Genomic DNA, 57,123 nt, shown 5'->3' on the forward strand with positions numbered 1-57,123 from the left:
TGTAGATTCAATCTGTCAATGCAACACCCCTTTCAATTATCTCTTTCGGTGTTTTGAACTTCAGTGTCTTTCTCGGTCTGTTGTTTAGCTGAGCAGCAACCAGATCTAGTTCATGTTGAGTATATTGGGCAAGACATGTCTTTTTAGGAAAGTACTGCCGAATTAGCCCATTTGTGTTCTCATTTGTTCCCCGCTGCCAAGGACTCTGAGGATCGCAGAAGTAAACTTTAACGCCGGTGCTGACAGTAAATTCTAGATGTCTGGCCAGTTCCATTCCTCTGTCCCATGTCAGTGATTTTCTGAGTTCTGACGGTAAACTCAGGAATTTGTCGGTAAGAGCCTGATTTACTGAGACAGAATCTTTGCCCCTGAGTCTAAGGATGATCGTATAACGTGATTTTCGGTCTACAAGTGTGGCTATATGAGAGTTTTTTGTACCTGAGACTAAATCGCCCTCCCAATGCCCCAGAGAGCGTCTGTTATCGATATTTCGGGAACGTTCGTGAATTGGTGTTCCGTTCACTATGTTAATCGTACCTCTTTCGCCTTTGCGGGTATGACGCCTGCCATGGCGAAGGCTATGCGACCGTCGCAGATGCTGTATATTCAGGTGGTGTAGCGCTTCACGGCTACGAAAGTACAGCGTTTTATAAATTGTCTCAGGTGATATTCGCAGCGTTTTTTGACGTGGTTTTGTTCGCCTTAACCATCCTGATATTTGCTCTGGAGACCATTTCATCTCCAGCTTTTCCAGAACAAGCTTTCGCAATGGTAAATTTTGATCCAGTAAGCACGGTTTTGGCCTTTTCGCCATTCTGTTGGCTCGGTTATTAGCATCAACAGCTTTGTAATAGCGTCTGCCCCGATTACGCTGAACTTCACGTGAGATCGTCGAAGGACTGCGATTCAGCGCAGTAGCTATCGCACGAATGCTCATTTTGGCTGACAAACCAGCTCGTATCTCCTCGCGCTCAGACAGTGTCAGGTGAGCTACAGCCCGCTTACGCTCATGGGGTTTTATGCCGCCAGTATCCCTTAACATAGTGAAGATCGTTCCGGGTTTTGAACCCAGGATATTCGCTATTTCACTGAAGCCTGTTCCGTTCTTCCATAGTTCAAAAACAGAGGCTTTTTCCTCTGCTGTAAATGTTCGTCTCATTCAAAAAACCTCCGCAACCCCATGTTTTCACATAACTGTTGCGTTGACCAATTGAATCTACAACCGCTATTTTTAGACAACTCCGTTCTGCAGACGCGCAACAAGTACGTACAATCCCGCAGCGGCGACATATAAAGACAACAAAAAACCCTTAAGTCTGCTTGCTGGCAGGCTTAAGGGTTCCGGCCCCATCCGGCGCTTATCTCCGGCACTCACGATGGCTTAGCTCTTGAAGGGGCGATAAGAAGAATCTCATACACCGATAAGTTTTTTTTAACACAACTTGCGGTTTGACTATTTTGTGAGCACGTTTAGCTACCTTTTTAGCATTGCGCCGCCCCACTAAGCGCATCCAGCAGCAAACGTAGCCCCGCAGGCTGATGCTCCCGAGAAAGGTATAAACCATAAATTGGCAAGCATTTAGGTTGAAGTTCTGGCAGTAATCGAATTAACGCTCCCTGCGCCAGCCCTTCCTGCGCCTCCAGCTCTGGCACCAACGCGATCCCCATTCCTGCCACCGCCGACTCGCAGGGCAGCGAAGAGATCCCTGCACTTAAATTCCCTTTGATTGCAACCGAGACAGACTGCCCCTGGGCATCCAAAAAGTGCCAGGATTGTCCGGCAAAACCGCTGTAGTACAGGCAATTGTGCCGAGTGAGATCGTCGACTGTCTCAGGCGTGCCATGTTGATGCAGATAATCTGCGGACGCGCAAAGTACCGATTTACAGTCGCCCAACCGGCGGGCGATGGTCCCAGGCTCGGGATTATCCGTTATGCGGATCGCCACATCGATGCGTTCCCCCACAAGGCTTACCGGTTGATTATTGATCTCCACCTCAATACGTAATTGCGGATATTGCTCCATAAACGCCGGCAGAACCGGAGCAAGAATATGCATGGCGGTAAAATGGGCGCAGGCCACACGTAGCGTGCCGGAGGGAATTTGCGCGCCACTGGCGGCACCAATATCCAGCGAAAGTTGCGCCAGAGAACGCGTTTTCAGTAATGCCTCTTCACCCGCTGGCGTGATCGTCAAGCGACGCGATGAGCGATGGATAAGCCTTGCGCCTGCCCATTTTTCCATCTCGTCGAGGTAACGACTGACCATCGGACGGGAAAGCCCCAATGCACGTGCAGCGGCGCTCAGACTGCCCAAATCACAGATATGGTTAAATACCGTTGCCGCCATCACTCTGTCCATTGCATCCCATCCGATCGTTTTATGAAACTCAGCATGTCCTAATGAGGGAATTCTAACAGATACGAATATGCTTAAAATACGGGAACTATCAAAAGACAATTCCCTGCATAAGGTTACCTGGTATGAAAGTTAAATCTCTGGCCCTGCTGTTACCTCTGTTTGCGTCTTCAGCTTTCGCCGCACCGCTACAGCTGGACGTCTATAATCCGCAGGAGAAGGGTATTTTCCCGGTCTCTTCGACGCTGGTGTCTGGTCCCAAAGAGGCGATTCTGTTTGACGCCCAGTTCAGCACCAAAGATGGCGAACAGCTGGTGCAGATGATTCGCGCCAGCGGTAAAACGCTGAAGGCTATCGTGATCACTTCCGGCGATCCGGATTTCTATTTCGGTCTGCAACCCATCGTCAACGCTTTCCCACAGGTAAAAGTTCTGGCAACACCGCAGGTGGTAGACCATATCCGCGCCACCAAAGAGGCCAAGCTGCAGTTCTGGGGCCCGCAAATGAAGGACGGCGCGCCAACATCGCTCACCGTTCCGCAGGCGACGACGCAAACGCAGTTCACGGTTGATGGCGAACCGCTAGAACTGCGTCACTCCAACGATTATGCAGCGTATATCTGGATCCCGGCGAATCGGGCCATTATTGGCGGCACAGGCGTGGCTTCAGGTATTCACGTCTGGACGGCGGATACACAATCTGAAGAACAGCGTAGTGCATGGCGTAACGTACTGAGCGAAATGCAGAGCTTACAGCCCACTCAGGTGGTCCCGGGTCACTACATTGGCGAACGCCCTACTGGCGATAAAGCTATTCGCTTCACCCAGGACTATTTGCAGTCGTTTGAGCAGGCGTTAGGGGCGAAGAAAGGATCGGATTATGTGATTAAAACCATGACGGCAGCATGGCCAGGTCTGGCGGACGCAAGCTCGCTTGAACTAAGTGCGAAGGTTAACAGCGGTGAGATGAAGTGGTAATGAAGATTTAAGGCAAAAATAACCCCGAACACGTGTCGGGGTTTCGTTACGATAAGCATACCGGAATCAATGAACGCCCATGCGCCAGGCAAAATAGATCTCTTCTTTCAGTTCAGTTGAAGAGAGCGCCAACAGATCAGCAAACTCCAGCTCAAGCTGTTTCAGCCTTTTCAGGTACTGAGCCGGTGAAAGATCGGTTTTATCACGACGTAAAAATTCTATTGCCAGTTGGGCAGGGTCTAATTGGGTAGACATATCATCCTCGCTTGTGTTCAAAACCTGCACAGTATAACACCATTCCCTGTGCAGATAATGACCAAAAGCAATATGCATCACAAAATTGCGGTCGTCAGACGCGACGTACAGCACAATCGTCCCTGCTCATCGAAGATCTCTATTTGCCAAACCTGGTGACGAGAGCCGGTATGTAACGCGCGACATACGCCCCTGACGTGCCCTTCCCGCGCAGAACGGATATGGTTGGCGTTGATCTCCAGGCCCACCACTTTCTGCTCACCCTGAGTACACAAGTATCCCGCTACCGAACCAATACTTTCCGCCAGCACCACGGATGCGCCGCCGTGCAGCAACCCAAAGGGTTGTTTGGTGCGATGGTCCACCGGCATTGTAGCTTCCAGCGTATCGTCACCAATGTGCACAAAACGAATATCGAGCAACCCAACCATATTTCCTTCACCCATGGCATTGAGCGCCTCGAGTGTGACTTCACGTTTCCAGATCATCCTATAATCTCCAGCAGTGCCTGTAATGGGTGGCGAACGCCCGTACCTTCAACGCGTTTAACCTGACTGCGACAGGAGTACCCGGTAGCCAGACAACGGTTACGCGGCAATCGTTGCATTGCCTGGTGCCATGATAGCTCATAGATCCCCAATGAGTTTTGGTGATTCTTTACTTCGTGGCCGTAGGTGCCAGCCATACCACAGCATCCCACGCTGACGTTCTCCAGCTTTGCGCCAAAACGGGCAAAAATAGCCGCCCACTGCGCAGGCGCGCCTGGCAAAGCCGTCACTTCGGTACAGTGGCCAAAGAAGTACCACGGTTCACCGCCAACAGCGACTGGCTGCTGTGCTTCCACAGCTTTCGATAACCATTCGTTGGCTAGCAACACATGGAAATCACCCCGTTGTTCGCCCAGCGCCAGCTTGTATTCATCGCGATAACAAAGCACCAGCGCCGGATCAACACCCACCATCGGAATATTCAGCTTCGCTACCCGGTTAAGAAACTCGGATGTCTTTTTCGCCGTTTTGGCAAAACGGTTTAAGAAGCCTTTAATGTGCTGCGCCTTGCCGTTTGGTGAAAACGGCAGCAGTACCGGCTGCATGCCCAGCTTCTCTACCAGACGTATAAAGTCAGCAACCACCTGCGCATCGTAATAGCTGGTGAAAGGGTCCTGCACCACCAGCACCGTACGCGCTTTTTGCTCAAGGCTGAGTAATTCGAGCTGTTCCAACGTCATATTGGCGGAACGATGCCCCACCAGTTGGCGTTGCAGCGACGGTGCAGACAACAGCGGTAAATCAACCATTCCAATGTGCTTTTTAGCCAGGTTTCGCACCAGCGGCTGGTTGATGAAGAAGTTAAACGTTTTGGGCGCTCGTGCCATTAACGGCGCATAGCTCTCAACGGTCGCCACCATGTGATCGCGCAACGGGCGCAGATAACGCGTGTGGTACAGCTGGAGGAAGCGCGAACGGAACTCCGGTACATCAATTTTAATTGGACACTGTGTTGAACATGCTTTACATGCCAGACAGCCGGACATTGCCTCTTTTACTTCATGCGAGAAATCGTATTCACCCTTGCGCGCATGCCAACTGTTGCGGGTACGGGCAATCAGCGCACGTAAACTGGCGCGTTTTTCCGGTAGCTCTTTTTCCAGCTGTATTGGGTCGATCCCGCGATCCGCTAACAAACGCAGCCATTCACGCACCAACGTGGCTCGCCCTTTTGGCGAATGAATACGGTTGAGGCTGATTTTCATCGACGGACACATGGGACTTTTCGCATCGAAGTTAAAGCATAACCCGTTGCCGTTACACTCCATTGCCCCGCGCCACTCCTGGCGTACGGCCAGAGGGATCTGACGGTCATACGTTCCGCGTTTCACCGCGTCCACTTTCATCATCGGCGCATCTACGCCTTCCGGTGGACAAATTTTCCCAGGATTCAGCCGGTTTTGCGGATCAAACACCGATTTCACTTTGCGCAGTTCGCGATACAGCTCCTCGCCGAAGAACGCCGGGCTGTATTCTGCACGAAAACCTTTCCCATGCTCGCCCCACAGCAAACCGCCATATTTCGCCGTCAGCGCCACAACATCATCAGAAATGCGTTTCATCAGCACTTCCTGCTGCGGGTCACACATATCCAACGCCGGTCTGACGTGAAGCACGCCTGCGTCTACGTGACCAAACATGCCATAGCTCAGGCCATGGCTATCAAGCAGCGCACGGAACTCGGCAATATAGTCAGCCAGATGTTCCGGTGGAACACAGGTGTCCTCGGCGAACGGAATTGGCTTCGCGGCACCTTTCGCATTGCCCAGCAAACCGACGGCTTTTTTACGCATGGCGTAAATACGCTCTACGCCCGCGAGTTCAGTACACAGTTGCCAACCAATGACACCCGCTTCCTGACGGGCAATTAACCCATCCAGACGTTCACACAGCGCACTAACCTGAGCATCGATCAATGCTTCATCGTCACCCGCAAATTCGACGATATTCAGGCCCAACATCTCTTTATCAGGAACATCGGTAATCAATTCACTGACCGAGTGCCAGACAATATCTTCCCGCGCCAGATTAAGCACTTTGGAGTCGACGGTTTCTACCGACAATGCCCGCGCTTCCACCATCACCGGTGCATTACGCAACGCCGAGTCGAAAGAGTCGTACTTGACGTTAACCAGTTGTCTGACTTTTGGCAGAGGCGTGATATCCAGACGGGCTTCGGTGATAAACGCCAGCGTACCTTCAGAGCCGGTGAGAATGCGGGTTAAATCAAATTCGGTCATCTCATCGTTAAAGACGTGCCGTAGATCGTACCCGGTCAGGAAGCGATTAAGTTTCGGGAATTTATCCATGATCAGTTGTCGGTTATCGCGACAACGTTCATAAACGGTCTTATAGATGCGGCCAATGGTGGTATTGCTTTTCCCCAGCATTTCGGCAAGCTCGATCGGCATTGGCTGAGTATCAAGAATATCGCCGCCCATCAGCACCGCACGGATGCCCAACACATGATCGGAAGTTTTACCGTAAACCAACGATCCTTGCCCGGACGCATCGGTGTTGATCATCCCGCCGAGCGTTGCCCGGTTACTGGTGGATAATTCCGGGGCAAAGAAATAGCCGTAAGGCTTCAGAAACTGGTTGAGCTGATCTTTTATCACCCCGGCTTCTACCCGCACCCAACCTTCTTGCGGGTTGATTTCAATAATGCGGCTCATATAGCGGGACATATCAACAATAATGCCCTGGTTCAGCGCCTGACCGTTGGTCCCGGTGCCGCCGCCGCGCGGGGTAAAAATCAACGACGAGAAAAGCGGTTCTGCCGCCAGACGGGCGATTAGCGCCACATCTGCGGTTGAACGAGGGAAAACGACAGCATCAGGTAGCAGCTGATAAATACTGTTATCCGTCGACATTGTCAGACGATCGGCATAGCTCGTTGCCGTATCGCCCGTAAATCCTTGCTGCTCCAGCGCCTGCAAAAAGTTGAGCACCAGTTGAACGACACCTGGTGCCTGAGAAATTTGTGGAATCATTATAGTGACCCTTTCCTGCGGTCTGTGTTGTGAATTTAATCGTTTGCGTGTTGCTTTGTTTGTTGTATCACATTTTTTTCTAATACGCTCAGCAGATTTACAGGCAGAATCCGCCTGTTCAAAACCGCTGAAATTGCTCATCATTACAGGGTGTCATTTAAGTATTCACGTCGCGTCAACGTTCTGGCGCAAAGACAAAGGTGAAAAGTATTTATGGTAAATTTCCGTCAGCCCAGGGATATTGCACAAGTGCTGCTATCGGTGCTGTTTTTAGCCATCCTGATTGTGGCCTGTCTCTGGATTGTTCAGCCCTTTATCCTCGGTTTTGCCTGGGCAGGCACGATTGTCATTGCAACCTGGCCTATCCTGCTACGCTTACAAAAATTGCTCTGGGGACGCCGTTCACTTGCCGTACTGGTGATGACGCTGTTGCTGGTGCTGTTGTTCATCATCCCCATCGCGCTGCTGGTTAACAGCATCGTCGATGGCAGTGGGCCGCTGATCCATGCCGTAACCGCAGGTGATATGACGCTACCGGATCTGGCATGGTTGAACAGCATTCCACTGGTGGGTGCCAAAATGTATGGCGCATGGCACAGCTTACTGGATATGGGCGGTTCGGCGATTATGGCCAAGGTTCGTCCTTATATCGGCACCACCACCACCTGGTTCGTCGGTCAGGCCGCGCATATCGGCCGCTTTATGATGCACTGTGGCCTGATGCTGCTGTTCAGTGCCCTGTTGTACTGGCGCGGTGAACAAGTCGCATTAGGTATTCGTCACTTCGCCTGCCGTCTTGCCTCAAAACGTGGAGATGCTGCCATTCTGCTGGCAGCACAAGCCATTCGCGCCGTCGCATTAGGCGTTGTGGTCACCGCTCTGGTACAGGCAGTGCTCGGGGGTATTGGTCTGGCGGTAACCGGTGTGCCGTATGCCACACTGCTGGCGGTATTGATGATCCTGTCATGTCTGGTGCAACTGGGGCCGCTACCGGTACTGATTCCGGCCATTATCTGGCTATACTGGACGGGGGATTCAACCTGGGGCACCGTGCTGCTGGTGTGGAGCGGCGTGGTCGGAACACTGGATAACGTGATTCGACCGATGCTGATTCGCATGGGCGCCGATTTGCCACTGCTCCTGATTCTCTCCGGAGTCATCGGCGGATTGATTGCCTTCGGCATGATTGGTCTGTTTATAGGTCCAGTAGTACTGGCCGTTTCCTGGCGTCTGTTCTCCGCGTGGGTAAATGAAGCCCCTGCGCCAGGTACCAATCCGGATGAAATCCTCGAAGAAATTGCTGAAATCGAACGCAATAAGTAATCCAACATCAGGCGGCAACGCCGCCTGATTGTTTAACAATACTAATCAATCCCTCCCTCTTACGGGATTAGACCCAACGCCGTCCTTCTTTCAATACTCATTTGTGTCGCAAATTCTTTACAGTTTTTAAACTATTGAGATGAATCTGATCGACGTAAAAAAACAGTATGCCTACTATTAGCCCATGGCTTTAGATCAACACATTGATTTATAAGCATGGAAATCCCCTGAGTGAAACAACGAATTGCTGTGTGTAGTCTTTGCCCATCTCCCACGATGGGCTTTTTTTGTCCTTCGTACCATTCTAATCGCCATACTCTCCTTTCTTAACTTTCCCACCATTCAAAGGTCTGTACCAATTAAAAAAGTGGTTTCGATATCAAGCACAAAACCGTGATATTGTTGAAGGCTCAGGGGGCTGACGGACAGATATCAGCCAATATTTATAGGGTAATCAATGAAAACCGTAACTGTAAGAAATGTCGTAATTGGCAAGGGTGCGCCGAAGATCATTGTCTCACTAATGGCTAAAGACATCGCAATGGTAAAAAGTGAAGCGCTGACCTATCGCGAAGCGGATTTTGATATTCTGGAATGGCGCGTTGACCATTTTGCCGATGTCGCATCCATTGACGCAGTACTGGACGCTGCGCGCGCCATCCGCGAGATTCTGCCTGACAAGCCGTTACTTTTTACCTTCCGTACTGCGCAGGAAGGCGGCGAGCAGGCCTTACCTGCTGAAGACTATTTCGCACTAAACCGTGCAGCGATAGACTGTGGTCTGGTGGATATGATCGATCTCGAGCTATTCACTGGTGATGTGCAGGTTAAAGCAACCGTTGAGCAAGCTCACGCCAAAAACGTCCTGGTTATTATGTCGAATCATGATTTTCATAAAACGCCGGCCGCAGAGGAGATTGTTCAGCGTCTGCGTAAAATGCAGGAACTGGACGCCGATATCCCCAAAATTGCGCTGATGCCGCAATGCAAAACGGATGTGCTGACGCTGCTCAGCGCGACGCTGGAAATGCATGAACGCTATGCCGATCGTCCAATTATCACGATGTCGATGGCAAAAAACGGGGTGATTTCTCGTTTAGCTGGCGAGGTTTTTGGTTCAGCAGCCACGTTCGGTGCAGTGAAAAAAGCATCTGCTCCGGGGCAAATCGCAGTGACCGATCTGCGCACTGTACTGACAATATTGCATCAGGCTTAAGCGTGGAAGGATAGAATACCGGATGACGATGCTGCCGCATCTTATCCGGCCCACGAATGATACTCACCGTAGGCCGGATAAGGCGCTTACGCCACCATCCGGCATGATGTTACTTGTTCAGTTCAGCCAGGCTCAGCCAGGTCTGCACGACGGTATCCGGGTTCAGCGACAGGCTGTCGATCCCCTCTTCCATCAACCAGGCCGCGAAGTCTTCATGGTCAGAGGGACCCTGACCGCAGATACCCACGTATTTGCCTTGTTTCTTGGCTGCGCGAATCGCCATCGACAGCAGGGCTTTCACCGCGTCGTTACGCTCATCAAACAGTTCAGAAACCACACCAGAGTCACGATCCAGACCCAGCGCCAACTGCGTCATGTCGTTTGAGCCGATGGAGAAGCCGTCGAAGTACTCGAGGAACTGCTCGGCCAGCAAGGCGTTAGACGGGATCTCACACATCATGATGATCTTCAGTCCGTTCTCACCGCGTTTCAGCCCCTGGCGTGCCAGCTCTTCCACCACCGCTTTCGCCTGGGCAACGGTACGTACAAACGGTACCATCACTTCAACGTTAGTCAGGCCCATGTCGTTACGGACACGTTTTACTGCGTCACATTCCAGCGCGAAGCAGTCGCGGAAGCTATCGGCAACATAACGGCCCGCCCCACGGAAGCCCAGCATCGGGTTCTCTTCATGCGGCTCATAACGCTCACCGCCGACCAGGTTAGCATATTCGTTGGACTTAAAGTCAGACATACGCACGATGACGCGTTTCGGATAAAACGCCGCCCCCAGCGTCGCGATCCCTTCCGTCAGACGACCAACGTAGAATTCACGTGGAGAATCGAAACCTTTCATCATGGCGCGGATTTCATTTTGCAGCTCAGGCGTCTGGTCATCAAACTCCAGCAGTGCACGCGGGTGTACGCCAATCATGCGGTTGATGATAAATTCCAGACGCGCCAGACCGACACCTTCGTTTGGCAGGCAGGCGAAGTCGAAAGCACGGTCCGGGTTACCGACGTTCATCATCACCTTCAACGGCAGATCCGGCATGGTCTCCACGCTGGAACTCTTCACGCTAAAGTCGAGCATGTCAGCGTAAACATAACCGGTGTCGCCTTCGGCACAAGAGACAGTAACCTTCTCACCATCTTTCATACGCTCGGTCGCATCGCCACAGCCCACCACGGCTGGGATCCCCAGTTCACGGGCAATGATTGCCGCGTGACAGGTACGACCGCCACGGTTGGTGACAATCGCCGCTGCTTTCTTCATGATCGGTTCCCAGTCCGGGTCGGTCATGTCGGTAACCAGTACGTCGCCTGGTTCGATACGGTTCATTTCGCTGATGTCTTGGATGACTTTGACCGGACCCGCACCAATGCGGTGACCGATGGCACGACCTTCAGCAATAATTTTACCCTGCGCATGCAGCGTATAACGCTCCATCACCTGGCCACGAGAACGCACGGTTTCCGGGCGCGCCTGCACAATGAACAGCTTACCGGTATGACCGTCTTTCGCCCATTCGATATCCATCGGACGACCGTAGTGCTTCTCGATCTGCACCGCCTGCTTGGCCAGTTCCTGCACTTCTTCGTTAGTCAGGGAGAAAATGTCGCGTTGTTCCTGCGGCACATCTTCGATCGTTACCTGCTTACCGTGTTCCTGAGTCGGCGCGTAGATCATGCGGATTTTTTTCGAACCCATGGTGCGACGAACGATAGCCGGACGGTTAGCCGCCAGCGTCGGTTTATGCACGTAGAATTCATCCGGGTTAACGGCCCCCTGCACGACCATCTCGCCCAGGCCCCATGCAGACGTGATAAACACCACCTGATCGAAACCGGATTCGGTATCGATGGAGAACATGACGCCGGAAGACGCGAGGTCAGAACGCACCATCCGCTGCACACCCGCAGAGAGCGCTACGCCACGATGGTCATAACCCTGGTGGACACGATAAGAGATCGCACGGTCGTTAAACAGCGAGGCAAATACGTGTTTGATGGCAACCAGCACGGCATCAAATCCCTGGACGTTGAGGAAGGTTTCCTGCTGACCGGCAAATGACGCATCTGGCATATCTTCTGCGGTTGCGGAAGATCGCACAGCAAAAGAGGCATGGGCATCGTCCGCTGACAGCTGCGCGTAGGCATCGCGGACGGCATTTTCCAGCTCCGGCTGGAAAGGAGTGTCGATAATCCACTGGCGGATCTGCGCGCCGGCTTTTGCAAGCTCGGTGACATCGTCAATATCCGTTTTATCCAGCAGCTCATAAATGCGCTGGTTTACACCGCTCTGGTCCAGAAACTGGTTAAACGCGTCGGCGGTCGTTGCAAAACCATTCGGTACGGAAACACCCATACCTGAAAGGTTAGTAATCATTTCACCCAGGGAGGCATTTTTGCCCCCAACTCTGTCTACATCATTCATGCCGAGTTGGTTATACCAAAGCACCAGCGGTGACGAGCCATTGTTGGACATCGAACAATCCTTATATTTGAACGAGGTTAGGAAACTCAATTTTGCGTAATTATCTTTGCATATTTACTCCAGCGAAAAAAACGGTGAATCGTTCAAGCAACTTTATTTTTTATTTTTTCAGATTGTTTCCGCATTTGCGCAAACCCGCGAGCCACAGGGGATCTCCACAAAAACTACCGGTATAAATATTTGTTCCGAAAAATGAAATGCACTTTTCATTAATTATAAAAATACCGTTTCATTTTATAAAAAAGATGCAGCAATATTCGCTTCTGGCGAATTTTAATTTATGCTTTCAGAGAATTATGTCTGCCCAGGATGAGCAAAATGGATAATGCTGTTGATCGTCACGTATTTTATATTTCTGATGGTACGGCCATCACCGCCGAGGTCTTGGGTCACGCGGTGATGTCGCAATTCCCGGTCACGATCAGCAGCATTACGCTGCCGTTTGTGGAAAATGAGAGTCGTGCGCGCGCGGTTAAAGACCAGATTGACGCGATCTACCAACAAACTGGCGTGCGCCCTTTGGTGTTTTACTCCATCGTCCTGCCAGAAATTCGCTCAATCATTCTGCAAAGCGAGGGATTTTGTCAGGATATCGTGCAGGCATTGGTTGCTCCGCTGCAGCATGAGATGAAGCTCGACCCTACACCTATCGCCCATCGCACGCACGGTCTGAATCCCGGTAACCTCAACAAGTACGACGCGCGCATTGCCGCCATTGACTACACCCTCGCCCACGACGACGGTATTTCGTTGCGCAACCTCGATCAGGCCCAGGTGATCCTGCTCGGCGTTTCTCGTTGCGGCAAAACCCCAACCAGTTTGTATCTGGCCATGCAGTTTGGTATCCGCGCCGCCAACTACCCCTTTATTGCCGATGATATGGATAATCTGGTGCTGCCAGCGTCACTGAAGCCGTTGCAGCATAAGCTGTTCGGTCTGACTATCGACCCTGAGCGCCTGGCGGCCATCCGCGAAGAGCGCCGTGAGAACAGCCGTTACGCCTCGCTGCGACAGTGCCGAATGGAAGTTGCTGAGGTAGAAGCGCTGTACCGGAAAAACCAGATCCCCTGGCTGAACAGTACCAATTATTCGGTAGAAGAGATTGCTACCAAGATCCTCGATATCATGGGACTGAATCGCCGCATGTACTAGAATGCTAGTGCATTGGTTCGATTTTTTGTTATTATGCTCGCCACCAGGCAGGATGAGTGTGATATTGTGATGTACATCACTTCCCGGTAGTCCTGCCGTTGAAGCAACAAATTTCTGAGACAAGTAATGAACAGAACCGATGAACTCCGTACTGCGCGTATTGACAACCTGGTCACTCCAGCAGAGCTTGCGCAACGGCATCCTGTTTCATCCTCCGTCGCCCGTCATGTTACGGACTCCCGACGTCGGATAGAAAAAATTTTAAATGGTGAAGACCCCCGTTTACTGGTGATCGTAGGTCCCTGCTCGATTCACGATCTTGATGCCGCGATGGAATACGCGACACGATTACAGGCGCTGCGCACAAAGCACCAGGCGCGTCTGGAAATCGTGATGCGTACCTATTTTGAAAAGCCACGCACCGTCGTGGGCTGGAAAGGCCTGATTTCCGACCCGGATTTGAACGGCAGTTATCGTGTAAACCACGGTATTGAACTGGCGCGAAAACTGCTGTTGCAGGTCAACGAACTGGGCGTCCCCACGGCGACTGAATTCCTCGACATGGTGACCGGCCAGTTTATTGCCGATTTAATCAGTTGGGGAGCTATTGGCGCGCGCACCACCGAAAGTCAGATCCATCGTGAAATGGCCTCCGCGCTCTCCTGCCCGGTCGGTTTTAAGAACGGAACGGATGGCAACACGCGCATCGCCGTCGATGCGATTCGCGCCTCCCGCGCCAGTCACATGTTCCTCTCGCCGGATAAAACCGGTCAGATGACCATTTATCAGACCAGCGGTAACCCTTACGGGCATATCATCATGCGTGGCGGTAAAAAGCCGAATTATTATGCTGAAGATATTGCCGCCGCCTGCGATACCCTGCACGAATTTTCCCTGCCTGAGCATCTGGTGGTCGATTTTAGCCACGGCAATTGCCAGAAGCAGCATCGTCGTCAGTTGGACGTTTGTGATGATGTGTGCCAGCAAATTCGTAACGGTTCAACGGCAATTGCCGGGATCATGGCGGAGAGTTTCCTCCGTGAAGGTACTCAAAAAATCGTTAGCGGCCAGCCGTTGGTTTACGGTCAGTCTATTACCGACCCGTGCCTGAACTGGGAAGATACTGAACTGTTGGTTGAAAAACTCGCCTCTGCGGTTGATAGCCGTTTTTAATGCTGTTCACCGGGCAATATCACTTTGCCCGGTGCTAATCCTTTGTTTTTCCCCAATTGTTGTGCAAAAAACGTTCTCGTCACAATTATTTCACAAAAACGCTTGCCGCAAATTTGCAGTTTGATGATAATGATTATCATTGTTACATTGATTGTTATTTTTAAACACTATGTCACGTATGGATAACACAACGGCTACGCCTACAAAAGACACAACACCGCCTTCCGTCGCGCCAAACGAGCGACGAATTGACAGTAAAACCCTGCTGGGTAACGAAGGACGCGTGATCATAGAACATGATGGTCAGCACTACCTGCTGCGCCAGACGCAAGCCGGAAAACTCATTCTGACTAAATAAACAACACATTTCGCCAGCCACCCAGGTCATACCCAGGCAGCCAGCGCTTTTCGATTTCCTAATGGAGAGTTGCTATGCCTTACCTGCACACCGCTTCCCTGCGCCCATCGCTGTTGGCGCTGGCGATTGTCAGTAACCTGCCCGCCGTAGCCTATGCGGCGGTCGAAGATATGACCGTTACCGCCACCGGCAATGCCCGTAGTGCCTTTGAAGCGCCGATGATGGTCAGCGTGATTGATGCCACCGCCCCGGAAAACCAGACCGCCAGTTCGGCAGCAGATCTGTTGCGGACGGTTCCGGGTCTAACCCTCGATGGAACGGGTCGTACCAATGGCCAGGACGTGAATCTGCGCGGCTACGATCGACGTGGCGTTCTGGTACTGGTTGACGGCGTTCGTCAGGGAACTGACACCGGACACCTGAACAGCACCTTCCTCGACCCGGCGCTTATCAAACGTATCGAAGTCGTGCGTGGCCCTTCCGCACTACTGTACGGTAGCGGCGCGCTGGGCGGCGTGATCGCCTATGACACTGCGGATGCCAAAGATCTGCTGGAAGCCGGACAAAACAGCGGTTACCGCGTGTTCGGTACCGCGGCAACCGGCGATCACAGCCTCGGTATGGGCGCCAGCGCATTTGGGCGCACCGATACGCTGGACGGACTGCTTGCATGGTCGAGTCGCGATCGCGGTGATTTGCGCCAGAGCGACGGTACTACAGCGCCAAACGATGAAGCGATCAACAATATGCTGGCGAAAGGTAGCTGGAAAATTGACAGCGCCCAGACGTTGGCCGGCTCGCTGCGTTACTACAACAATGACGCCCGGGAACCTAAAAACCCGCAGACCAGTGCGGCGGATGCCAGCAACCCGATGACCAACCGTTCAACGATCCAGCGTGATGCGCAACTGACCTACTCGCTTGCTCCTGCAGACAATGACTGGCTGAACGCGGATGCCCGTATCTACTGGTCAGAAGTGCGCATTAATGCTCAGAACGCAGATAACACTGGCGAATTTCGCAAGCAAACCACCAAAGGCGGGAAGATCGACAACCGCAGCCGCCTGTTTACCGACTCTTTTGCATCTCACCTGTTGACCTACGGCGGTGAATACTATCGCCAGGAACAACAACCGGGTGGTTCAACCACCGGTTTCCCGGAGGCAAAGATCGATTTCAGCTCCGGCTGGCTACAGGATGAAATCACCCTGCGTGACCTGCCGGTTACGCTGCTGGGCGGTACCCGTTATGACTCTTATCGCGGCAGCAGCGACGGCTATGAAGATGTTGATGCTGACAAATGGTCGTCCCGCGCCGGACTCACCGTTACGCCAGCCGACTGGCTGATGCTGTTCGGTTCATACGCTCAGGCCTTCCGTGCGCCAACCATGGGCGAGATGTATAACGATGCGAAACACTTCTCGATTGGTCGTTTCTACACTAACTACTGGGTGCCAAACCCTAACCTGCGCCCGGAAACCAACGAAACACAGGAATACGGATTTGGCCTGCGCTTTGACGATCTGCTGATGGCGAGCGATGCGCTCGAATTTAAAGCCAGCTATTTCGACACCAAAGCAAAAGATTACATCTCCACCAGCGTCGACTTCGCCGCTGCGACAACCATGTCCTATAACGTTCCCAATGCCAAAATCTGGGGTTGGGACGTGATGGCGAAATATACCGCCGACCTGTTCAGCCTCGACATGGCCTATAACCGCACACGCGGCAAAGATACTGACACAGGTGAATACATTTCCAGCATTAATCCGGACACCGTCACCAGCAAACTGAATGTGCCGGTTGCGCACAGCGGTTTCTCCGTAGGCTGGATCGGGACATTTGCTGACCGTTCAACGCATATCAGCAGCACCTACGCTAAACAGCCTGGCTATGCGGTAAACGATTTTTACGTGAGCTATCAGGGCCAACAAGCACTGAAAGGCATGACCACCACGCTGGTACTGGGCAACGCCTTTGACAAAGAGTACTGGTCGCCGCAAGGCATTCCGCAGGATGGTCGTAATGGCAAAATTTTCGTGAGTTATCAGTGGTAATCACTTTTCCCCGGTTCGCCGGGGCCGCAATCTGGAAGGAAGAGACAATGAATCATTACACACGCTGGCTGGAACTGAAGAAAGAAAATCCCGGAAAATACGCACGTGACATTGCAGGATTGATGAATATTAGCGAAGCCGAACTGACCTTTGCGCGCGTCGGCCATGACGCCTGGCGCTTACGTGGCGAAGTCCGCGAAATCCTCGGCGCACTGGAAGCGGTTGGTGAAACCAAATGCATTTGCCGCAACGAATATGCGGTGCATGAACAGGTTGGCGCTTTTACCAATCAGCACCTGAACGGCCATGCCGGGCTGGTTCTTAATCCGCGTGCACTCGACCTGCGTCTGTTCTTAAATCAGTGGGCAAGCGCTTTTCATATCAGTGAGACCACCGCCCACGGCGAGCGTCAGAGCATTCAATTCTTTGACCATCAGGGAGACGCACTGCTGAAGGTCTATACCACACAAAATACCCTCGTTGAGGAATGGGCGGCATTGCTGACCCGTTTCATCTTTGCAGAAAACCCGCCGCTGGTGCTGCAACCCGTCAACAATTCTGTGCCTGCCGCCGTCACTGTCGACGCACAGACTGTTGATCAAGAGTGGCGAGCCATGACCGATGTCCATCAGTTCTTCGGTCTGCTGAAACGCCACGATCTCACCCGTCAACAGGCGTTTAATCTGGTTGGCGACGATCTGGCCTGTAAGGTTTCTAATAGCGCACTGGCGCAATTACTCGACACCGCGCGTCAGGATGGCAACGAAATTATGGTTTTTGTGGGTAATCGCGGCTGTGTACAGATATTTACCGGCGTGATTGAAAAACTGGTACCGATGAAAGGCTGGCTGAACATCTTCAACCCAACCTTTACCCTGCATCTACTGGAAGAGAGCGTGGCAGAAACGTGGGTGACGCGTAAACCGACCGCCGATGGTCACGTCACCAGTCTGGAGCTGTTTGCTGCCGACGGCACGCAAATCGCCCAGCTGTATGGTCAACGTACGGAAGGCGAGCCGGAGCAGACGCAATGGCGCGCACAGATTGACGCACTGACGCCGAAAGGACTGGCCGCATGAAAAAACTGCTGGCCCTGATCGCGCTGCTGCCCTTCGCGGCGCTGGCTGCGCCCGAGGAACGGGTTGTTGCGCTCGGTGGCGATGTCACCGAGATTGTCTACGCACTGGGAGCACAACCCTCCCTTGTAGCGAGAGACAGCACCAGCCAGTGGCCTGTTGCGGCAACCGCGTTACCTGATGTTGGTTATTTGCGCCAGCTCAACGCCGAAGGGATCCTGGCTACCCGCCCTACGCTGGTCCTTGCCAGCGCGCAGGCACAGCCCTCTTTAGCGCTAAAACAGCTTGAGCAGAGCAACGTCAGGGTTGTCACGATCCCAGCAAGCAACGATCTTAACGCGATTGATGAAAAAGTTCGGGTTATCGCTGAGGCTACTCATCGGGAGGCCGACGGCGAAACGCTGCGCGCAACGTTACGTCAGGAACTGGCGACGCTCCCGTCGTCTGAACTTAATAAACGTGTGCTGTTTATTCTCAATCATGGCGGGATGACCGCGATGGCGGCGGGCCAGCAAACCGGAGCCGATGCGGCGATTCGTGCCGCAGGTCTACGCAACGCGATGCAGGGCGTTAATCGCTATCAGCCGCTGTCACAAGAAGGCGTCATTGCCAGCCAGCCCGATCTGGTGGTGATTTCGCAGGACGGCGTTAAGGCGATGGGTGGCGAAGATAACCTGTGGGCGCTACCGGGACTTGCGCAAACACCTGCCGGAAGGAATAAACAGGTATTGCAGGTTGACGATATGGCGCTGTTGGGCTTCAGCGTTCGCACGCCACAGGCTATTTTGCAGCTTCGTGCTAAAGCGGAGCAATTGCCCTGATGTCCCGGCGGATCACCTGTTCGTTGTGGATGTTGGCATTGATGCTGATTGCAATGACGGTTCTGGCTACCGGTTTTGGCGCGTTGCGCCTGCCAGTAAGTCTGCTCTGGCGTGATGGCGATGAGGCACTGCGTCAAATCTGGCTCACGATTCGTCTTCCCCGCGTCCTGCTGGCACTGGTGATTGGCGGCTCTCTGGCGCTCGCTGGCTGCGTGATGCAGGGGCTGTTTCGCAATCCGCTTGCAGACCCTGGATTACTGGGAATAAGCAGCGGCGCTGCCTGCGCTGTGGCCCTGTGGGTGGTGCTGCCTGTCTCTTTGCCCGTGCTGATGATGTTGTATGCTCCAATGCTGGCCGCTTTTTTCGGCGCGCTGGCGGCAACCGTAGTGATTTTTATCCTCAGCCAACAGCGCGACGGTTCGCTCTCCCGCCTGCTGCTGGTCGGCATTGCCATCAACGCGCTCTGCGGGGCGGCGGTTGGCGTACTGTCGTGGGTCAGTAATGATGCGCAACTGCGCCAGCTGTCGCTATGGGGAATGGGAAGTCTGGGGGCCGCACAGTGGTCCACGCTGTTGGCTGTCACTTCACTGACAATCCCGACAGTGCTGATCATCTGGCGACTTGCTCCGGCGCTGAATCTTCTGCAACTGGGTGAGGAAGAGGCGCATTATCTCGGCGTTGATGTACGTACAATCCAGCGTATTTTGCTGCTTTGTAGCGCATTACTGGTTGCCTCAGCCGTGGCGGTAAGCGGGGTGATTGGCTTTATCGGGTTGGTAATCCCACATTTAATACGTATGTGGCTCGGCTCAGACCATCGGGCCGTTATTCCGGGCTCCGTGCTGGCGGGCGCGTTTTTATTGCTGATTGCCGACACCCTGGCTCGTACGGCGGTTGCGCCTGCGGAGATGCCGGTCGGTCTGTTGACCAGTCTTCTCGGTGCACCGTGGTTTTTATGGCTTATTTTTCGTCAGCGAGGAGCGCATGGCTGAACATTTCATCGCTGAAGGGCTTCACTATCACGTAGCTGGCAGAGCGGTGATTGACGACGTATCGCTCGCCCTTACAAAAGGTGAACTGGTTGCACTCATCGGCCCAAACGGTGCGGGGAAATCCACCCTGCTGCGCCTGCTGACCGGTTTTCTCAAACCAGCAACCGGGCGCTGCGTGCTGGCAGACAAACCGCTGCATGAATGGTCTACCCAGACCCTGTCGCGGCATCGGGCAGTGATGCGCCAGCAAACACTGTTGGGATTCGACTGGCCGGTAGAGGCCGTCATCGCGATGGGCCGCGCGCCGTGGACCCAACAGCAGGAGCCCCGGCTTATCGCTCAGGTGATGGAAATGACCGGATGCACACCGTTGGCGGGTCGGCAATACGCCGCGCTTTCCGGCGGTGAGCAACAGCGAGTACAGTTGGCCCGTGCGCTGGCACAACTATGGTGCGACGGTACTCCTCGCGGTTGGTTATTCCTTGATGAACCGACCTCCGCGCTGGATCTTTACCACCAGCAGCATCTGTTGCGCATGCTAAAAACGCTTACCTCTTCGGGAGAGCTGCATGTGTGCATTGTGCTTCACGATCTGAACCTCGCCGCACTGTGGGCAGACAGAATAGTGCTGCTGCACAACGGCAGGCTGGTATCGCAGGGAACACCGGAAACTGTGTTACAGGCCGATGACCTGAAGCGCTGGTACGGTGCTCAGGTACACGTTGGCCAGCATCCGGCCAACGCCTCCCCGCAGGTATTTCTGGCCCCTTAGCTTGAACAACTCACTTCCAGCCGTTTTCCCCAGTCAGGTGGACGGCTGACATAGTCATCATCACGATCGGCAAACGGGGTACGCAACGCCTGGTGCAACCGATGCAGCTCGGCGTAATCCCCCTGCTCTGCCTGACTAATCGCCCGTTGCGCCAGCCAGTTACGTAATACCATCGCCGGGTTAGCCGCCTTCATCTGTGTTTGTCTGGCAGCATCGGCAATATTGTCTTGCTGAAGGCGTGAGCGATACCGCGTGAACCAGTCGTCAAACGCTGCGCGGTCGATAAACTCATCGCGCAACGGAGATTGCGCACTGTGTTGTTCCGTTTGGCTGAGCATGCGAAACGTTCGCGTATAGTCGCTTCTTTCCCGCGACATCAGACTAAACAGCTCGCTAAGCAGTTCGTTATCGTCTTTCTGCTCGCTAAAGAAGCCGAGCTTTTGCCGCATCCGCTGACCGTAGCGAGTTAACAGCGCCAGTTGGTAACTGTCCAGCGCATCATTGAGCGCCTCGACCGGGATAAACGGCGACAGGGTTTGCGCCAGACGTTGCAGGTTCCACAACGCGGCGGCCGGTTGATTATCGAAACTGTATCGCCCCTGGTTGTCAGAGTGGTTGCAGATATAATCGGGCACGTAATCATCAAGAAAACCGAATGGACCGTAATCCATCGTCAGACCCAGAATCGACATGTTGTCCGTGTTCATAACACCATGCGCAAATCCTACCGCCTGCCAGTCAGCGATTAACGTCGCAGTACGCGTGACAACATCGTTAAACCACAGCTGATATTTATCGGCGTCTTCCTGCCATTGCGGCCAGTAATGGCGAATCGCAAAGTCAGCCAACTGGCGCACTTTTTCCGGCTCCCGGCGATAGTAAAAATGCTCAAAATGGCCAAACCGCATATGGCTTTGCGTCACGCGGATAAGCATCGCCCCCGCTTCGACCGTTTCGCGATACACCGGCGTGTCGCTGGTGACAATCGACAATGCCCGCGTGGTCGGTATTCCCAGGTAGTGCATCGCTTCACTGGCCAGGCTTTCGCGAATGGTCGAGCGCAGCACGGCGCGCCCATCACCCATGCGGGAATACGGCGTGAGTCCGGCGCCTTTCAGGTGCCAGTCAAACGTTGAACCATCCGCAAGCTGTTGTTCGCCCAGCAGGATCCCACGTCCGTCGCCAAGCTGACCAGCCCAGACGCCGAACTGATGCCCACTATAAACCTGGGCTAAAGGCGACATTCCGGGAAGCAGCGATTCGCCTCCCCAAACGCCCGCACCAGTTGGAATATCAAATAGCGCCGCAGGAATAGCTAATTGCTCCGCCAGCGCATCGTTATGCCAGATAAGGCGCGCATTTTTCAAAGGGGTGGGTGAAAGCGCGGTATAAGTTGCTGGTAGTTCATCACGCCAGCGAGTGGTAAAAGACAGGGTCATAGGGCCTCCTGCCTCTAGTGTAGACTGTTAATAGCTTGTTAAACACCAGCAAATAAAAGGGTTATATCTTAGCAAGCGAAATTATCTGCGCAGGAGGCACTGCAGGCCACAATCCTCCCTGCATGGCACTGAACCCCACAGGCAAAACGCGCTCCAGCATCTCTTGTGTATCAATTCCGCTAATGATTATTGACTCACAACTGGGAGATAGTTGCGCCAGAATAGCCCGCATAAACGGTTCAAACGAAATATGTGCAATCCTTTGTTGAACAAAGTTTTTATCCAGAACGACGCGTTTGAACAGGCCGTCAAAAATTGCCCGGGTTGATATACCGCCAGCACCATAGTTTGTCAGGACTAATGGAAATCGCGCAGCAAGTGCGGCCAATGTTGGATTATCTTTGCCTTTGTTTAACTCCGGATAGCTTTCATTAATAGTCAGCTCCAGAAATGAAAATCGTTCAACTTGTGAAGCAAGTTCAGTATCTGATAATAAAGTATTAGCAATTGCTGGCGTTAAATTAATCCAGGCAAATACTTTTCGCTGAATAAAAAAATGTTGGCACGTTTCGATTAATTCTAGTTTTTCTACAAATAAACGACATTGTTCGTCGTCTGACATCCGAGGTAGGACCAGCTCGGTGGGTATACGCACATCCCCATGTGCACTGGCGAAATTGGTGATGATGTCGACGAATTCAAGATCGCCTTTTTCGCTTCTCGCAGGAAGAAAAGAGAACTCAGAATGGTAAAGATTATCCAGTGAAACAATCATCGTGCCAGCCCCGCTGCATGGGTGTTATCCGGCATCCTGTAGCAAAGGATGAAGAAATACGTTACTGCTGATGCAAGTAGAGGCCCTTTCATTTTTCCCTTTTTAGCCGGTAAATCGAATCCTTTTTTTTAGCTTATCCTGATTATAAGCGAATATCCAGCTTTGCACTTTTTAATATCTCGGAATAAATCATATTTTTAGCAAGATACGCTCTTAATGTTCATGGGTATTGTCTAACCCAAAGCAGAAATAAAAGTTAACTTTCAAACGGTGATGTCGAGGCTGCCACTCGATGGCAGCCTCGGAGTTGTGGGGATTAAATACGTCGCGCCTGCCAAAAGTTTTTACGCCAGTAAACGTTATCCAGAGACGAGCGCATCACTCCACGGCTGGTTGAAGCATGAATAAATTGATTATTGGTATCGTAAATACCGACATGCAGACCGCTTTCCCCAGACCCGGTTTTAAAGAAAACCAGATCGCCGGGCAGCAAATCGTCTTTATCAATTTCGGTACCAATCTTTGATTGCGTACGCGTATCGCGTGGGAGTTGCAGATCGAATTTATCGCGCATCGTCATCAAAACAAATCCAGAACAATCCACCCCGCTACGACTCATACCACCATAACGATAGGGTGTGCCATGCCAGGTTTGTAGCTGATCATTAAGACCGGCGATAACGGCGATTGAATCCGACAAGCGGGCATTTGGCGCAGGCGCACGATGGCTGCTGCAGCCCGCCAAAAACAATGCTGTGATTAAAAGGAGCCAAAAGCGCATTCAGTACGAATCCTCTGAATTTTATTTTTATACCAATTTAGCGTGGAAATTATATGATTTTCAAGAACCCATTTAACTTAAGTGGTTGATATGAGCATTCTGTGCCCTTCAATATCCAAACGTCGGAAGTTGACGCCATAGGCCGCAGACAGATTAGCCGGCGTCAGTACCGCATCTCGAGAACCACTGGCAAGCAGTTTCCCGCGTTTGAGTAGCCAGGCTTTATGCGCATGGCGTAAGGTGTGATTAAGGTCGTGACTGCTCATCACAATCGCTATGCCCTGCAAACACAGCTGACTCAACAATCGATCCAGTGCGTTTTGTTGCGCGACGTCCAGACTGTTCATCGGCTCATCCAGGAGTAAAAGCTGACCTAATGGATTCGCTTGTGGGCAAATCTGCAGGATAACCGCAGCCAGGCGCACACGCTGCCACTCACCGCCGGAGAGTTGGTTCACGCCGCGCCCCAGTTTATCTCCCAGGCCGAGCGCATCGGCGACCTCCTGTAACAGATCGGTACGTGCTTTGTCGGGTTGATGCAGCGTCAGAAAATGCCAGACCGGCATCGCAAACGGGGGATTTTGCTGTTGCGCAAGATAGGCACGATATTGCGCCAGCCTGGCAGCCGGCCATTCCTCCAACGGCATATCACCAAAAGTGATGCTGCCCTCTCCGCTCGTCAGACCCGCCATACGCGCCAACAGCGTACTTTTTCCGGCACCGTTTGGTCCCACTAAATGCAGGATCTCTCCTGCTTTTATCTCACCAGAAAGCGGGCCAAGACGGGTCGATTCCGCGACGTCCTGTAGCTGCATCAATCGAGACATTAGTTTGCCAGCGCCTGCTTGATGGTTTGCACCAGAATGGGATCCTCAGGCGTCATATCCGGTGAGAATCGTTGCAGCACTTTTCCATCGCGCCCCACTAAAAACTTCTCGAAATTCCACAGAATATCGTCCGGGTAGAGCGGCGCACGACCTTTGCTCGCCATTCGCTCATAGAACCCACTGTCCGCAGGTGCAACGGCCGTTGGCGCGGCATCAATCAGCTTCTGATACAGCGGATGGCGTCCCTCGCCGTTGACGTCAATTTTGCTGAACATCGGGAAAGTTACGCCCCAGGTGGTACTGCAGTACGTTTTTATTTCCTCTTCGCTGCCCGGCTCCTGGCCCAGAAACTGATTGCAAGGGAAACCAAGAACGCTGAAGCCCTGTTGGTGCCAGGTTTTCTGCAGATTCTCCAGTTGCTCGTACTGCGGCGTCAGTCCACATTTTGAAGCAACGTTGACGATTAACAGCACATTTCCGGAATACGGCTGCAGTGAGGTAACCTCGCCGTCGATGGTCGTCACTTCTGTATCGAGGATAGTGTTTTGCATAGCATCTCCAGAACAACAGGTGGATTTTCAGTTTTTAATCATAGACCGAACCAACGCGTTCTAGCGCGCGGCTTTTAACAATAGCCAGATAAATACCGGTGCGCCCATGGTGGCCGTCACCACGCCGATAGGTAACTCAGCCGAGGCCAGCACCAGACGCGCGACAACATCAGCAAACAGTAATGCGATTGCGCCAGCCAACGCACAACCTGGCAATAAAACACGGTGATCGGTGAGGCCGCACAGTCGCAAAATATGCGGGATCACAAGCCCAATAAAACCAATCGCCCCTGCCAGAGCCACGCTCACGCCGACCATCCAGCCCGTGGCGACCACCAGCAGGTTGCGCCAGAACCATAGGGGCAGCCCCAGCTGACGAGCAGACGTCTCTCCTAATGCCAGCATATTCATCGGCTGCGACTGACAGCAGATCCACACCAGTACCGGAATCAACGCTATCATGAGCCAGGCCTGATGCCAGTCTACGCCACCGAAGCCCCCCATCATCCAGTACATCAGCTGTCGTAAGTCAAATGAGGTGGAGAAGTAGATGGCCCATGTCATCAGCGCGCTACAGATAATCCCCAGCGCCACCCCTGCCAGCAGCAGACGGCTGGTAGACAAATGGCGGCGGGCGAAACGTAGCAGTATGAGCGTGATAATCAGCGCCCCGGCAATGGCGCAAAGGCCCAATGCCCAGCCGGGAAGTTGCCCCTGCCCCAGCAGCACCGCCGCGATGAGCCCGACTCCCGCACCGTTAGACACGCCTAATAATCCCGGCTCGGCGAGCGGATTTTCAAAGAGAGCTTGCATCACTGCGCCTGATAAGGCCAACGCAGCGCCTACCAGCAAAACGGCAAGGGTACGGGGAAGTCGGATTTGCCAGACGAACAGATCGCCGCGGGCGCTGAACCAGTCGCCGGGAGCGATCCATTGTTCTCCTGCGCACAAGCTTAGAATCGTTGCCAGTAGCATAAGTACTGACAGTGACAGTATCCAGCGCACATTTCGACGCTGCTGTTGATGGGCGAAAGTCAGCATGTTTTCCATTCTGCTGAAAAGAGATGAAGGTGATTCTACGGTGCTGATTCGGTAGTGAAAAGGAAAAAGGCCGCAGAGCGGCCTTTTTAGTTATATATCATGGTTTGCGCTGCCGCTTTGATGGCAGAGCAAGTGACTTAACGGATCGTTAAATCACTCTTCTTTGGGCGTTGCGTTTTCGACCCGGCTTTTTAACTTCTGTCCGGGTCTGAAGGTCACCACGCGCCGTGCTGTAATGGGAATATCTTCGCCCGTTTTCGGGTTACGGCCCGGACGTTGATTCTTATCACGCAGATCGAAGTTACCAAAACCAGAGAGTTTTACCTGCTCACCATTTTCCAGAGCACGACGGATCTCTTCGAAAAACAGCTCGACCAGTTCTTTGGCATCCCGCTTGCTAAGCCCAAGCTTATCAAACAGATATTCTGACATTTCAGCTTTTGTAAGCGCCATAGGTTCAATCCCTCAATGATGCCTGGAATCGCTCTTTTAATGCCTCTACACATTTGGCGACGGTAGCGGCAATCTCCTCTTCTTCAAGTGTACGGCTGGTATCCTGAAGGATCAGGCTGATAGCGAGGCTCTTATAACCCTCCGCAACACCCTTACCGCGGTACACGTCAAATAAGTTTACGCCAACTACCTGATTTACGCCAACTTTCTTACACTCGGATAAAATATCCGCAGCGGGAACGTTTTCGGCCACAACAACCGCGATGTCGCGACGGTTCGCCGGGAAGCGAGAAACTTCACGCGCCTGAGGCACCACGCGGTCTGCGAGCTTATTCCACTCCAGTTCAAACACCAGAGTGCGACCGTTCAGATCCAGTTTACGTTCCAGTTCAGGATGAACAACCCCAATGAAACCAATACGTTCACCTTTCAGATAAATCGCCGCAGACTGACCCGGATGCAGTGCTGGATTCGCTTCAGCTTTGAACTGAATGTCTGCCAGTTTGCCGGTCAGGTCGAGAACCGCTTCCAGATCGCCTTTCAGATCATAGAAATCAACGGTCTCTTTTGCCAGATTCCAGTGTTCATCATGACGGTTACCGCAGATCACGCCCGCCAGCATCAGATCCTGACGGATCCCGAGATTGGCCTGTGTATCCGGTACGAAACGTAAACCCGTTTCAAAAATACGTACGCGGTTCTGCTGACGGTTCTGGTTATACACTACCGTAGACAGCAAGCCGGTCCACAGGGACAAACGCATAGCCGACATATCAATAGAGATTGGGCTTGGCAACAGCAGTGCTTCTTCACCCGGGTGCAGCAGCGACTGGACTTTCGGATCGACGAAGCTGTAGGTAATTACTTCCTGGTAGCCTTTGTCATTCAGCATGGTTTTTACACGTTTCAGCGACAAATCCGCTTCACGATGCGTACCCATGATAAGACCCGCCTGAATCGGCGTGTTCGGGATATTGTCATAACCGTATACGCGGGCGACTTCTTCGACCAGGTCTTCTTCAATTTCCATATCGAAACGCCAGCTCGGCGCGACCGCTTTCCACTCATCCTGCCCTTCCGTCACGTCACAACCCAGACGACGCAGAATGTCGCTCACCTGCTCATCCGCAATATGGTGTCCGATCAGACGATCCAGTTTGCTACGACGAAGCGTAATGGTTGCGCGTTTTGGCAGCGTGTCTTCGTTCGTCACGTCAATGACTGGACCCGCTTCGCCGCCGCAGATATCGATCAGCAGGCGCGTTGCACGTTCCATGGCCTTATGTTGCAGAGCCGGATCGACACCACGCTCATAGCGGTGAGAAGCATCGGTGTGCAGACCGTGACGACGTGCGCGACCGGTAATAGACAGCGGGCTGAAGAATGCACATTCCAGCAGGACGTTTTGCGTTTCATCATTCACGCCGGAATGTTCGCCACCAAAGATGCCGCCCATCGCCAGCGCTTTGTTATGGTCCGCAATCACCAGCGTATCCGCATTCAGCTTCGCTTCGCTGCCATCCAGCAATACCAGGGTCTCACCCTCTTTTGCCATACGGACAACAATTCCGCCTTCAATGCGGTCTTTGTCGAATGCGTGCATCGGCTGGCCCAGTTCGAGCAGCACATAGTTAGTCACGTCAACCACGGCATCGATTGAACGAATACCGCAACGACGCAGTTTTTCTTTCATCCACAGCGGGGTCGGCGCTTTAACATTGATGCCTTTAACCACGCGGCCCAGATAGCGTGGACAGGCTTCCACGGCTTCAACCTGAATCGGCAGGACGTCGCTAATGGTTGCCGCTACAGGCGCGATTTCCGGCTCAACCAGCGGAGCTTTGTTCAGCACAGCAACATCACGTGCGACACCGATAATGCCTAAGCAGTCGGCGCGGTTCGGCGTGACGCTGATTTCGATAGTGTTGTCGTCAAGCTTAAGGTATTCACGGATATCGGTGCCAATTGGCGCATCGGCCGGCAGTTCGATAATACCGTTATGATCGTCGGAAATCCCCAGCTCAGAGAATGAGCACAGCATACCTTCAGACGGCTCACCGCGCAGTTTCGCGGCTTTGATTTTGAAATCGCCCGGCAGAACGGCACCAACGGTTGCCACAGCCACTTTCAACCCCTGACGGCAGTTTGGCGCACCGCAGACGATATCCAGCAGACGGTCGCCGCCTACATTCACTTTGGTGACACGCAGTTTGTCAGCGTTCGGGTGCTGGCCACATTCAACCACTTCACCCACCACAACGCCGTTGAACGCGCCGGAAACAGGTTCCACACCGTCAACTTCCAGACCCGCCATCGTGATTTGGTTTGACAGAGCATCACTGTCAATCGCCGGGTTTACCCATTCGCGTAACCACAGTTCACTGAATTTCATTGTTTTATCCTGCCTTTATTTAAACTGTTTGAGGAAACGCAGATCGTTTTCGAAGAAAGAACGCAGATCGGTAACACCGTAACGCAGCATGGTCAGACGCTCCATCCCCATACCAAATGCAAAGCCCGAGTAGATTTCCGGATCGATGCCAACATTACGCAGCACGTTCGGGTGAACCATCCCGCAACCCAGCACTTCCAGCCACTTACCGTTTTTGCCCATCACGTCTACTTCCGCAGAAGGTTCAGTGAACGGGAAGTAGGAAGGACGGAAACGAACCTGCAGGTCTTCTTCAAAGAAGTTGCGCAGGAAATCGTGCAGCGTGCCTTTCAGGTTGGTGAAGTTGATGTTGGTATCAACAATCAGCCCTTCCATCTGATGGAACATCGGGGTGTGAGTCTGATCGTAATCGTTACGATATACACGACCCGGGGCGATAATACGGATCGGCGGCTGTTTTTCCTTCATGGTGCGGATCTGCACGCCGGAAGTCTGCGTACGCAGCAAACGCGTCGCGTCAAACCAGAAAGTGTCGTGGTCAGCGCGCGCCGGATGATGGCCAGGAATGTTCAGCGCATCGAAGTTATGATAGTCATCTTCGATTTCCGGACCAGTCGCCACGGTAAAGCCCAGCTCACCAAAGAAACTTTCAATCCTGTCAATTGTACGCGTTACAGGATGCAGACCGCCGTTTTCGATACGACGCCCTGGCAGGGAGATATCGATAGTTTCTTCTGCCAGACGGGCATTCAGGGCAGCACTTTCTAATTCGGCCTTACGCGCGTTCAGCGCTTGCTGCACCTGCTCTTTGGCTTCGTTTATCACCGCACCTGCTGCCGGGCGCTCTTCTGGCGGCAGTTCGCGCAGGGTTGTCATCTGAAGGGTCAGGTGCCCTTTCTTGCCCAAATATTCGACGCGGACATTGTCTAACGCGGCAACATCTGAAGCCTGGTTAATGGCGGCCGTTGCACTGGCAACCAGCTCTGCGAGATGTGACATGGTTTTCCTCGTTATGTTGCGATATTCACTAGTCGCTCATATATACGCAAAATCATTCAAGTTGTATCAACGCAGCAAAAGAGCGAATGCAGCCAATACAGAGACAACTTGAAGGATGACGCGTATAAAAAAAGCCTCCACCAGGGAGGCTTTTAGGCGCTGTTTTCCGTTTCTTCTTTCACGCACAAGCCTCCTGATTTCAGGTGCTAAAGTAAAAGAAGAAGCGGAAAATAGCAGCATTCATGCTTGCGTTACCTTGTGTGGTAAAAACCGGACAACCTTTATTGAAAAGGCTTACGGATAAATTGTCAACTAATTGATTGTACTGCAAATAAAAGAGAGGGAGCCAGGCTCCCTCTTTTCACCGGCTTATGCCAGAGCTGCTTTCGCTTTTTCGACCAGAGCGGTGAACGCTACTTTGTCGAATACTGCGATGTCAGCCAGGATCTTACGGTCGATTTCAACAGAGGCTTTTTTCAGGCCGTTGATGAATTTGCTGTAAGAAATACCGTTCTGACGTGCTGCTGCGTTGATACGCGCAATCCACAGTTGACGGAACTGACGCTTTTTCTGACGACGGTCACGATAAGCGTACTGACCAGCTTTGATAACAGCCTGGAAGGCAACGCGGTATACGCGAGAACGCGCACCGTAGTAGCCTTTAGCTTGTTTCAAAATTTTCTTGTGACGTGCACGGGCAACTACACCACGTTTTACGCGAGCCATATGTGCTCTCCTGTATCTATATTCTTAGTAAAAAAATGAATTAAACGTTAACGACTTATGCGTACGGCAGGCACGCGATAACCAGACCCAGATCGCCTTTAGACACGAGGCCTTTTGGACGCAGGTGACGTTTACGCTTAGTAGATTTTTTGGTCAGAATATGACGCAGGTTTGCGTGCTTACGCTTAAATCCACCACCACCGGTTTTTTTGAAACGCTTAGCAGCACCGCGTACGGTCTTAATTTTTGGCATTTTAATAACTTCCACTTCGCATTGTTAATAAACGAAACGTAGGCGAACAACGGCTGTGGAACCCGTAGGCTCCACAGACATTGCTACTTGAAGGCCTTACTGTTTCTTCTTAGGAGCGAGCACCATGATCATCTGGCGGCCTTCGATCTTCGTAGGGAAGGATTCGACTACTGCCAGTTCACTCAGATCGTCACGGACACGGTTGAGCACTTCCATACCGATCTGTTGGTGGGCCATCTCACGACCGCGAAAACGCAGTGTGATCTTAGCCTTATCGCCATCTTCCAGAAAGCGTACCAGGCTGCGGAGTTTTACCTGGTAATCGCCATCGTCGGTGCCAGGACGGAATTTAATTTCCTTAACCTGGATAACTTTTTGCTTTTTCTTCTGTTCCTTAGAAGACTTACTCTTTTCATAAAGGAACTTGCCGTAGTCCATAATACGACAAACTGGCGGTTCGGCGTTAGGGCTGATTTCAACTAAATCTACTCCAGCTTCTTCAGCTTTTTCGATCGCTTCTCTCAGACTCACAATACCCAAAGCTTCGCCTTCCAGACCTGTTAAGCGAACTTCCAGGGCGCGAATCTCGCCATTGATACGATTCGGACGTGCCGTTTGAACTCGTTTTCCGCCTTTAATACCTTATTCCTCCAGTTGTTGAAGACTGCGGCTGCGAATCTCTTGTTGCAGCTTCTCAATCACTTCATTTACGTCCAGGCTGCCCAAGTCTTTGCCACGACGGGTGCGCACGGCAACTTTGCCTGCTTCTACCTCTTTGTCGCCACAGACCAACATGTAAGGGACACGACGTAAAGTGTGCTCGCGGATTTTAAAGCCAATCTTCTCATTTCTCAAGTCTGCTTTTACACGAATACCCGCATTTTGTAGTTTCTGCGTTAATTCGTTAACGTATTCAGACTGAGAATCGGTGATGTTCATGACCACAACCTGAACCGGCGCAAGCCAGGTCGGGAAGAAGCCAGCGAACTCTTCGGTCAGGATACCGATGAAACGTTCCATCGACCCAAGAATTGCACGGTGAATCATAACCGGCACCTGACGTTCGTTGTTTTCGCCAACGTAAGAGGCGCTTAAACGGGACGGCAGGGAGAAGTCCAGCTGTACAGTACCGCACTGCCATGCACGATCGAGGCAGTCATACAGGGTAAATTCAATTTTCGGACCGTAGAACGCGCCCTCACCCAGTTGGAACTCAAACGGGATGTTGTTTTCTTCCAGCGCAACGGCCAGGTCAGCTTCAGCACGGTCCCACATTTCATCGCTACCGATACGTTTTTCGGGGCGAGTGGACAGTTTGACGACGATTTTCTCGAAGCCAAAGGTGCTGTACATATCGTAGACCATACGAATGCACGCGTTAACTTCATCACGAATCTGCTCTTCAGTACAGAAGATATGCGCATCATCTTGAGTGAAGCCACGAACACGCATCAGGCCATGCAGCGCACCTGACGGTTCATTACGGTGGCAGCTACCAAACTCAGCCATACGCAGCGGCAGATCGCGATAGGATTTCAGACCCTGATTAAAGATCTGTACGTGACCCGGGCAGTTCATTGGCTTAATGCAGTATTCACGGTTCTCAGAAGAGGTGGTGAACATTGCATCTTTGTAGTTATCCCAGTGACCTGTTTTTTCCCACAGCACGCGGTCCATCATGAACGGACCTTTCACTTCCTGATACTGGTATTCTTTCAGTTTTGAGCGAACAAAGACTTCCAGTTCACGGAAGATAGTCCAGCCATCGTTGTGCCAGAACACCATACCCGGTGCTTCTTCCTGCATATGATACAGGTCAAGCTGCTTGCCGATTTTACGGTGGTCGCGTTTGGCCGCTTCTTCCAGACGTTGCAGATAGGCATTCAGGGCTTTTTTATCTGCCCATGCAGTACCATAAATACGCTGCAGCATCTTGTTATTGCTGTCGCCACGCCAGTATGCCCCAGCGGTCTTCATCAGTTTGAAATGATGGCAGAAACGCATGTTCGGCACGTGCGGGCCACGGCACATATCGACATATTCTTCATGATGGTACAAGCCAGGCTTGTCATCATGGGCGATGTTTTCATCAAGAATAGAGACTTTATAGGTCTCGCCACGCTTCACGAAGGTTTCACGCGCTTCGTACCAGCTGACTTTCTTCTTAATGACATCGTAGTTTTTCTCAGCGAGCTCGTGCATCCGCTTTTCGAGCGCGTCGACGTCTTCCTGGGTTAACGTACGGTCAAGATCGATATCGTAGTAAAAACCGTTATCAACAACCGGTCCGATCGCCATTTTGGTGTGCGGCCAGAGTTGTTTGATCGCGTGCCCTAACAGGTGCGCACAGGAGTGACGAATGATCTCCAGACCTTCTTCATCCTTCGCGGTGATGATGGAGAGCTTCGCATCATGCTCAATCAGATCGGAAGCATCTACCAGCTCACCGTCAACACGGCCAGCAATAGTGGCTTTCGCCAGACCAGGACCGATGTCCAGCGCAACATCCATGGGGCTTACAGCGTGGTCGTAATGGCGTTGGCTGCCATCAGGAAGAGTAATAACAGGCATGTTATATCCTTATTTGCAGTGGTGACCCACACGTAAGATCACATACAAAGATTCAATATTTAAAATTATCAAAAAGGTGTGGGCTGATTCCCGCTTCACTCTGCGAAATATGTCACTGATTGCTTCAATGGCTACACTGGACCTACACCCGCTTTTTGATAACACCGTTTCACAGTGTACACGGCATTTCGAGCCGATCAAAGCAACAATCAACGCGCGCTCTATGATGTAAATCAATTCACTGACACCCTGACGTCTTTGTTACACTTGCAGAAAGTCATCTAATCTGAGCAGGAAAAGAACAATGCCAACAAATCGCTTTGCAAAGAAACACTGGAAGATGGTTGTGATCCTGCTCGTTATTTGTGCAGCAATGCTAATGCTACGTTGGGCAGCGATGATCTGGGGTTAAATGACGCTCACCCGCTATTCCAGTTTCGTTTATTTATCAATTAAATCGAATTCGTCTGAAAAATAGCGCGTTATTGATAAGTACTAAAAATAAAACACAGATTATCTATTAAATAACCTTAACTTTAATAGATAAAAGCCGGGCCAATTATTTGACCCGGTTTGTCATTACATCCGGTAGCCGAGTGAAACAGTAGTACGACGATCGGTATGTTCCGGCGCTGTTGCCGGTGGTTCAGAGTTCCAGGTGACGTTGTAAGCCACCTTTAACCCAAAGTGTTCGTTGATGGCAACGTTCAAGGCCGTTTCAGAGTTGAGCGTTGTATCGTCCGCACCGAATACCGACACGCCTTGCGTAAATTTAGTATTGTCCGTCATCTGCCACGCATAGGCCCCGGACGCATAGCCCAGCGGCTGTGTTTCGGTGGTGCCATCCGTATGCTCGTCATAGCGCACGCCAGGACCGAATTCAAAACGGAAGCTATGTACTGGCCCGTTAAGGAACTGACGACCATAACCGGCGGTCAGCACGTCACGCTCGCGATAGCCGTTGTAACGGTCGGTCAACCAGCTTGCCTGCCCAAAGAGATAGTCATAGTCAGTCATGTTGTAACGACTACGACCACCTACGGCATATTTCTCTGATGAACGCTCATCATTTGAGGAGGTATTGCTGGCATTTCCCCACAGAGACCACGCCGTGGTTTCACCGTACCAGGTCATGGTGGTGTCTGCGGTTAAAGAAGAACTTTTTGTGTTGCCTGACTGGGCGAGATATCCCGCGTTCAGGTTACCTTCAAAGGGTTTTTTCGCGCTGGAAGGGTCATCCATGACAGTAAAAACGGAATCATCGGCGGCAGCATGCATTGACGCAAGCAGGCCCCCCGTCAGCAGTAATGCTGCGGGCACTGTCTTCAAAAGCTTCATTTATTAAGAGTCCGTACAACAAAAAAAGAGACCATTACGGTCTCGGAAACTTTCATATGGATCAATGACAAAAGACCCTTGAAAGGTAACAAATTATAAAAAGACTCGAATAACATAGCAATAAATTCTTATTTCATTTTTTGAATAAGAGCGTTCCTAAACCTTTATTTTATTTATATAACTTTATGACGATAATTTTAAATAAAGATATGAAAAATCATGTTGTTAATTACTTCACTTTCGGGAGGTTAAGTGCCAGACTGAGGACAGCCTAACAGGAGGTAAAGATGGTACGTATCTATACGTTAACACTTGCGCCCTCTCTCGATAGCGCAACAATCACTCCACAAATTTACCCGGAAGGTAAGCTTCGTTGTACCTCGCCGGTTTTTGAACCCGGCGGCGGCGGCATCAACGTCGCTCGCGCAATTGCCCATCTTGGCGGAACCGCAACGGCGATTTTCCCCGCGGGGGGTGCAACCGGAGAGCATCTTGTTGCATTGCTCGCCGACGAAAATGTTCCCGTATCCACCGTCGAAGCCAAAGACTGGACCCGACAAAATCTTCATGTCCACATTGAGTCCAGCGGCGAACAGTATCGTTTTGTCATGCCTGGCGCTGCGCTGACCGATGACGAGTTCTACCAACTTCAGGATCAGGTGCTGGAAATTGAATCTGGTGCATTGCTGGTCATCAGCGGTAGTTTGCCGCCCGGCGTACAGCTTGAGAAGTTGACCCGACTGATTACCACCGCACAAAAACAGGGGATCCGCTGTATTGTCGACAGTTCAGGCGAAGCACTGACGGCGGCGTTAGCCATCGGCAATATCGAACTGGTCAAACCCAACCTCAAAGAACTGAGTGCGCTGGTAAACCGCGAACTGACACAGCCCGATGATGTGCGCAAGGCCGCGCAGGAAATCGTACATAGTGGGAAAGCGCACCGCGTTGTGGTCTCGCTTGGGCCGCAAGGGGCGCTGGGCGTAGATCGAGAAACCTGCGTTCAGGTGGTTCCGCCACCGGTGAAAAGTCAAAGCACCGTAGGCGCGGGCGACAGCATGGTCGGGGCCATGACGCTTAAACTGGCTGAGAATGCACCTTTTGAGGATATTGTCCGTTACGGCGTCGCCGCAGGTAGCGCAGCAACGCTCAATCAGGGTACGCGCCTGTGCTCTTTGGACGACACGCAAAAAATTTATTCGTATCTCACTCAGTAATGACACCGTCCCTCTTATGAAGAGAAAGAGGGATTCTCGCGTAAAACTGTCAGCATGGATGTTATGCGACTATGATAAAAAATCACGTGATTACAAAGAAGTGAATCATGTGCAGTCAGACGTCTCCACAACGGTACGGGGTGAAGAAGAGCGACAAACATTAAGTGCCTTTCCAGCGATGACGCGTCCGTGGTGTGCGTCAGTTCGTGTTTTTTAACCGCATTCTTGCGCTAACCTTATGATCTGGCAGACAACATGGGGAGAGACATCATGTGGCAGGCTATCAGTCGTCTTTTAAGCGAGCAATTAGGTGAAGGCGAAATCGAACTGCGTAATGAACTGCCCGGCGGAGAGATTCACGCCGCATGGCATTTACGCTATGCGGGGCGAGATTTTTTCGTCAAATGCGATGAAAGAGAGCTGTTAACCGGCTTTACGGCAGAAGCCGATCAGCTGGAGCTACTTTCCCGCAGTCAAACTGTATCTGTACCGAAAGTCTGGGCAGTAGGCGCAGACAGAGATTACAGCTTTCTGGTGATGGATTTCCTCCCTCCCCGTCCGCTTGATGCGCATAACGCGTTTATCCTCGGTCAACAGCTTGCGCATTTGCACGAATGGAGCGACCAGCCTCAGTTTGGCCTCGACTTCGATAACGCGCTCTCTACCACGCCGCAGCCCAATACCTGGCAACGTCGCTGGTCAACCTTTTTCGCCGAGCAGCGAATAGGCTGGCAACTGGAACTCGCCGCTGAAAAAGGCATTGCGTTTGGCAATATTGATGCCATCGTCGAACATGTCCAGCAACGTCTCTCTTCTCATCAGCCGCAGCCGTCTCTCCTGCACGGTGATTTGTGGTCCGGGAACTGCGCCCTCGGTCCTAACGGTCCGTACATCTTTGACCCTGCCTGCTACTGGGGGGACAGAGAGTGTGACCTGGCAATGCTGCCGTTGCATACCGATCAGCCGCCGCAAATTTATGACGGTTACCAGTCTGTCTCACCACTACCGCTGGACTTTCTCGACAGGCAGCCAATCTACCAGCTCTATACGCTGCTGAATCGAGCAATTCTGTTCGGAGGGCAGCATCTGGTTGTGGCGCAGAAAGCGCTGGATAGATTACTCGCTGCTTAGCTACGTACCGCGTTGATTATCAGGCCTGCCGTTTCGCAACGTGGCAGGCCCGATAGAGCGGCACTTACAAAAAGCCCAGCAATGAGAAGAAGAAGTAGCCGATCACGATAACGATCACCGGCAAAATATAAAGCGGGAAAATTTGTAAGAAGATCGTATGGTGCGGTACTACAATTCGCGATTCAAGTTGCTCGCGGGATAATCCTTCACTGCCTTTTGCCTGTTCCAGAATCAGTTGATCCTCAACGCCTTCGCGTAAGAAACGTGCCTGGCGGCTCATTCTGGCGCCTGAATCCTGCAACGCCAGACCGATAAAAATCAGGATGAATATCAGCCAAAAAACGAGATTCAGTCCACTTTGAAAATCGGGTGTCGGCGAGTTATACCAAAACACATTAAGAAAAGGTGTATTAACCCGCATCATATCGATCATCACGTGAGCAAAATCGAGCATGACCGCGTTAATTCCCTCCTGCTTTTCGCTGTGCGCATACATAAATTTCAGTACAGAAACCAGTGTTGAAATCAGCGCGGGAATGAAAATTACCCATCCCGCCAGCCTTTTCAAGACGGCAATGCGTCCAGCTTGTTGATACGTCATGAGTTCCCCTTGATAAAGACGTGTCATTTTGGCCTAAGTTTACCCGTTGATAACCGTTTTCGCCTGATCTTTAAAGGCGGTATACTGCTGAATTAGCCATAATGAACGCTCAGAGCCTGTTATGACTGGCTCTTAATCCCTTTTATCACCGTAAAGGAGAGGTTGTGATGTCAACCCCGCGTCAAATTCTTGCTGCAATTTTCGATATGGATGGATTACTGGTCGATTCTGAACCGCTTTGGGATCAGGCCGAACTGGATGTGATAGCAAGTTTAGGCGTTGATATCTCCCGCCGCCATGAACTTCCCGACACCCTTGGCTTACGCATCGATATGGTGGTCGATTTGTGGTTTGCGCAGCAACCGTGGAACGGTCCCTCACGTCAGGAGGTCACCGAGCGCATCATCACCCGGGCCATTGCGTTAGTGGAAGAAAAAAAACCGCTGCTGCCGGGTGTGCGTGAAGCCGTGGGGTTGTGCAAATCTCAGGGAATCAAAGTAGGACTGGCATCCGCCTCGCCGCTGCATATGCTGGAAAAAGTGCTGACCATGTTTGATCTGCGCAGCAGCTTCGATGCGCTGGCTTCTGCAGAAAAACTGCCTTACAGCAAACCGCACCCGCAGGTTTACCTCGATTGTGCGGCGAAACTGGGCATTGACCCGTTAAACTGCGTTGCGCTGGAAGACTCGGTAAACGGCATGATTGCTTCAAAAGCCGCCCGTATGCGTTCCATCGTCGTACCAGCGCATGAGAATCAGGACGATCCTCGCTTCGTTCTTGCCGATGTCAAATTAACCTCACTCACCGAACTCACTGCCGTTCATCTGCGCGGCTAATCCTGTAACGGGCAATCATCGTATTGCCCGCCCTCTCAGATTTTTTATTTTTAAAACATCGTTTCATTTTTAATTGTGTTTCTGTTTAACCTCTCCTATCCTTGCCCTATAGAGCAAGCGTTAATGACATAAATAGTGAGGTAAACATGATTCAGGAAGCTTTTCGTCTCGAAGGTAAAGTAGCCATCGTCACTGGATGTGACACCGGCCTTGGGCAGGGTATGGCAGTGGCGCTGGCTGAAGCGGGCTGCGATGTAGTCGGCGTGAATCGTAAAATACCACATGAAACCGCAGAGAAAATTAACGCCCTCGGTCGACGTTTTATGGCTATTCAGGCCGACCTCAGCCAACAAGATGCTCTCACCAGCATCGTGACACAATCGGTGTCGGCGTTTGGCCGGGTCGATATTCTGGTCAACAATGCGGGAACCATACGCCGTCAGGATGCGCTGGACTTCAGTGAAAAGGATTGGGATGACGTGATGAATCTAAATCTCAAATCTGTTTTCTTTCTGTCACAGGCCGTGGCGCGCCAGTTTCTGGCTCAGGGCAATGGCGGAAAAATTATTAACATTGCCTCGATGCTCTCTTTTCAGGGCGGAATCCGCGTTCCTTCCTATACCGCATCAAAAAGCGGCGTGCTGGGCATCACTCGCCTGCTCGCCAATGAATGGGCGGCCAAAGGAATTAATGTCAATGCTATCGCGTCTGGCTATATGGCGACCAATAATACCCAGCAGCTGCGCGCAGACAGCGAGCGCAATCAGGAGATTATCGATCGTATTCCCGTAGGGCGCTGGGGCACGCCAAATGATCTGAAAGGCCCGGTCGTATTCCTCGCAAGTCCCGCCTCTGACTATATTCATGGCTATACGCTAGCCGTGGATGGCGGTTGGCTGGCGCGGTAATGGCGCACTTGTGACAAAGGGTTACAACGTCACCTCTTCCGCCTACTGTATAAAACCCCTATACTGTATGAATCGACAGTTTATTGGGTTTTATCATGACGGCGGAAGGCCACCTTCTTTTTTCTATTGCCTGTGCGGTATTTGCCAAGAATGCCGAGCTAACGCCCGTTCTTGCGCAGGGTGACTGGTGGCATATTGTTCCTTCCGCCATTTTAACGTGCCTGCTGCCGGATATTGATCATCCCAAATCCCTGCTGGGGCAGCGTCTGAAGTGGATATCAAAGCCCATTGCCCGGGCATTTGGTCATCGCGGGTTTACACATAGCCTGCTTGCAGTCTTTGCCCTGCTGACCACGTTTTACCTGAAAGTCCCGGACACCTGGATAATACCGGCTGATGCCTTACAAGGTATGGTTCTCGGTTATCTCAGCCATATTCTGGCCGATATGCTGACCCCGGCGGGCGTTCCCCTGCTTTGGCCCTGCCGCTGGCGTTTTCGTCTGCCCATCCTCGTGCCGCAAAAAGGCAACCAACTGGAGCGGTTTCTGTGCATGGCACTGTTCGCATGGGCAATCTGGATGCCGCAGACCGTACAAGAGAACAGCGCGGTACGCTGGTCTTCGCAGATGATTAATACGCTACAAATGCAGTTCAATCGTTTCATAACGCATCAGATTGACTAATAAATCAGCCAAAAAGTCATTTTCGGTATAAACAATTCCATTTGAATATAAGAGGCAAGTCACAGTTCTGCTAATCTTGCGCCAACAGAATCACCTTTAAACGGTGATACGTATAATAAGATCAGGAGAACGGGGATGAACTTTCCATTAATCGCGAACATTATCGTGTTCGTAGTGCTGCTGTTCGTGCTGGCGCAAGCCCGTCACAAACAGTGGAGTCTGGCCAAAAAAGTACTGGTCGGTCTGATCATGGGTGTCGTGTTCGGCCTTGCCCTGCACACCATTTATGGTTCCGACAGCCAGGTTCTTAAAGATTCCGTACAGTGGTTCAACATTGTCGGCAACGGTTATGTCCAGTTGCTGCAGATGATTGTTATGCCGCTGGTATTTGCATCTATTCTCAGCGCCGTTGCGCGTCTGCACAATGCCTCTCAGTTAGGTAAAATCAGCTTCCTGACCATCGGAACGCTACTGTTTACCACGCTGATTGCCGCACTGGTCGGGGTTCTGGTGACCAACCTGTTCGGCCTGACCGCAGAAGGTCTGGTGCAAGGTGGTGCCGAGACGGCCCGTCTGAACGCGATTGAAACCAACTATGTTGGCAAAGTGGCTGACCTCAGCGTTCCGCAACTGGTGCTGTCGTTTATTCCGAAAAACCCGTTTGCCGATCTGACTGGCGCCAACCCGACGTCGATTATCAGCGTAGTTATCTTCGCAGCATTCCTGGGTGTAGCCGCACTTAAACTGCTGAAGGATGATGCACCAAAAGGCGAGCGCGTTCTGGTGGCTATCGATACCCTGCAAAGCTGGGTGATGAAGCTGGTTCGTCTGGTGATGCAGTTGACGCCGTACGGTGTTCTGGCGCTGATGACCAAAGTGGTTGCCGGTTCCAACCTGCAGGATATCATTAAGCTGGGTAGCTTCGTCGTGGCCTCTTATCTCGGTCTGGGCATTATGTTCGTGGTTCACGGGATCCTCTTGGGTATTAACGGCGTTAGCCCGCTGAAATACTTCCGTAAGGTGTGGCCGGTGCTGACTTTCGCCTTCACCAGCCGTTCCAGCGCAGCCTCAATTCCGCTGAACGTTGAAGCGCAAACCCGTCGTCTGGGCGTGCCTGAATCCATCGCCTCTTTCGCCGCCTCTTTTGGCGCCACGATTGGCCAGAACGGTTGTGCGGGTCTGTACCCGGCAATGCTGGCAGTAATGGTCGCGCCGACCGTTGGAATCAACCCGCTGGACCCAATGTGGATTGCCACGCTGGTTGGTATCGTGACCGTGAGTTCCGCAGGGGTTGCGGGTGTCGGTGGCGGTGCAACGTTTGCCGCACTGATCGTTCTGCCTGCTATGGGTCTGCCGGTCACGCTGGTTGCGCTGTTGATCTCCGTTGAACCGCTGATCGACATGGGTCGTACTGCGTTGAACGTAAGCGGTTCCATGACTGCCGGTACGCTGACCAGTCAATGGCTGAAGCAGACCGATAAAACAATTCTGGACAGCGACGATAACGCCGAACTGGCGCATCGCTAAGTCTGTCAGCTAAAAAACAAAAAACCGCCGGAGTATCATGCTCCGGCGGTTTTTTTATATCCATTAATCGCTCAGTTCATTTTCCTGACGAATCTGATTAGCCCAGCGCTGCGCTGATTCCGGGACCGTAAATGCGGGCGAACGTTGAAACGCCTCCCCCATTAAGACAAAAGCGACATATTTTCCGCGCAGTATCCATACGTCACGAAACGCATCCATTTTAATCGCATGCTCTGGTGGAGCGGGCTCCACGCGAGGAACATAGCTGATAACCGGACGATTTTGTTGGCGAAGAGGTTTCATAATCAGTTGCTTCACTAAAGACAAATTCTAAAAATCAGAAAACCACTATCTTAGCCGATTTTGCCTCCTGACGTCCTGCCTTGCGTGCGCTGTTTGCCTGGTTCATCGCGCTTTACGTCATCGGCCTGTACCTGCGCCGCTGAGGTCGGGCTCCCGACTTTCATCGCCGCGAACTGTGGGAAGCGATTGAAGCGGGCGATTATCCGGAATATGAACTGGGGCTACAGCTCATTCCCGAAGAGGACGAATTCAAGTTCGATTTTGACCTGCTCGATCCAACGAAATTGATACCTGAAGAACTGGTTCCGGTACAACTCGTCGGTAAAATGGTGCTAAACCGCAATCCGGACAATTTTTTCGCCGAAAATGAGCAAGTGGCTTTTCATCCCGGACACATCGTCCCGGGCATCGATTTTACTAACGATCCCTTGTTGCAAGGCCGCTTGTTCTCCTATACCGATACCCAGATCAGTCGTCTGGGTGGGCCCAACTTCCATGAAATCCCAATTAATCGCCCAACCTGTCCGTATCATAATTTCCAGCGTGACGGCATGCATTGCATGGACATCGATACCAATCCGGCCAACTATGAACCGAATTCCATCAATGATAACTGGCCGCATGGTCGCCATTTTACTTAATAACCAGGTGAAATCGGCCGATCTGCTCGCCATCATGCAAGCCCTACAGGCCGAAGGTGTTCATGCCAAACTACTCTATTCCCGGATGGGGAATGTAGTTGCCGATGATGGATCTACCCTGACGGTCGATGCGGTTATCGTTCCGTGCGGCAATCTCGCGGATATCGTTACGAACGATGATGCCCGATATTACTTATTCGAAGCGTATAAGCACTTGAAACCTATCGCCCTGGCTGGCGATGCTCGTCAGTTTAAAGCAACGTTGAATATCAAAAAGGAAGGAGAAGAAGGCGTGGTGGAAGCGGACAGTGCAGACACACAGTTCATGGATACCCTGCTGACGCTGATGACCGCGCACCGCGTCTGGTCACGCGTCGGAAAAATAGACACGATTCCGGCCTAAAAAAATGCGGCGCATCAAGCGCCGCAAACTCAGGAATTACACGTTTAGAAAACTGCCAAGACGATAACCGCGCTCCGCAATAGCATATTTCAGTGACGAAGACGTCAGCACGTCGAGCTCAGTTAAGCGGGGGTAACAGTAGGCACTTTGACGAATAATGTCATCGATAAAAGCCGGATGACACATCACTTCCAGCGAGGATTCTCCGCGATCGGCTGACGCATCAAGCATCTGCAAAAACAGAGCTTCAGAAATCGCCTCACCGTAAAACTCGCTGCTGAATCCCTGGGAAGTCCGTAAGGTTTCCGGTAAGTCAGACGCCTGGAATACCGCCTGACGATCGATACGCAACGCAATCCCCTTCTGGGCAGCAAACCCTGCTACGATAGGGAAAATTTGCGGGAACATATGCACATGGTGATGGCTATCCAGATGCGTCGGCTCCCGCCCGAACAGGTCAATAAAACGCTGATACTGTGCGGCCAGTTCCTGAGAAATTTCATCCAGCGGCAGAGTGTCTTCCTCCGCCATCTGCCAGATCCATTTCCCCAGTACCCCGTCACGAGTAAGGCCTGGCATTGCCGTCAACGGCCTGCCCAGCGTCAGAACAAAGTGCATTCCGACGGCAAGTTCAGGTATGTCGCGACTCAGCTGTACCGCATGGTCAATTGCCGCACCGTTAACCAGCGCCGTGGTCGAGGTGACAACACCATTGCGACAAGCTTCAACAATGCCGTAGTTTTGTCCTTTACTCAGGCCAAAATCATCCGCATTTACAATCAGTACGCGTTCCATAGCCGACCTCGGTTAGTGTTGTTCGCTTTTGAGTTTCTCAATGCACCCGGCGAAGTTTGGCAGCCATTTTTCATGCGCCAGAATCAGCTCACGCGCCAGAATTTCGGCATCGCTGTCAGAATGCACCAGCGGGCTCAGGTTCAGCGCCAGCAGCACATCATTCAACTCACCGCTCAACGCTGCGTTGCTCGCCGCCACTTCAAAACCTTTAATGGTATAGATAAGGCCGAGCACTTTCTCATCAAAATGGGTAATTCGCGGATGCGGCGTAGCACCGTTACGCCCCAGCGTACAGGTCATCTCAACCGCCCAGTCCGCAGGAATATTATCAACATGCCCATGATGTGGAATGTTGACATAGTGCTCAGTCTGTTTGTCGTTGTAGATGGCATTGATCACTTCACAGGCCGCATCGGAGTAATAGGCCCCGCCGCGCTGCTCCAGCTCTTTCGGTTTAACGTTTAGCTCAGGATTTTTATAGAGATCAAACAGTTGTTTTTCTACTTTTTGTACTACCTGAGCACGTGCGCCACCCTTATAGTACTCGCCCATTTCGATCGCCAGCATCTCTTTTGGCTTGAAGTAGTACAGCAGATACGAGCACGGCAGCAGCTTCAGCGAACGAATCAACCCTTCGCTGAACGGCAGGTCGAAGATGTTCTTCACGCCAGAGGCTTTCAACTGACCCGAAGCAACGCCGTCCAGCAGTTCATCAAAGCGTGACACACCGTTGACCAGAACATCCTTAATGAAGACCATATGATTCAGACCAAACAGGTCGATAGATAAGTCATCACTCTCTTTCAGCGCCAGCACGTCGCTGATGAACATTTTCATGCCGATCGGAATATTACATACGCCGATGAATTTCTTGAAATTCGTATGGCGATAAACCGCCTCAGTCACCATCCCGGCTGGGTTAGTGAAGTTGATCACCCACGCATTCGGGCACAATTCTTCCACATCTTTAACAATATCAAAGATAACCGGAATGGTACGCAGGCCTTTGAACAGCCCGCCAGCGCCGTTGGTTTCCTGCCCCAGATACCCGTGGCTCAGCGGAATGCGTTCATCCTTTTCACGGGCTTGCAGTTGCCCTACACGCAGCTGGGTGGTAACGAAATCAGCATCTTTCAGTGCTTCACGGCGATCCAGCGTTTTAAACAACTTCATCGGTACGCCGGCTTTATCGATCATGCGCTGGCATAGGTCAAAAATAATGTCCAGTTTCTCTTTTCCACCGTCGACATCAACCAGCCACAACTCAGAAACCGGTAATTCATGATAGCGCTTAATAAAGCCTTCAAGTAATTCAGGGGTGTAGCTGCTCCCGCCACCGATAGTGACGACTTTTAATTTCTGGCTCATACTTTCTCCCTTCAGTGTCAAAACACTGACGTGTATTATGCTCAACCCGTATGTCAGGTATAGCGTGGCTGTCCCGACGCTATTTTGGGCAAGCTATAAAAAATGGGTTATTGGCAAATAATATCTACTGATTAAATTCAGTTAATTTCTTACGGTAGCTATTCGGTGTAAACGACGTCAGCTTTTTAAACGTTTTAATAAACAGGCTTGGACTACTGTAGCCAGACTCGTAAGCAATATCCGTTACAGAATAGTTCGTCATTTCCAGCTGTTTTTTAGCAAAGTTAATGCGGATTTCATTAATAATCTGCATCGGCGTTTTGCTGTAATAACGCTGGGTTGCACGGGTCAGATACTCCTGGGATTTCGCGGACAGGTGTACCATATTTTCCAGCGCGTTCTCGCTAAACTGCCGTTTGTCGTGCATGGTCTCGACGGTGGTTTTAAGCCACTGCGGAATATCATCCAACACCTGCTCTTCGCGATGATGACGTAACCGATTAATAATATAGAAGGTGACCACTTCTACAAATTCATCCAGTCCGCTCTCGCGAAAGTTAAGTGATGCAATAACCGTTTCAATATAGGTAAGAAACGAGTTATTCGCCCGATAGACCTGCGATGCAACGAAACAAAATGGCAGTAGCGGGTGATAGTGCTGTTCAAAAAAACGTTTACTGATGCCGACGTTAAGGATCCTTGTCGCACCAAAATCATAAAAACTTTGGTGGTGCGATCCCAACGGGATAAAGACAAAGTCTCCACGTTCGAGTAGTACGCGTTTACCGTTGATTTCCTGATAATAGCGCCCGGTTAAAACCAGGGTAAATTCATAGTAGTCATGCTGATGCAGCCCGCTGATACTCTCAGTTTTGTTATAGATGAACACATGGAAATTTTTGCCATTAAACAGCTGCTGTTCATAAACGGTTTTGATTTCCGGTGCGTTAATCTGTAGCTGCATTATGCACTCCTCGCTATTTCAGCTTTTCGTGAAGTTCAATCAGTTCAGTCACCAGCTCACGCGCCAGCATTGATGTCATCAGGTGGTCCTGCGCGTGGACTAGCACCAGGCTAACTTTCATTTTACCTTCGCCCTGATCGCCTTCAATCAGTTTCGTTTGCACGAGGTGCGCTTCGTTCAGCGCCAGACGAGACTGGTCCATCATCGCCTTGGCCGACTCGAAATCGCCTTGCTTGGCCATTTTGAGTGCGCCGTACGCCAGGCTACGCGCCTGACCGGAGTTGATGATGAGGCCCATCACCACTTCTTCAAGTTCTTCTGCTTCGGACTGCGTGTCGACGATATTCTCGATGTCCAACATACTTTTTTCCTCTGGTTCAGTCCGGCATGACCGTGAAGCCATGCCGGATTAAATTTAGAATTTCAATGCGTTAGCGATATCTTCTTCGCTTTCTTCTTGGTCAATAACGTTCTGCGCTTTGTTGGCTACAACCACGAACGGCAGGTAAACCAGCGTTGCGATACCGAGGTTGAACAGCGCGACCAGCAGAGCAGCGACACTACCGTTGGTGTTAAAGAACGCGCCCAAACCGGTTGGCATGGTCCACGGTGCAATGTTGGTAATCGGTGGAATAATGCCTGAGTAATAAGCTGCCAGCGTAATCGCCGCCAGTATCGGTTGCACCAGGATGAACGGGATAAACATCACCGGGTTCATGATGATCGGCAGACCGAACAGGATAGGTTCGTTAATCTGGAACAGACCTGATGGCAGTGCCAGTTTAGCAACCTGACGATAGTCAGGACGACGCGATGCCAGGAAGATAGCGATAATCAGACCCAGCGTTGCCCCGCTACCCCCAAGGAAAATATAGGAGTCGAGCATCGGTTTCGCCCAGACGTGGAACGTCTTACCGGCTTCCAGCGCGGCATCTACGGAACCAAACTGTTGGTAGATAGAGATGTTTTCCAGCGCCCATGGCGTCATGATACCGCTGTCCAGCGCAGTCAGCGCCAGTGAACCGTGAATACCGAAGAACCACAGCAGCGGAACAAAAATCACGTAGGCCCAGCCCACCACGCTGCCCAACGACGCCAGCGGAGTTGAAATGGAATCCATAATGATCTGGTGGAAGTTCGTACCCCAGGTGTTCAATGCCCAGGCGATGATCCCCATAATGGAGAGGATAAGGAAGCCAGGAATCAGCGCAGAGAAAGAGCGCGATACAGATGTCGGTACGCTATCAGGTAATTTAATGACCCAATTGCGACGAACCACAAAGGTGAACATTTCCGCGACCGCGAGGCCGATAATGATACCGGAAATAATATTGGCACCGCCGAGCCAGTTCGCGCCAACGGCATAGGCTTCACCCACGCTATAAGGCGTTACGGTCATAAACGCGGCGACAGATAACAGACCGGCAGCCAGTGAGTCGACTTTACGTTCTTCTGCCAGCGCCATGCCGATAAAGAACGGTGCCATCAATGACATGATACCCAGCGTACCGTTATAGACGTTTCCACCAATGCCTTTCAAGCTATTCAGCGTTTCAATAGTTGAAGCATCAAGTCGAATGCCCATTGAATAAAAAAACGACCCCTCCCCAAAGCTCAGGAAAACGTTATTGATTAATACAAACATGGCCCCTGCGAGGGTTAACGGCATTAAACGAATAAAACCGTTCTTGATTGCATTAACGTGTGGCTGCTTTCCAATTTTTACAGCAAAAGGAAGGAGTACCTTTTCAAGTGAAGCAATAGCGTTACTCATAGAAAAATACCCTTAAATACCGCAATTAATAATTGCGGTGAATGTTAATGAAATAACTCTTTGACGGGAAAAATTAAAATAAAATAATTAATTTGCTGCGGCTTTTTTAATTGCTGCAACAGCAGCCTTAAGCACGCCTAAACCATCGACTTTGCCATACAGCAGCGAGTCAATCACTTCCACAGGCTTGTTGGGTAACAAACGCTGAATTTCGGGCAACATATAAGCAATTTGTGGACCTAATAACACGACATCGGCCGTTGGACCTTTTTCTCCGGCCAGCGTTTCAGGAAACGCTTCAATAATAACCGGCACTTCGTATTTTTCGGCCTGAGCACGCATCTTCGAAACCAACAATGAAGTCGACATGCCCGCAGAACAAAACAGATAAATGTGTTTCTTTTCCATTAAAACGATCCTCATATGCGATTATCTGTCAACCAGACACTCCGCAAGCCATAACCTGCATCCATGCTCTGGGTAACTTGCGTCAGCTAAATTACTTTTTTAGATGGCTGAAATGAGTATACGGGATTGCACCAGTGGATGGTATTTCCTTGACCAACTAAATTGTCTCTCCTTGACCTGTCGTTATGACCCCCCTCACATTTCGGGCAAATAATTCGCGGCAATAAATAAGATCGTTCGGCACAAAAAAACCGGCACGATGGCCGGTTCGTCTGAATGCTCAGGCAATAAGCAGTTGTTACTTCTTCGCCGCCTGCGGGTCGGTGTCGTACTCTGCGCAGGTCTGGTAACCGGAGTTAATCACATGTCCGGTGTCATCTAAAGCAACAAAATAGGTTTCAGCTTTACCATCTCGTTGACCCAGGATGTAGGTCTGGCATGTCCCTCGCGCATGAATCATGCTGACTTCAGAAGAAGGTTTACCGGCAATCTGCGCCACCTGCGCCCGGCTCATCCCTTTCTTCACATCTTTCACCACGGGCTGAACAAATTGGTCTTTGGTACGATCGTAAGCCGTACACCCTGCCAGCATAGTCAAAACAGCCGCTGCACTCAGAATTCCTGTTAGGTTCTTGTTCATATTCCGTCCTCTTGTATTTCAGCGTGTTATATAAGCCTGGAGCACAACAACGCATTTTTCAAGCAATCAGATGATACTTAGGCAGTTTCGGAAAATTCTATTAAAACAAAATGATGCTCGCATCCCTTGTCGTTTGGGCCTCAACGCGATAATTTTAACACATCATTTTTTTGATCATTTCATTTTCCATAGGGGGTTAAATGACTCTGCAGCAAGAGATAATCCAGGCGCTTGGCGCAAAACCGCACATCAATGCAGAAGAAGAAATTCGCCGCAGCGTGGATTTCCTTAAATCTTATCTGCAGACCTACCCCTTTCTGAAATCACTGGTATTAGGGATTAGCGGCGGGCAGGACTCAACGCTCGCGGGAAAACTATGCCAGATGGCTATTTCCGAGCTTCGCGAAGAAACGGGGAATGACGCGCTGCAGTTTATTGCCGTACGTCTGCCATATGGCGTTCAGGCTGATGAACAGGACTGTCAGGATGCCATCGCCTTTATCCAACCGGACCGCGTACTCACCGTCAATATTAAGGGTGCGGTACTGGCCAGTGAACAGGCCCTGCGTGAAGCGGGTATTGAACTGAGCGATTTTGTCCGTGGCAATGAAAAAGCCCGTGAACGTATGAAGGCTCAGTACAGTATCGCCGGCATGACCAGCGGCGTTGTCGTGGGAACCGATCATGCAGCAGAAGCCATCACCGGATTTTTCACCAAATACGGCGATGGCGGTACTGACATTAACCCTATTTTCCGTTTGAACAAGCGTCAGGGTAAGCAACTGCTTGCCGCGCTGGGTTGCCCAGAACATTTATATAAGAAAGCACCAACCGCCGATCTCGAAGACGATCGTCCTTCTCTGCCGGATGAAGCCGCATTAGGCGTCACCTATGACAACATCGACGATTATCTGGAAGGAAAAACGCTGGCTGCCGACGTCGCGAAAAAAATTGAAGGCTGGTATCTGAAGACCGAGCACAAACGTCGCACACCGATTACGGTGTTTGATGACTTCTGGAAAAAAGCGTAATTCTTTTAGTCACATATTGCCGGATAGCACTGGGATCACCGCTGTTCGGCCCCCTCCTGGCCTGATGCCGCTTTTTTAATCGGTTCCAAACTGCTACACTGGATGAATAACCAGCATCCGGAGTGAGAAGTGGTACGGCGTCAATCAGCCCCGCGCCTGACATTTGAGGCAGCGGCAATCTATGAATATCCTGAGCACCTGCGTCCATTTTTGAGTGAGCTTCCCGCTGTACCAGGCGTCTATCTGTTTCACAGTGAAAGCGACACTATGCCGCTCTATATTGGTAAAAGCGTCAATATTCGCAGCCGCGTGATGGCACACCTGCGTACCGCAAACGAAGCAGCAATGCTGCGTCAGGCCAAACGCATTAGCTGGATTTGTACCGCGGGAGAAATTGGTGCCCTGCTGCTGGAAGCGCGATTGATCAAAGAACAGCAGCCGTTGTTTAATAAACGACTGCGGCGCAATCGTCAGCTTTGCGCCTTGCAGCTTACCGACCGAACTGTTCAGGTTGTCTACGCACGAGATATTGATTTCTCCCATGCCCCCAATCTGTTTGGCCTGTTTGCCAATCGTCGCGCAGCGCTACAAGCGTTGCAAAGCCTCGCGGATGAACAACAGCTGTGCTACGGCCTGTTGGGGCTGGAACCCCTGAGTCGCGGGCGCGCCTGTTTTCGCTCCGCGCTTAAGCGATGCGCCGGAGCGTGCTGCGGGAAAGAGAGTCATGAAGCCCATCATTTGCGTCTGTTAGAGGCGCTGGAAAGAGTGAGAGTGATTTGCTGGCCATGGAGCAATGCCATTGCGCTGCAGGAAACCCGCGCTGAAATGACACAGTACCATATCATCAACAACTGGCTGTGGCTGGGAACCGTTTCAACGCTGGATGAAGCGGCTACCCTGGCGCGTATGCCGGCCGGCTTTGACCATGATGGCTACAAAATTCTCTGCCGGCCTGTTCTGTCTGGTCAATATGACATTATTGAACTGCGTCAGGAGAATGGCCCGGCATCCAGTTAATCTCGCTGAACAGCAGTTTTCCCTCGCGCTCCAGCAGTCGTAAGGTGTGTTTACCGTCGTGCCAGCTTGCACCCTGATCGGCGGTCAGTAGCTTATCGCCCAGTTGCCAGGCACCGCTGATAACAAATACCACGCCGCCGCGCGAACCAAAAGTCGTAAACGTGCGGTCGGCAACTCTGACTTTCGCCTGGCAGACATCCCGTCGGGTCATGATATTGAAATCCATCGACATCTGCCCTTCTGTCAGCTTCGCTTTTACCACCTTGTCACCGGCAAAGGTAAAAGGCTGATGCTGTTTCAGAGTATGTGTGAAGGTGTTTGACTCTTCCAGGGTCACTTCTCCACCTTCCAGCAGGGTAATCACGCGTTCTACGCCGGGAAAGAGAGAAAACTCTCCGTTGGCTGCAATGGAGGCGATACTCGCCCGCCAGTGAAAATCTCGTGTTGCTGGCGGAAAACAGCAAATCTCACGGGTTTCTCCCGCACCATTTCGCCACAGATTGACCGGCATTTTGCGGATATCAAAGTATTCCATCATCCCTCCAGAAAGACGCAGCACGGCAACCCGCCGTAAACAGGCAGCCATAAATCATCATTGGTATGTTCACCCTGCAGATTATTGTTATCGGCAGCAGAGTTGATTTGCCTTAGCGATGAACCCGGTATTTTGCAAAAAGAATAACGCGCTGATCCAGGTAGAATTTTCACGGGCTTCAGGAGAATAGCTTGTCGTGTGTCCGGTGCAATAGGCAGGAAAGAAAAAACCGCCGATCCTGCCCACATCGTTAAACGTGTTGTGGACAAGAGCGGCGGTCTTGAGTTTGGTTTCACGCTGTGCGGCAATCAGTGCAACACAGCATGAATGATTTAGTGTAGACGCTGATCGATTACTCGGCAGCTTGTGGCATTTTACCTTTCTGCGCTGCACGTTCTGTCAGACGCTTCTCAAAATTGGCATTAAACTGCTTTTTCTGTTCCGGGGTCAGAATGTTGTAAATCTTGTTCTGAGTTTCCATATGCGCCAGCATGTTGGCTTTGCGCTGTTCTTCCATCTTCGCAATCTGCGCTTCGGCTTTCGCTTTATCGAAACTATCGCTGGCAATAATGTCGTGCATCGCGCGACGCTCTTCCAGCGGCGGACGTTTCATCTGGTCGCGTTGACCTTTCATGATCTCGCGAATCTGCTGTTTCTGCGCGTCGGTCAGGTTCAGGTCTTTGAACATCATGTCGTGATGCGGGGCGAATTTACCGTTGTGGTGCATCATCGGTTTGGCATCAGCTGGCGCAGCTGTTGTCGTGTCAGCGGCATGAGCCAGGTTGGCAGCACCCAGGGCCAGAGTAGAGGCAACAAACAGAGCAGTCAGTTTACGCATAATTTCTATCCTTTCTTTCAGTTATTTTTACGACACTCATGCGACTCTTATGCAATGTGATGTCGTGTTGACGAGATTAACTTTACCGGCTTAAGCGTCAATTAATCAGAGCAACGGTAAAACAGTGAAAGTATAAAAAACAAATTTTCATCAATTATGAAGAAAAAAAGAATAAATTGCGCAGAGTTGCAATAAAAAATTACAACAGGATGATTTTGAAAGGATTATGAAGAACTATACCTGAACCCTGCTTATTAAGAAAGCAATTCACCAGGAATAATCCGTAATAAATAAAAACAGCACGCAAAAATAAGCCCTGAAGGATAAACCTGCAAGGCATATATATTTATCACATTTTTTGGAGCATCAGCCCGGCACGTAAACCACAGGCCACGTTGGGATTCGGAAAGAGAACGTATTCAACATTATGGGTGACAATAAAACGTTCATCACCGTCCTGCGCCAGCAAGGTTCCCTCTTTAAAAGGGGTAAAGTTGAGCGTCTGGTTATCCATATGGAGAATAAAATCATCGCTACGTCGCGTGATTTGCGACACTACGCGGTAGCGCAGCGGAGATGTTTCTCCCGTCGATACTCGCTCGCCTCGCAGCAACTGCGCCAGTGCGTCTGCCGTTTGCGCAAACTGGGACAGATCGTTTTGTCCAAACGGCAGCGCTTTACCGAGTTCCAGCGTACAGGCCAGTGCGCCAAAATGTTCAGCGCTAAAATGGGTGAACGTACCGCCAGGCGCCTGATGGAAGACCAGCGCCTCCAGTCCCGCATCCCCCAGCCATTCAAGAAAACCCTCATCCCAGGCAACGTTGCGTTGTGGCAACACGCCAAAGCGCAGATGCTGTGAACCGCGAATCGCGGTGTGTAGATCCAGATGCCAGCGTGCTGGCTCTTTCGCCCGCGAATAAAAATCCTCCAGACACAGCTCAAGCTCATGGGCTCGGCGCGTTTCTTCACTCGCGGTAAAAATCTGCCACCGGCCGCAAAACATACGATTCAGGTCGCTATGACAATACCGTTTTCCCGCAGCAAGCGCCTGCGGGTTTCCCAGAATCACCAGTAGCCGCCATGTTAGTACCAGCTCGCCGCTAAATAACCTGGACAACAATGAGTCGAGTATCTCTACTGGCGCGGTTTCATTGCCATGGATCCCCGCAGACAGCACCAGAGAATGTTCAACGGGTGCAAGCGGCGTCAGTTCCAGAATTCCGTGACCGATCCACTGCCAGTCAAAACCATGAGTGGTTCCTTGCATTTTTTCTGGAGTGGCGCCTGCGAGCGTGATAGCCAGAAAGTTATCCATGGCGCGGCCACTCCTGCTGGAAAGGATACACAGAGCCGAGGTTAAGCAATTGCGTCAGCGTATCCAGCGCTTCACGCCCCTCGCGCAACAGCTGTGGGTCGGCAAGGTCGGCAGCGGTAAGACGATCGCGATAGTAACGGTCAACCCAGTTATTCAACGTGTTAAACAGCATATCGTTCATGATAACCGCCGGATTCACCACCTGCTGTTCCTGCAAGGTGAGCACCACTCTCAGGCGCAAGCATGCCGGACCGCCGCCGTTGGACATACTTTCACGCAGATCGAATACCCGCAGATCATCGATCGGATTGTCTTCCTCGAGAAGACGGTTCAGATACCGCCACACACCAGCATGCTCCCGGCACTCCTGCGGCAGGACCAGCATCATCGAACCGTCATCACGACTCAGCAACTGACTGTTAAACAGATAGGTGGTCACCGCATCCTGCACCGAAACTTCCGCAGTCGGGACTTCCAGCGGGGTAAAACCTGCCACCTGGCTACGCAACTGCTCTAATAACGCCTGCTGTCTGACAAACGCTTGCTGATGACAAAACAACACCTGGCGATTCGACACCGCAATCACATCGTTATGAAACACACCAAGATCGATGACATCCGGATTTTGCTGAGCAAAAATACACTGATGCGGGTTAACCTGATTCAGTCGTGCGACCGCCTCACTGGCCTCACGGGATTGCCTTGCCGGATAGCGCTTCGGCTGGGATGCATTGCCTTCTTCACGACCGTAAACAAATAGCTGTACACCGGGATCGCCGTAATCTCCACCGAGGCGGTTATGGTTTGCCGCCCCTTCATCACCGAAAAGCGCAACCTGGGGTAACGCACCGTGGACAGCAAAACTATTCTCATCACGGAAAATCGCCCGTAGCAAAGCTTCGGTAGTAGGCGCTTCCAGCGAACGGTGGAACTTATTATTCAGATTCGCCACCGTCAGATGCACTTTCCCGTCCAGCGAATCTGCTGAAGGGCAAACCGTTGCCGCATTCGCTACCCACATAGGCGATGCGGAGCTGGCACTGGAGAGCCAGTGAGGTGCCTGACGCGCCACTTTCTCCAGCACCTGTTCGTCACTGCCGCTAAAACCCAACTGACGTAGAACCGGAATGAAAGGCCGCTCGTGGGGGGGGATCACCGCCTGAGGAAAACCCGCATCCGCCAGCGCTTTCATCTTTAGCAGACCTTGCTTCGCCGCCAGACGCGGGTTCGACACCTGAAATCGATGTTTGGTTGAGGCCTCATTACCAAATGACAATCCAGCATAGTGGTGAGTCAATCCCACCAGGCCATCAAAATTTACCTCACGGGCTTTCATAGATTATCCTCGCGAGAAAAATCCAGCCCGGGGCTAAGCGCCGTTGGCAGCGTTAAGACCGGTGATTCCAGACTTGCCATCGGCCAGGCGCAATAATCTGCGGCATACCACGCGCTGGCGCGATGGTTCCCGGAAGCGCCAACGCCGCCAAACGGTGCGGTACTCGCAGCGCCGGTTAACGGCTTATTCCAGTTGACGATCCCTGCTCGAGCCTCCAGCAGTAGCTGTTCAAACTGGCCGCGATCGGGCGAAACTAACCCACACGACAGTCCAAAGCGGGTGTTGTTCGCCACACGAATCGCCTCATCAAAACTGTCATAACGCCATACGCCAAGCAGAGGGCCAAAAACCTCTTCATCAGGTACGTTCGCCGCCCCGGTCAGTTCAATGATTCCAGGGGTCAGCAGTGACGTTCCGGCTTTCACCAGACGTGGCGCCAACAGCGTACGTCCCCCCAACGACGCCAGACGCTGCCAGGCATCATAGACATGCTGCGCGGCCTGTTCGGAAATCAGTCCGCCCATAAACGGCTGCGGTTCCGCATCCCAGTTGCCGGGCATTAAACGCTGACTAACCTCCACCAGACGCGTCAGGAACGCATCACCCTGCGCGCCTTTTTTTACCAGCAGGCGGCGGGCACAGGTACAGCGTTGTCCGGCGGTGACAAATGCGGACTGAATGGTCAGATGTACCGCGGCATCAATATCCTCCGGATTCTCAATAATCAGCGGGTTATTACCCCCCATCTCGAGGGCGAGGATTTTTTCCGGTTGACCGGATAACTGCCGATGCAACTGATAACCGGTATTGGCACTGCCGGTAAACAGCAGACCATCAAGGTCTTCCAGCGCACTCAGCGCCTGCCCTGTTTCACGTCCGCCCTGCACCAGGTTCAGCACGCCCGGCGGCAATCCCGCCTGTTCCCACAGCTTAGTTACTGCTTCACCGGTCCACGGCGTCAACTCGCTGGGTTTGAAAATCAACGTATTGCCTGCCAGCAATGCCGGAACAATATGGCCATTGGGTAAATGACCAGGGAAGTTATACGGACCAAAAACTGCCAGCACGCCGTGTGGGCGATGGCGCAACGTTGCCGCGCCATCCGGTAGTTCACTGTGCTGCTCTCCGGTACGGGCATGGTAAGCTTTGACGGAGATGGCGATTTTATTGATCATCGCCGTCAGTTCAGTCGCAGCTTCCCAGCGCGGTTTGCCGGTTTCCCTGGCGATAATCTGGGTTAGCTCGGACTTATTGCTTTCCAGCAATGAAGCAAACTTTTCAACAATCGCCTGGCGTTCGCTGAAGGGCTGTTTAGCCCAACCGACAAAAGCTGCACGCGCAGCCTGACACGCTTGCGTCACCTGCGTGGCATCGGCATCATTGCCGTGCCACAGCACATCACCACCTACTGGGTTGGTTTTCACCCGACGCTCGCCCAGTCCCGCCACCCAGTCACCGTTTATCCATAGTGTCATGCTGTTTTCTCCTCTGCACAAAGACGCACAAAACGTACATGGTCGCCCGCGTGGCATTTCAGGGCATCCAGTTGTGCCGCCGTCAGTACCAGACGTTGGGTATCCGGGTCTGCGCGAACCAGCATGACGCGGAAGTTTTGATAGTTTTCATTGGCAACCAGACAGGCCGGATAATCGCCGATTGCTGGCTGACCTTCCGCCACTTCCACCAGCCTGCTTTTACGAATCGCCCGCACCCGGTCAATATCGCATTCCAGCGTCGGCCCGCCGTCGAAAATATCGACATAGTTGCGATAGCGAAAGCCCTCTTTCTCCAGCACCGCCCGCGCGGGCGCCGTTTGCGGATGTACCTGACCAATCACGCTTTGTGCTTCATCAGACAGGAAATCGGTGTAAATAGGATGCTTGGGCATTAATTCAGCAATAAACGCTTTTTGCCCTGTTCCGCAGAGAAAATCCGCCCGGCTGAACTCCATTGAAAAAAAGCGTTTGCCGAGGCTTTGCCAAAACGGCGAGTAACCGTGTTCATCGATCACGCCGCGCATCTCAGCCACGACCTTCTCATTAAACTTGTCACGAAACGCGGCCATAAACATAAAGCGCGATTTTGACAACAAATAGCCGTTGCCTTCTTTTCGCCAGTCCGGATCGAGAAACAGCGTA

56 protein-coding genes, 1 other RNA gene, 1 pseudogene and 1 other annotated feature (1 of these 59 only partly in view) are annotated in these 57,123 nt (G+C 51.8%); of the genes and pseudogenes, 22 read left to right on the top strand and 36 right to left on the bottom strand.

Translation table 11 applies throughout. The features are described from left to right. Nucleotides 1-7: 7 nt before the first annotated feature. Together OGV85_RS08755 and OGV85_RS08760 are read right to left on the bottom strand one after the other, a co-directional pair. Nucleotides 8-1,159 carry an IS30-like element IS30 family transposase gene (locus tag OGV85_RS08755; protein WP_001254932.1) on the bottom strand — a complete coding sequence of 384 codons (1,152 nt, stop codon included), beginning with the start codon at nt 1,157-1,159 and terminating at the stop codon, nt 8-10. 323 nt (nt 1,160-1,482) lie between these two features. Beyond that, a complete protein-coding gene (locus OGV85_RS08760) occupies nt 1,483-2,361 on the bottom strand; it encodes a LysR family transcriptional regulator (RefSeq protein ID WP_286553426.1) in 879 nt (292 codons plus the stop codon). Between the two features lie 122 nt (nt 2,362-2,483). Between OGV85_RS08760 and OGV85_RS08765 the strand changes: the two genes are divergently transcribed. Continuing rightward, nucleotides 2,484-3,335 (top strand): Vmh family MBL fold metallo-hydrolase, encoded by an 852-nt coding sequence (locus OGV85_RS08765; protein ID WP_061548467.1) that lies wholly within the window; start codon nt 2,484-2,486, stop codon nt 3,333-3,335. Nucleotides 3,336-3,401: 66 nt separating this feature from the next. Here the strand turns inward: OGV85_RS08765 and OGV85_RS08770 are convergent, their stop codons facing one another. The 3 genes from OGV85_RS08770 to ydiJ all read right to left on the bottom strand — a co-directional run bounded on the left by OGV85_RS08770 (nt 3,402) and on the right by ydiJ (nt 7,131). Next, complete coding sequence (locus OGV85_RS08770; protein ID WP_003030540.1) at nt 3,402-3,590, bottom strand: YdiH family protein; 189 nt, start codon at nt 3,588-3,590, stop codon at nt 3,402-3,404. Between the two features lie 77 nt (nt 3,591-3,667). Next, the gene (menI, locus tag OGV85_RS08775) at nt 3,668-4,078 is read right to left on the bottom strand and encodes a 1,4-dihydroxy-2-naphthoyl-CoA hydrolase (RefSeq protein WP_003030541.1); all 411 of its coding nucleotides are present in this window, start codon (nt 4,076-4,078) and stop codon (nt 3,668-3,670) included. Further along, a complete protein-coding gene (gene ydiJ / locus OGV85_RS08780) occupies nt 4,075-7,131 on the bottom strand; it encodes a D-2-hydroxyglutarate dehydrogenase YdiJ (protein ID WP_057064632.1) in 3,057 nt (1,018 codons plus the stop codon). Before ydiJ ends, menI begins: the two co-directional genes overlap by 4 nt. A 213-nt stretch (nt 7,132-7,344) precedes the next feature. Between ydiJ and ydiK the strand changes: the two genes are divergently transcribed. The 3 genes from ydiK (at nt 7,345) to aroD (ending at nt 9,670) form a co-directional block, all read left to right on the top strand. Next, nucleotides 7,345-8,454, top strand: coding sequence for an AI-2E family transporter YdiK (gene ydiK, locus OGV85_RS08785; protein ID WP_003030544.1), 1,110 nt, complete (start codon nt 7,345-7,347; stop codon nt 8,452-8,454). 184 nt (nt 8,455-8,638) lie between these two features. After that, nucleotides 8,639-8,746, top strand: an RNA gene (gene rprA, locus OGV85_RS08790) — antisense sRNA RprA. A gap of 165 nt (nt 8,747-8,911) precedes the next feature. Then, nucleotides 8,912-9,670, top strand: a complete 759-nt coding sequence (gene aroD / locus OGV85_RS08795) for a type I 3-dehydroquinate dehydratase (protein ID WP_048219016.1) — start codon at nt 8,912-8,914, stop codon at nt 9,668-9,670. A 109-nt stretch (nt 9,671-9,779) separates the two neighbouring features. Here the strand turns inward: aroD and ppsA are convergent, their stop codons facing one another. Continuing rightward, nucleotides 9,780-12,158, bottom strand: a complete 2,379-nt coding sequence (gene ppsA, locus OGV85_RS08800; RefSeq protein ID WP_003030548.1) for a phosphoenolpyruvate synthase — start codon at nt 12,156-12,158, stop codon at nt 9,780-9,782. Nucleotides 12,159-12,485: 327 nt separating this feature from the next. Between ppsA and ppsR the strand changes: the two genes are divergently transcribed. From ppsR to OGV85_RS08840, 8 genes are all read left to right on the top strand, one after another. After that, nucleotides 12,486-13,319 carry a posphoenolpyruvate synthetase regulatory kinase/phosphorylase PpsR gene (gene ppsR / locus OGV85_RS08805; protein WP_003030553.1) on the top strand — a complete coding sequence of 278 codons (834 nt, stop codon included), beginning with the start codon at nt 12,486-12,488 and terminating at the stop codon, nt 13,317-13,319. Between the two features lie 126 nt (nt 13,320-13,445). Further along, nucleotides 13,446-14,492 (top strand): 3-deoxy-7-phosphoheptulonate synthase AroH, encoded by a 1,047-nt coding sequence (gene aroH, locus OGV85_RS08810; RefSeq protein WP_003030555.1) that lies wholly within the window; start codon nt 13,446-13,448, stop codon nt 14,490-14,492. Nucleotides 14,493-14,661: 169 nt separating this feature from the next. Next, complete coding sequence (gene hemP / locus OGV85_RS08815; protein WP_003030556.1) at nt 14,662-14,850, top strand: hemin uptake protein HemP; 189 nt, start codon at nt 14,662-14,664, stop codon at nt 14,848-14,850. Nucleotides 14,851-14,924: 74 nt separating this feature from the next. After that, complete coding sequence (locus OGV85_RS08820; protein ID WP_061548468.1) at nt 14,925-16,907, top strand: TonB-dependent hemoglobin/transferrin/lactoferrin family receptor; 1,983 nt, start codon at nt 14,925-14,927, stop codon at nt 16,905-16,907. 47 nt (nt 16,908-16,954) lie between these two features. Then, nucleotides 16,955-17,986 (top strand): hematinate-forming heme oxygenase ChuS, encoded by a 1,032-nt coding sequence (gene chuS, locus OGV85_RS08825; protein WP_048233606.1) that lies wholly within the window; start codon nt 16,955-16,957, stop codon nt 17,984-17,986. Next, entirely contained in the window at nt 17,983-18,804 is an 822-nt protein-coding gene (locus OGV85_RS08830; RefSeq protein ID WP_003843463.1) for a heme/hemin ABC transporter substrate-binding protein, read from the top strand. The genes chuS and OGV85_RS08830 overlap by 4 nt, the downstream gene beginning before the upstream one ends. After that, nucleotides 18,804-19,796, top strand: coding sequence for a FecCD family ABC transporter permease (locus OGV85_RS08835; protein WP_061548470.1), 993 nt, complete (start codon nt 18,804-18,806; stop codon nt 19,794-19,796). Before OGV85_RS08830 ends, OGV85_RS08835 begins: the two co-directional genes overlap by 1 nt. After that, nucleotides 19,789-20,568 (top strand): heme ABC transporter ATP-binding protein, encoded by a 780-nt coding sequence (locus OGV85_RS08840; RefSeq protein WP_181522532.1) that lies wholly within the window; start codon nt 19,789-19,791, stop codon nt 20,566-20,568. The genes OGV85_RS08835 and OGV85_RS08840 overlap by 8 nt, the downstream gene beginning before the upstream one ends. Here the strand turns inward: OGV85_RS08840 and selO are convergent. The 14 genes from selO to thrS form a co-directional block, all read right to left on the bottom strand. Next, nucleotides 20,565-22,007, bottom strand: coding sequence for a protein adenylyltransferase SelO (gene selO / locus OGV85_RS08845; RefSeq protein WP_061548472.1), 1,443 nt, complete (start codon nt 22,005-22,007; stop codon nt 20,565-20,567). The genes OGV85_RS08840 and selO overlap by 4 nt on opposite strands. A gap of 61 nt (nt 22,008-22,068) precedes the next feature. Further along, complete coding sequence (locus OGV85_RS08850) at nt 22,069-22,782, bottom strand: EAL domain-containing protein (RefSeq protein ID WP_003836643.1); 714 nt, start codon at nt 22,780-22,782, stop codon at nt 22,069-22,071. Nucleotides 22,783-23,098: 316 nt separating this feature from the next. Continuing rightward, nucleotides 23,099-23,563, bottom strand: coding sequence for an NlpC/P60 family protein (locus OGV85_RS08855; protein WP_003836644.1), 465 nt, complete (start codon nt 23,561-23,563; stop codon nt 23,099-23,101). 77 nt (nt 23,564-23,640) lie between these two features. Then, nucleotides 23,641-24,390: a vitamin B12 ABC transporter ATP-binding protein BtuD gene (gene btuD / locus OGV85_RS08860; RefSeq protein WP_057064685.1), complete on the bottom strand. Its 750-nt coding sequence runs from the start codon at nt 24,388-24,390 to the stop codon at nt 23,641-23,643. Then, nucleotides 24,390-24,941: a glutathione peroxidase gene (locus OGV85_RS08865; RefSeq protein WP_003030569.1), complete on the bottom strand. Its 552-nt coding sequence runs from the start codon at nt 24,939-24,941 to the stop codon at nt 24,390-24,392. The genes btuD and OGV85_RS08865 overlap by 1 nt, the downstream gene beginning before the upstream one ends. 60 nt (nt 24,942-25,001) lie before the next feature. Next, nucleotides 25,002-25,982 carry a vitamin B12 ABC transporter permease BtuC gene (gene btuC, locus OGV85_RS08870; protein ID WP_049003453.1) on the bottom strand — a complete coding sequence of 327 codons (981 nt, stop codon included), beginning with the start codon at nt 25,980-25,982 and terminating at the stop codon, nt 25,002-25,004. Between the two features lie 153 nt (nt 25,983-26,135). Next, a complete protein-coding gene (gene ihfA / locus OGV85_RS08875; RefSeq protein WP_003030571.1) occupies nt 26,136-26,435 on the bottom strand; it encodes an integration host factor subunit alpha in 300 nt (99 codons plus the stop codon). 4 nt (nt 26,436-26,439) lie between these two features. Further along, a complete protein-coding gene (pheT, locus tag OGV85_RS08880; RefSeq protein WP_003030574.1) occupies nt 26,440-28,827 on the bottom strand; it encodes a phenylalanine--tRNA ligase subunit beta in 2,388 nt (795 codons plus the stop codon). A 15-nt stretch (nt 28,828-28,842) separates the two neighbouring features. Continuing rightward, the gene (pheS, locus tag OGV85_RS08885; protein WP_003832580.1) at nt 28,843-29,826 is read right to left on the bottom strand and encodes a phenylalanine--tRNA ligase subunit alpha; all 984 of its coding nucleotides are present in this window, start codon (nt 29,824-29,826) and stop codon (nt 28,843-28,845) included. Between the two features lie 124 nt (nt 29,827-29,950). Beyond that, nucleotides 29,951-30,075, bottom strand: a sequence feature (Phe leader region). Continuing rightward, nucleotides 30,026-30,070, bottom strand: a complete 45-nt coding sequence (gene pheM / locus OGV85_RS08890; protein ID WP_001386830.1) for a pheST operon leader peptide PheM — start codon at nt 30,068-30,070, stop codon at nt 30,026-30,028. (Overlaps the previous feature by 45 nt.) A 120-nt stretch (nt 30,076-30,195) precedes the next feature. Next, the gene (gene rplT, locus OGV85_RS08895) at nt 30,196-30,552 is read right to left on the bottom strand and encodes a 50S ribosomal protein L20 (RefSeq protein WP_003030578.1); all 357 of its coding nucleotides are present in this window, start codon (nt 30,550-30,552) and stop codon (nt 30,196-30,198) included. A gap of 55 nt (nt 30,553-30,607) precedes the next feature. Next, a complete protein-coding gene (gene rpmI / locus OGV85_RS08900; RefSeq protein ID WP_003030583.1) occupies nt 30,608-30,805 on the bottom strand; it encodes a 50S ribosomal protein L35 in 198 nt (65 codons plus the stop codon). Nucleotides 30,806-30,901: 96 nt separating this feature from the next. Continuing rightward, entirely contained in the window at nt 30,902-31,444 is a 543-nt protein-coding gene (gene infC, locus OGV85_RS08905; protein WP_048997935.1) for a translation initiation factor IF-3, read from the bottom strand. A 3-nt stretch (nt 31,445-31,447) separates the two neighbouring features. After that, entirely contained in the window at nt 31,448-33,376 is a 1,929-nt protein-coding gene (gene thrS, locus OGV85_RS08910; RefSeq protein WP_003832572.1) for a threonine--tRNA ligase, read from the bottom strand. Between the two features lie 304 nt (nt 33,377-33,680). Between thrS and yniD the strand changes: the two genes are divergently transcribed. Further along, nucleotides 33,681-33,788, top strand: a complete 108-nt coding sequence (gene yniD / locus OGV85_RS08915; RefSeq protein ID WP_003030590.1) for a small membrane protein YniD — start codon at nt 33,681-33,683, stop codon at nt 33,786-33,788. Nucleotides 33,789-33,955: 167 nt separating this feature from the next. Here yniD and OGV85_RS08920 read toward each other — a convergent pair whose 3' ends face one another. Then, a complete protein-coding gene (locus OGV85_RS08920; RefSeq protein WP_003030592.1) occupies nt 33,956-34,714 on the bottom strand; it encodes a DUF481 domain-containing protein in 759 nt (252 codons plus the stop codon). A gap of 287 nt (nt 34,715-35,001) precedes the next feature. Here OGV85_RS08920 and pfkB point away from each other — a divergent pair, with 287 nt between their 5' ends. Together pfkB and OGV85_RS08930 are read left to right on the top strand one after the other, a co-directional pair. Next, the gene (gene pfkB, locus OGV85_RS08925; RefSeq protein WP_003030596.1) at nt 35,002-35,931 is read left to right on the top strand and encodes a 6-phosphofructokinase II; all 930 of its coding nucleotides are present in this window, start codon (nt 35,002-35,004) and stop codon (nt 35,929-35,931) included. A 270-nt stretch (nt 35,932-36,201) separates the two neighbouring features. Continuing rightward, entirely contained in the window at nt 36,202-37,062 is an 861-nt protein-coding gene (locus OGV85_RS08930; protein ID WP_003030598.1) for a fructosamine kinase family protein, read from the top strand. 64 nt (nt 37,063-37,126) lie between these two features. Here the strand turns inward: OGV85_RS08930 and OGV85_RS08935 are convergent, their stop codons facing one another. After that, nucleotides 37,127-37,663: a YniB family protein gene (locus OGV85_RS08935; protein ID WP_003030600.1), complete on the bottom strand. Its 537-nt coding sequence runs from the start codon at nt 37,661-37,663 to the stop codon at nt 37,127-37,129. Nucleotides 37,664-37,830: 167 nt separating this feature from the next. Between OGV85_RS08935 and hxpB the strand changes: the two genes are divergently transcribed. The 4 genes from hxpB (at nt 37,831) to tcyP (ending at nt 41,617) form a co-directional block, all read left to right on the top strand. Next, nucleotides 37,831-38,499 (top strand): hexitol phosphatase HxpB, encoded by a 669-nt coding sequence (gene hxpB / locus OGV85_RS08940; RefSeq protein ID WP_061548474.1) that lies wholly within the window; start codon nt 37,831-37,833, stop codon nt 38,497-38,499. Nucleotides 38,500-38,645: 146 nt separating this feature from the next. Further along, a complete protein-coding gene (gene kduD, locus OGV85_RS08945) occupies nt 38,646-39,407 on the top strand; it encodes a 2-dehydro-3-deoxy-D-gluconate 5-dehydrogenase KduD (RefSeq protein ID WP_061548475.1) in 762 nt (253 codons plus the stop codon). Between the two features lie 83 nt (nt 39,408-39,490). Beyond that, entirely contained in the window at nt 39,491-40,090 is a 600-nt protein-coding gene (locus OGV85_RS08950) for a metal-dependent hydrolase (protein ID WP_086551139.1), read from the top strand. A gap of 135 nt (nt 40,091-40,225) precedes the next feature. Continuing rightward, nucleotides 40,226-41,617 (top strand): cystine/sulfocysteine:cation symporter, encoded by a 1,392-nt coding sequence (tcyP, locus tag OGV85_RS08955; RefSeq protein WP_003030608.1) that lies wholly within the window; start codon nt 40,226-40,228, stop codon nt 41,615-41,617. Between the two features lie 63 nt (nt 41,618-41,680). On the opposite strand, the gene cedA is transcribed toward tcyP, so the two are convergent. Then, nucleotides 41,681-41,944 carry a cell division activator CedA gene (gene cedA / locus OGV85_RS08960; RefSeq protein ID WP_071992542.1) on the bottom strand — a complete coding sequence of 88 codons (264 nt, stop codon included), beginning with the start codon at nt 41,942-41,944 and terminating at the stop codon, nt 41,681-41,683. Between the two features lie 119 nt (nt 41,945-42,063). On the opposite strand from cedA, the pseudogene OGV85_RS08965 reads away from it, so the two are divergent. Next, nucleotides 42,064-42,964: pseudogene (locus OGV85_RS08965) on the top strand (catalase); the annotation flags it as partial. A gap of 36 nt (nt 42,965-43,000) precedes the next feature. On the opposite strand, the gene chbG reads toward OGV85_RS08965, so the two are convergent. The 7 genes from chbG to osmE all read right to left on the bottom strand — a co-directional run bounded on the left by chbG (nt 43,001) and on the right by osmE (nt 48,913). After that, complete coding sequence (gene chbG, locus OGV85_RS08970; RefSeq protein WP_044700002.1) at nt 43,001-43,759, bottom strand: chitin disaccharide deacetylase; 759 nt, start codon at nt 43,757-43,759, stop codon at nt 43,001-43,003. A 12-nt stretch (nt 43,760-43,771) separates the two neighbouring features. Then, nucleotides 43,772-45,127 carry a 6-phospho-beta-glucosidase gene (locus OGV85_RS08975; protein ID WP_003030616.1) on the bottom strand — a complete coding sequence of 452 codons (1,356 nt, stop codon included), beginning with the start codon at nt 45,125-45,127 and terminating at the stop codon, nt 43,772-43,774. 124 nt (nt 45,128-45,251) lie between these two features. Then, the gene (gene chbR / locus OGV85_RS08980) at nt 45,252-46,094 is read right to left on the bottom strand and encodes a transcriptional regulator ChbR (RefSeq protein WP_085951046.1); all 843 of its coding nucleotides are present in this window, start codon (nt 46,092-46,094) and stop codon (nt 45,252-45,254) included. Between the two features lie 10 nt (nt 46,095-46,104). Further along, entirely contained in the window at nt 46,105-46,452 is a 348-nt protein-coding gene (chbA, locus tag OGV85_RS08985) for a PTS N,N'-diacetylchitobiose transporter subunit IIA (RefSeq protein WP_003030618.1), read from the bottom strand. Between the two features lie 54 nt (nt 46,453-46,506). Next, nucleotides 46,507-47,865, bottom strand: a complete 1,359-nt coding sequence (gene chbC / locus OGV85_RS08990; protein WP_003030619.1) for a PTS N,N'-diacetylchitobiose transporter subunit IIC — start codon at nt 47,863-47,865, stop codon at nt 46,507-46,509. Nucleotides 47,866-47,952: 87 nt separating this feature from the next. Continuing rightward, entirely contained in the window at nt 47,953-48,273 is a 321-nt protein-coding gene (gene chbB / locus OGV85_RS08995; protein WP_003840900.1) for a PTS N,N'-diacetylchitobiose transporter subunit IIB, read from the bottom strand. 298 nt (nt 48,274-48,571) lie between these two features. Then, on the bottom strand, nt 48,572-48,913 hold the full coding sequence (osmE, locus tag OGV85_RS09000; protein ID WP_003030621.1) for an osmotically-inducible lipoprotein OsmE: 342 nt from the start codon (nt 48,911-48,913) through the stop codon (nt 48,572-48,574). Nucleotides 48,914-49,113: 200 nt separating this feature from the next. Here osmE and nadE point away from each other — a divergent pair, with 200 nt between their 5' ends. Together nadE and cho are read left to right on the top strand one after the other, a co-directional pair. Beyond that, nucleotides 49,114-49,944 carry an NAD(+) synthase gene (nadE, locus tag OGV85_RS09005; RefSeq protein ID WP_032936096.1) on the top strand — a complete coding sequence of 277 codons (831 nt, stop codon included), beginning with the start codon at nt 49,114-49,116 and terminating at the stop codon, nt 49,942-49,944. A gap of 129 nt (nt 49,945-50,073) precedes the next feature. After that, a complete protein-coding gene (gene cho / locus OGV85_RS09010) occupies nt 50,074-50,961 on the top strand; it encodes an excinuclease Cho (protein ID WP_061548477.1) in 888 nt (295 codons plus the stop codon). Here the strand turns inward: cho and ves are convergent. From ves to astA, 6 genes are all read right to left on the bottom strand, one after another. Next, on the bottom strand, nt 50,921-51,496 hold the full coding sequence (gene ves / locus OGV85_RS09015; RefSeq protein ID WP_003030626.1) for an environmental stress-induced protein Ves: 576 nt from the start codon (nt 51,494-51,496) through the stop codon (nt 50,921-50,923). The genes cho and ves overlap by 41 nt on opposite strands. Before the next feature lie 352 nt (nt 51,497-51,848). Further along, nucleotides 51,849-52,334 (bottom strand): ATP-independent periplasmic protein-refolding chaperone Spy, encoded by a 486-nt coding sequence (spy, locus tag OGV85_RS09020; RefSeq protein WP_003030629.1) that lies wholly within the window; start codon nt 52,332-52,334, stop codon nt 51,849-51,851. A gap of 349 nt (nt 52,335-52,683) precedes the next feature. Next, complete coding sequence (gene astE / locus OGV85_RS09025) at nt 52,684-53,649, bottom strand: succinylglutamate desuccinylase (RefSeq protein ID WP_061548479.1); 966 nt, start codon at nt 53,647-53,649, stop codon at nt 52,684-52,686. Then, nucleotides 53,642-54,985, bottom strand: coding sequence for an N-succinylarginine dihydrolase (gene astB / locus OGV85_RS09030; RefSeq protein ID WP_177712163.1), 1,344 nt, complete (start codon nt 54,983-54,985; stop codon nt 53,642-53,644). The genes astE and astB overlap by 8 nt, the downstream gene beginning before the upstream one ends. After that, complete coding sequence (gene astD, locus OGV85_RS09035) at nt 54,982-56,460, bottom strand: succinylglutamate-semialdehyde dehydrogenase (protein ID WP_061548481.1); 1,479 nt, start codon at nt 56,458-56,460, stop codon at nt 54,982-54,984. Before astD ends, astB begins: the two co-directional genes overlap by 4 nt. Continuing rightward, nucleotides 56,457-57,123: the 3' portion of an arginine N-succinyltransferase gene (gene astA, locus OGV85_RS09040; protein ID WP_032936105.1), read on the bottom strand. 368 nt of this gene lie beyond the right edge of the window; only the last 667 of its 1,035 coding nucleotides appear in the window; its start codon lies off the right edge, out of view; the stop codon is at nt 56,457-56,459. Before astA ends, astD begins: the two co-directional genes overlap by 4 nt.

The sequence above is a fragment of the Citrobacter sp. Cf132 genome, from assembly GCF_030333885.1.
In the GTDB taxonomy this organism is placed as follows: Bacteria; Pseudomonadota; Gammaproteobacteria; order Enterobacterales; family Enterobacteriaceae; genus Citrobacter; species Citrobacter freundii.

Bases quoted from the DNA above. Each gene is read 5' to 3' on its own strand.
- btuD (WP_057064685.1), bottom strand. From the start codon at position 24,390: ATGTCTCGATTGATGCAGCTACAGGACGTCGCGGAATCGACCCGTCTT.
- OGV85_RS08840 (WP_181522532.1), top strand. From the start codon at position 19,789: ATGGCTGAACATTTCATCGCTGAAGGGCTTCACTATCACGTAGCTGGC.
- btuC (WP_049003453.1), bottom strand. From the start codon at position 25,982: ATGCTGACTTTCGCCCATCAACAGCAGCGTCGAAATGTGCGCTGGATA.
- aroH (WP_003030555.1), top strand. From the start codon at position 13,446: ATGAACAGAACCGATGAACTCCGTACTGCGCGTATTGACAACCTGGTC.
- OGV85_RS08930 (WP_003030598.1), top strand. From the start codon at position 36,202: ATGTGGCAGGCTATCAGTCGTCTTTTAAGCGAGCAATTAGGTGAAGGC.
- OGV85_RS08935 (WP_003030600.1), bottom strand. From the start codon at position 37,663: ATGACGTATCAACAAGCTGGACGCATTGCCGTCTTGAAAAGGCTGGCG.
- chuS (WP_048233606.1), top strand. From the start codon at position 16,955: ATGAATCATTACACACGCTGGCTGGAACTGAAGAAAGAAAATCCCGGA.
- chbG (WP_044700002.1), bottom strand. From the start codon at position 43,759: ATGGAACGCGTACTGATTGTAAATGCGGATGATTTTGGCCTGAGTAAA.
- selO (WP_061548472.1), bottom strand. From the start codon at position 22,007: ATGACCCTGTCTTTTACCACTCGCTGGCGTGATGAACTACCAGCAACT.
- OGV85_RS08855 (WP_003836644.1), bottom strand. From the start codon at position 23,563: ATGCGCTTTTGGCTCCTTTTAATCACAGCATTGTTTTTGGCGGGCTGC.
- ppsA (WP_003030548.1), bottom strand. From the start codon at position 12,158: ATGTCCAACAATGGCTCGTCACCGCTGGTGCTTTGGTATAACCAACTC.
- ihfA (WP_003030571.1), bottom strand. From the start codon at position 26,435: ATGGCGCTTACAAAAGCTGAAATGTCAGAATATCTGTTTGATAAGCTT.
- OGV85_RS08920 (WP_003030592.1), bottom strand. From the start codon at position 34,714: ATGAAGCTTTTGAAGACAGTGCCCGCAGCATTACTGCTGACGGGGGGC.
- OGV85_RS08765 (WP_061548467.1), top strand. From the start codon at position 2,484: ATGAAAGTTAAATCTCTGGCCCTGCTGTTACCTCTGTTTGCGTCTTCA.
- rpmI (WP_003030583.1), bottom strand. From the start codon at position 30,805: ATGCCAAAAATTAAGACCGTACGCGGTGCTGCTAAGCGTTTCAAAAAA.
- ves (WP_003030626.1), bottom strand. From the start codon at position 51,496: ATGGAATACTTTGATATCCGCAAAATGCCGGTCAATCTGTGGCGAAAT.
- OGV85_RS08850 (WP_003836643.1), bottom strand. From the start codon at position 22,782: ATGATTGTTTCACTGGATAATCTTTACCATTCTGAGTTCTCTTTTCTT.
- yniD (WP_003030590.1), top strand. From the start codon at position 33,681: ATGCCAACAAATCGCTTTGCAAAGAAACACTGGAAGATGGTTGTGATC.
- aroD (WP_048219016.1), top strand. From the start codon at position 8,912: ATGAAAACCGTAACTGTAAGAAATGTCGTAATTGGCAAGGGTGCGCCG.
- ydiJ (WP_057064632.1), bottom strand. From the start codon at position 7,131: ATGATTCCACAAATTTCTCAGGCACCAGGTGTCGTTCAACTGGTGCTC.
- osmE (WP_003030621.1), bottom strand. From the start codon at position 48,913: ATGAACAAGAACCTAACAGGAATTCTGAGTGCAGCGGCTGTTTTGACT.
- astD (WP_061548481.1), bottom strand. From the start codon at position 56,460: ATGACACTATGGATAAACGGTGACTGGGTGGCGGGACTGGGCGAGCGT.
- chbB (WP_003840900.1), bottom strand. From the start codon at position 48,273: ATGGAAAAGAAACACATTTATCTGTTTTGTTCTGCGGGCATGTCGACT.
- OGV85_RS08975 (WP_003030616.1), bottom strand. From the start codon at position 45,127: ATGAGCCAGAAATTAAAAGTCGTCACTATCGGTGGCGGGAGCAGCTAC.
- OGV85_RS08760 (WP_286553426.1), bottom strand. From the start codon at position 2,361: ATGGACAGAGTGATGGCGGCAACGGTATTTAACCATATCTGTGATTTG.
- tcyP (WP_003030608.1), top strand. From the start codon at position 40,226: ATGAACTTTCCATTAATCGCGAACATTATCGTGTTCGTAGTGCTGCTG.
- hxpB (WP_061548474.1), top strand. From the start codon at position 37,831: ATGTCAACCCCGCGTCAAATTCTTGCTGCAATTTTCGATATGGATGGA.
- OGV85_RS08755 (WP_001254932.1), bottom strand. From the start codon at position 1,159: ATGAGACGAACATTTACAGCAGAGGAAAAAGCCTCTGTTTTTGAACTA.
- pheT (WP_003030574.1), bottom strand. From the start codon at position 28,827: ATGAAATTCAGTGAACTGTGGTTACGCGAATGGGTAAACCCGGCGATT.
- pheS (WP_003832580.1), bottom strand. From the start codon at position 29,826: ATGTCACATCTCGCAGAGCTGGTTGCCAGTGCAACGGCCGCCATTAAC.
- rplT (WP_003030578.1), bottom strand. From the start codon at position 30,552: ATGGCTCGCGTAAAACGTGGTGTAGTTGCCCGTGCACGTCACAAGAAA.
- thrS (WP_003832572.1), bottom strand. From the start codon at position 33,376: ATGCCTGTTATTACTCTTCCTGATGGCAGCCAACGCCATTACGACCAC.
- chbC (WP_003030619.1), bottom strand. From the start codon at position 47,865: ATGAGTAACGCTATTGCTTCACTTGAAAAGGTACTCCTTCCTTTTGCT.
- OGV85_RS08770 (WP_003030540.1), bottom strand. From the start codon at position 3,590: ATGTCTACCCAATTAGACCCTGCCCAACTGGCAATAGAATTTTTACGT.
- menI (WP_003030541.1), bottom strand. From the start codon at position 4,078: ATGATCTGGAAACGTGAAGTCACACTCGAGGCGCTCAATGCCATGGGT.
- OGV85_RS08835 (WP_061548470.1), top strand. From the start codon at position 18,804: ATGTCCCGGCGGATCACCTGTTCGTTGTGGATGTTGGCATTGATGCTG.
- ydiK (WP_003030544.1), top strand. From the start codon at position 7,345: ATGGTAAATTTCCGTCAGCCCAGGGATATTGCACAAGTGCTGCTATCG.
- spy (WP_003030629.1), bottom strand. From the start codon at position 52,334: ATGCGTAAACTGACTGCTCTGTTTGTTGCCTCTACTCTGGCCCTGGGT.
- chbA (WP_003030618.1), bottom strand. From the start codon at position 46,452: ATGTTGGACATCGAGAATATCGTCGACACGCAGTCCGAAGCAGAAGAA.
- ppsR (WP_003030553.1), top strand. From the start codon at position 12,486: ATGGATAATGCTGTTGATCGTCACGTATTTTATATTTCTGATGGTACG.
- astE (WP_061548479.1), bottom strand. From the start codon at position 53,649: ATGGATAACTTTCTGGCTATCACGCTCGCAGGCGCCACTCCAGAAAAA.
- nadE (WP_032936096.1), top strand. From the start codon at position 49,114: ATGACTCTGCAGCAAGAGATAATCCAGGCGCTTGGCGCAAAACCGCAC.
- hemP (WP_003030556.1), top strand. From the start codon at position 14,662: ATGTCACGTATGGATAACACAACGGCTACGCCTACAAAAGACACAACA.
- OGV85_RS08830 (WP_003843463.1), top strand. From the start codon at position 17,983: ATGAAAAAACTGCTGGCCCTGATCGCGCTGCTGCCCTTCGCGGCGCTG.
- astB (WP_177712163.1), bottom strand. From the start codon at position 54,985: ATGAAAGCCCGTGAGGTAAATTTTGATGGCCTGGTGGGATTGACTCAC.
- OGV85_RS08865 (WP_003030569.1), bottom strand. From the start codon at position 24,941: ATGCAAAACACTATCCTCGATACAGAAGTGACGACCATCGACGGCGAG.
- OGV85_RS08820 (WP_061548468.1), top strand. From the start codon at position 14,925: ATGCCTTACCTGCACACCGCTTCCCTGCGCCCATCGCTGTTGGCGCTG.
- pfkB (WP_003030596.1), top strand. From the start codon at position 35,002: ATGGTACGTATCTATACGTTAACACTTGCGCCCTCTCTCGATAGCGCA.
- kduD (WP_061548475.1), top strand. From the start codon at position 38,646: ATGATTCAGGAAGCTTTTCGTCTCGAAGGTAAAGTAGCCATCGTCACT.